At 72.3% G+C, this 57,671-nt stretch carries 44 protein-coding genes and 1 pseudogene (1 of these 45 only partly in view); 16 read left to right on the top strand and 29 right to left on the bottom strand.

From position 1 onward, the window contains the following. The first annotated feature begins 237 nt into the window (after positions 1-237). From ACFQSB_RS21930 to ACFQSB_RS21920, 3 genes are read left to right on the top strand one after another with little or no spacing between them, the layout of a single operon-like run. On the top strand, positions 238-1,230 hold the full coding sequence (locus tag ACFQSB_RS21930; RefSeq protein ID WP_354853880.1) for a sugar ABC transporter substrate-binding protein: 993 nt from the start codon (positions 238-240) through the stop codon (positions 1,228-1,230). Then, positions 1,227-2,261: an ABC transporter permease gene (locus tag ACFQSB_RS21925; RefSeq protein WP_380828734.1), complete on the top strand. Its 1,035-nt coding sequence runs from the start codon at positions 1,227-1,229 to the stop codon at positions 2,259-2,261. The genes ACFQSB_RS21930 and ACFQSB_RS21925 overlap by 4 nt, the downstream gene beginning before the upstream one ends. After that, positions 2,258-3,109 carry an ATP-binding cassette domain-containing protein gene (locus ACFQSB_RS21920; RefSeq protein WP_380828732.1) on the top strand — a complete coding sequence of 284 codons (852 nt, stop codon included), beginning with the start codon at positions 2,258-2,260 and terminating at the stop codon, positions 3,107-3,109. The genes ACFQSB_RS21925 and ACFQSB_RS21920 overlap by 4 nt, the downstream gene beginning before the upstream one ends. On the opposite strand, the gene ACFQSB_RS21915 is transcribed toward ACFQSB_RS21920, so the two are convergent. Then, positions 3,042-4,283: a beta-galactosidase gene (locus tag ACFQSB_RS21915; RefSeq protein WP_380828776.1), complete on the bottom strand. Its 1,242-nt coding sequence runs from the start codon at positions 4,281-4,283 to the stop codon at positions 3,042-3,044. The genes ACFQSB_RS21920 and ACFQSB_RS21915 overlap by 68 nt on opposite strands. A 58-nt stretch (positions 4,284-4,341) precedes the next feature. Here ACFQSB_RS21915 and ACFQSB_RS21910 point away from each other — a divergent pair, with 58 nt between their 5' ends. Beyond that, positions 4,342-4,602 carry a hypothetical protein gene (locus tag ACFQSB_RS21910; protein ID WP_380828774.1) on the top strand — a complete coding sequence of 87 codons (261 nt, stop codon included), beginning with the start codon at positions 4,342-4,344 and terminating at the stop codon, positions 4,600-4,602. Between the two features lie 17 nt (positions 4,603-4,619). On the opposite strand, the pseudogene ACFQSB_RS21905 reads toward ACFQSB_RS21910, so the two are convergent. After that, positions 4,620-4,856: pseudogene (locus tag ACFQSB_RS21905) on the bottom strand (helix-turn-helix domain-containing protein); the annotation flags it as partial. Between the two features lie 197 nt (positions 4,857-5,053). On the opposite strand from ACFQSB_RS21905, the gene ACFQSB_RS21900 reads away from it, so the two are divergent. Then, positions 5,054-5,485: a hypothetical protein gene (locus ACFQSB_RS21900; RefSeq protein WP_380828731.1), complete on the top strand. Its 432-nt coding sequence runs from the start codon at positions 5,054-5,056 to the stop codon at positions 5,483-5,485. A 64-nt stretch (positions 5,486-5,549) separates the two neighbouring features. On the opposite strand, the gene ACFQSB_RS21895 is transcribed toward ACFQSB_RS21900, so the two are convergent. Beyond that, a complete protein-coding gene (locus tag ACFQSB_RS21895) occupies positions 5,550-6,779 on the bottom strand; it encodes an isochorismate synthase (RefSeq protein ID WP_380828729.1) in 1,230 nt (409 codons plus the stop codon). A 233-nt stretch (positions 6,780-7,012) separates the two neighbouring features. Between ACFQSB_RS21895 and ACFQSB_RS21890 the strand changes: the two genes are divergently transcribed. Continuing rightward, positions 7,013-7,948, top strand: coding sequence for a GDSL-type esterase/lipase family protein (locus tag ACFQSB_RS21890; RefSeq protein ID WP_380828727.1), 936 nt, complete (start codon positions 7,013-7,015; stop codon positions 7,946-7,948). An 84-nt stretch (positions 7,949-8,032) separates the two neighbouring features. Here the strand turns inward: ACFQSB_RS21890 and ACFQSB_RS21885 are convergent, their stop codons facing one another. The 9 genes from ACFQSB_RS21885 to ACFQSB_RS21845 all read right to left on the bottom strand — a co-directional run bounded on the left by ACFQSB_RS21885 (position 8,033) and on the right by ACFQSB_RS21845 (position 20,327). Further along, positions 8,033-9,025 (bottom strand): pyridoxal-phosphate dependent enzyme, encoded by a 993-nt coding sequence (locus ACFQSB_RS21885; protein WP_380828725.1) that lies wholly within the window; start codon positions 9,023-9,025, stop codon positions 8,033-8,035. Positions 9,026-9,247: 222 nt separating this feature from the next. Further along, a complete protein-coding gene (locus ACFQSB_RS21880) occupies positions 9,248-9,853 on the bottom strand; it encodes a response regulator transcription factor (protein WP_354853891.1) in 606 nt (201 codons plus the stop codon). Beyond that, on the bottom strand, positions 9,850-11,001 hold the full coding sequence (locus tag ACFQSB_RS21875) for a sensor histidine kinase (protein ID WP_380828724.1): 1,152 nt from the start codon (positions 10,999-11,001) through the stop codon (positions 9,850-9,852). The genes ACFQSB_RS21880 and ACFQSB_RS21875 overlap by 4 nt, the downstream gene beginning before the upstream one ends. 49 nt (positions 11,002-11,050) lie before the next feature. Next, on the bottom strand, positions 11,051-11,776 hold the full coding sequence (locus tag ACFQSB_RS21870; protein ID WP_380828722.1) for an ABC transporter permease: 726 nt from the start codon (positions 11,774-11,776) through the stop codon (positions 11,051-11,053). Next, positions 11,776-12,714, bottom strand: a complete 939-nt coding sequence (locus ACFQSB_RS21865; protein ID WP_380828720.1) for an ABC transporter ATP-binding protein — start codon at positions 12,712-12,714, stop codon at positions 11,776-11,778. The genes ACFQSB_RS21870 and ACFQSB_RS21865 overlap by 1 nt, the downstream gene beginning before the upstream one ends. A gap of 314 nt (positions 12,715-13,028) precedes the next feature. After that, the gene (locus ACFQSB_RS21860) at positions 13,029-14,492 is read right to left on the bottom strand and encodes an arabinofuranosidase catalytic domain-containing protein (RefSeq protein ID WP_380828719.1); all 1,464 of its coding nucleotides are present in this window, start codon (positions 14,490-14,492) and stop codon (positions 13,029-13,031) included. A 438-nt stretch (positions 14,493-14,930) separates the two neighbouring features. Beyond that, positions 14,931-18,776 (bottom strand): S41 family peptidase, encoded by a 3,846-nt coding sequence (locus ACFQSB_RS21855; protein WP_380828718.1) that lies wholly within the window; start codon positions 18,774-18,776, stop codon positions 14,931-14,933. 245 nt (positions 18,777-19,021) lie between these two features. Beyond that, positions 19,022-19,162, bottom strand: a complete 141-nt coding sequence (locus tag ACFQSB_RS21850) for a hypothetical protein (protein WP_380828717.1) — start codon at positions 19,160-19,162, stop codon at positions 19,022-19,024. Between the two features lie 127 nt (positions 19,163-19,289). After that, positions 19,290-20,327 (bottom strand): Rv2578c family radical SAM protein, encoded by a 1,038-nt coding sequence (locus ACFQSB_RS21845; RefSeq protein ID WP_380828716.1) that lies wholly within the window; start codon positions 20,325-20,327, stop codon positions 19,290-19,292. 138 nt (positions 20,328-20,465) lie between these two features. Between ACFQSB_RS21845 and ACFQSB_RS21840 the strand changes: the two genes are divergently transcribed. Further along, positions 20,466-20,735, top strand: coding sequence for a DUF3040 domain-containing protein (locus ACFQSB_RS21840; RefSeq protein WP_380828714.1), 270 nt, complete (start codon positions 20,466-20,468; stop codon positions 20,733-20,735). A gap of 51 nt (positions 20,736-20,786) precedes the next feature. Here the strand turns inward: ACFQSB_RS21840 and ACFQSB_RS21835 are convergent, their stop codons facing one another. Then, positions 20,787-22,421 (bottom strand): penicillin-binding transpeptidase domain-containing protein, encoded by a 1,635-nt coding sequence (locus ACFQSB_RS21835; protein WP_380828713.1) that lies wholly within the window; start codon positions 22,419-22,421, stop codon positions 20,787-20,789. Between the two features lie 131 nt (positions 22,422-22,552). Then, positions 22,553-23,215: a lysophospholipid acyltransferase family protein gene (locus tag ACFQSB_RS21830; RefSeq protein ID WP_354931320.1), complete on the bottom strand. Its 663-nt coding sequence runs from the start codon at positions 23,213-23,215 to the stop codon at positions 22,553-22,555. A 437-nt stretch (positions 23,216-23,652) separates the two neighbouring features. Here ACFQSB_RS21830 and ACFQSB_RS21825 point away from each other — a divergent pair, with 437 nt between their 5' ends. Further along, the gene (locus ACFQSB_RS21825; protein ID WP_380828711.1) at positions 23,653-24,204 is read left to right on the top strand and encodes a GNAT family N-acetyltransferase; all 552 of its coding nucleotides are present in this window, start codon (positions 23,653-23,655) and stop codon (positions 24,202-24,204) included. Continuing rightward, positions 24,155-24,376, top strand: coding sequence for a hypothetical protein (locus ACFQSB_RS21820; protein ID WP_380828773.1), 222 nt, complete (start codon positions 24,155-24,157; stop codon positions 24,374-24,376). The genes ACFQSB_RS21825 and ACFQSB_RS21820 overlap by 50 nt, the downstream gene beginning before the upstream one ends. 49 nt (positions 24,377-24,425) lie before the next feature. Here ACFQSB_RS21820 and ACFQSB_RS21815 read toward each other — a convergent pair whose 3' ends face one another. The 13 genes from ACFQSB_RS21815 to ACFQSB_RS21755 all read right to left on the bottom strand — a co-directional run bounded on the left by ACFQSB_RS21815 (position 24,426) and on the right by ACFQSB_RS21755 (position 48,755). Continuing rightward, entirely contained in the window at positions 24,426-27,302 is a 2,877-nt protein-coding gene (locus ACFQSB_RS21815) for a hypothetical protein (RefSeq protein ID WP_380828709.1), read from the bottom strand. A gap of 19 nt (positions 27,303-27,321) precedes the next feature. After that, entirely contained in the window at positions 27,322-38,856 is an 11,535-nt protein-coding gene (locus tag ACFQSB_RS21810; RefSeq protein WP_380828708.1) for a Tc toxin subunit A-related protein, read from the bottom strand. An 812-nt stretch (positions 38,857-39,668) separates the two neighbouring features. Further along, on the bottom strand, positions 39,669-40,658 hold the full coding sequence (locus tag ACFQSB_RS21805; RefSeq protein ID WP_380828706.1) for a tyrosine-type recombinase/integrase: 990 nt from the start codon (positions 40,656-40,658) through the stop codon (positions 39,669-39,671). A gap of 28 nt (positions 40,659-40,686) precedes the next feature. Then, complete coding sequence (locus tag ACFQSB_RS21800) at positions 40,687-41,184, bottom strand: hypothetical protein (protein WP_354849238.1); 498 nt, start codon at positions 41,182-41,184, stop codon at positions 40,687-40,689. 104 nt (positions 41,185-41,288) lie between these two features. Further along, positions 41,289-41,669, bottom strand: coding sequence for a SchA/CurD-like domain-containing protein (locus ACFQSB_RS21795; protein ID WP_354849241.1), 381 nt, complete (start codon positions 41,667-41,669; stop codon positions 41,289-41,291). A gap of 112 nt (positions 41,670-41,781) precedes the next feature. Continuing rightward, the gene (locus tag ACFQSB_RS21790; protein ID WP_380828705.1) at positions 41,782-42,435 is read right to left on the bottom strand and encodes an antibiotic biosynthesis monooxygenase family protein; all 654 of its coding nucleotides are present in this window, start codon (positions 42,433-42,435) and stop codon (positions 41,782-41,784) included. Between the two features lie 91 nt (positions 42,436-42,526). Then, positions 42,527-43,006, bottom strand: coding sequence for an SRPBCC family protein (locus tag ACFQSB_RS21785; protein ID WP_354931305.1), 480 nt, complete (start codon positions 43,004-43,006; stop codon positions 42,527-42,529). A 15-nt stretch (positions 43,007-43,021) separates the two neighbouring features. Further along, positions 43,022-43,273 carry an acyl carrier protein gene (locus ACFQSB_RS21780; RefSeq protein WP_354849248.1) on the bottom strand — a complete coding sequence of 84 codons (252 nt, stop codon included), beginning with the start codon at positions 43,271-43,273 and terminating at the stop codon, positions 43,022-43,024. A 29-nt stretch (positions 43,274-43,302) separates the two neighbouring features. Further along, on the bottom strand, positions 43,303-44,544 hold the full coding sequence (locus ACFQSB_RS21775; RefSeq protein WP_354931302.1) for a ketosynthase chain-length factor: 1,242 nt from the start codon (positions 44,542-44,544) through the stop codon (positions 43,303-43,305). Then, positions 44,537-45,799, bottom strand: coding sequence for a beta-ketoacyl-[acyl-carrier-protein] synthase family protein (locus ACFQSB_RS21770; protein WP_380828771.1), 1,263 nt, complete (start codon positions 45,797-45,799; stop codon positions 44,537-44,539). Before ACFQSB_RS21770 ends, ACFQSB_RS21775 begins: the two co-directional genes overlap by 8 nt. A gap of 92 nt (positions 45,800-45,891) precedes the next feature. After that, positions 45,892-46,311: a cupin domain-containing protein gene (locus tag ACFQSB_RS21765; RefSeq protein ID WP_354849253.1), complete on the bottom strand. Its 420-nt coding sequence runs from the start codon at positions 46,309-46,311 to the stop codon at positions 45,892-45,894. Beyond that, on the bottom strand, positions 46,304-46,633 hold the full coding sequence (locus tag ACFQSB_RS21760) for a TcmI family type II polyketide cyclase (RefSeq protein WP_248958504.1): 330 nt from the start codon (positions 46,631-46,633) through the stop codon (positions 46,304-46,306). The genes ACFQSB_RS21765 and ACFQSB_RS21760 overlap by 8 nt, the downstream gene beginning before the upstream one ends. Positions 46,634-46,721: 88 nt before the next feature. After that, positions 46,722-48,755: an AfsR/SARP family transcriptional regulator gene (locus ACFQSB_RS21755; RefSeq protein WP_380828703.1), complete on the bottom strand. Its 2,034-nt coding sequence runs from the start codon at positions 48,753-48,755 to the stop codon at positions 46,722-46,724. Positions 48,756-49,329: 574 nt separating this feature from the next. Here ACFQSB_RS21755 and ACFQSB_RS21750 point away from each other — a divergent pair. From ACFQSB_RS21750 to ACFQSB_RS21725, 6 genes are all read left to right on the top strand, one after another. Next, positions 49,330-49,602, top strand: a complete 273-nt coding sequence (locus ACFQSB_RS21750) for a hypothetical protein (RefSeq protein ID WP_380828701.1) — start codon at positions 49,330-49,332, stop codon at positions 49,600-49,602. Continuing rightward, positions 49,599-51,518 carry a carboxyl transferase domain-containing protein gene (locus tag ACFQSB_RS21745; RefSeq protein ID WP_380828699.1) on the top strand — a complete coding sequence of 640 codons (1,920 nt, stop codon included), beginning with the start codon at positions 49,599-49,601 and terminating at the stop codon, positions 51,516-51,518. Before ACFQSB_RS21750 ends, ACFQSB_RS21745 begins: the two co-directional genes overlap by 4 nt. Further along, entirely contained in the window at positions 51,413-51,640 is a 228-nt protein-coding gene (locus ACFQSB_RS21740; protein ID WP_380828698.1) for an acetyl-CoA carboxylase biotin carboxyl carrier protein, read from the top strand. The genes ACFQSB_RS21745 and ACFQSB_RS21740 overlap by 106 nt, the downstream gene beginning before the upstream one ends. Positions 51,641-51,686: 46 nt before the next feature. After that, a complete protein-coding gene (locus ACFQSB_RS21735) occupies positions 51,687-53,060 on the top strand; it encodes an acetyl-CoA carboxylase biotin carboxylase subunit (RefSeq protein ID WP_380828697.1) in 1,374 nt (457 codons plus the stop codon). A gap of 80 nt (positions 53,061-53,140) precedes the next feature. After that, entirely contained in the window at positions 53,141-54,433 is a 1,293-nt protein-coding gene (locus ACFQSB_RS21730; protein WP_380828695.1) for an RNA polymerase sigma factor, read from the top strand. A gap of 207 nt (positions 54,434-54,640) precedes the next feature. Then, positions 54,641-55,270: an NUDIX hydrolase gene (locus ACFQSB_RS21725; protein ID WP_380828694.1), complete on the top strand. Its 630-nt coding sequence runs from the start codon at positions 54,641-54,643 to the stop codon at positions 55,268-55,270. Between the two features lie 275 nt (positions 55,271-55,545). Here ACFQSB_RS21725 and ACFQSB_RS21720 read toward each other — a convergent pair whose 3' ends face one another. Further along, complete coding sequence (locus ACFQSB_RS21720; RefSeq protein ID WP_380828693.1) at positions 55,546-56,019, bottom strand: MarR family winged helix-turn-helix transcriptional regulator; 474 nt, start codon at positions 56,017-56,019, stop codon at positions 55,546-55,548. A gap of 113 nt (positions 56,020-56,132) precedes the next feature. On the opposite strand from ACFQSB_RS21720, the gene ACFQSB_RS21715 reads away from it, so the two are divergent. Beyond that, positions 56,133-57,239: an epoxide hydrolase family protein gene (locus ACFQSB_RS21715; protein ID WP_380828691.1), complete on the top strand. Its 1,107-nt coding sequence runs from the start codon at positions 56,133-56,135 to the stop codon at positions 57,237-57,239. Between the two features lie 93 nt (positions 57,240-57,332). Here ACFQSB_RS21715 and ACFQSB_RS21710 read toward each other — a convergent pair whose 3' ends face one another. Beyond that, positions 57,333-57,671 carry the 3' end of an aldo/keto reductase gene (locus ACFQSB_RS21710; protein ID WP_380828690.1) on the bottom strand. 645 nt of this gene lie beyond the right edge of the window, so only the last 339 of its 984 coding nucleotides appear in the window; the start codon falls outside the window, past its right edge; it ends in the stop codon at positions 57,333-57,335.

Genomic DNA, 57,671 nt, shown 5'->3' with positions numbered 1-57,671 from the left:
CGCCCGGCACCGCCGACGGCCGTGTCAGGTTGCCGCGGGACGCCGTCGTGCGCGCCTGCTCGCCGGTGTGGACGGCCCCAGGCCCCGGCGCGGCCCCCTGACCTGGCGTACTGGCGAGGACTGCCGATGGGTCATACATCCGAATGTCACGACAAATTATTGACAGGCAGGTTACCTGAGGTTACAAACTCTGGCATGCGGCCGATCCCGACCCCCGGGACGGTGCGGGAGGTGACCATGAGGTTGACCACACGCCTGGTTGCGGCGACGGCTCTGGCGACACTGGCGCTCGGCGGGTGCTCCGGCGGCGACCCGACCACCCCGGCGGCCGGTGGCGCCCCGGCGTCGGCGGCGGCGGGCGCACAGGACGGCGGCGGGACCTTCGCCGTGATCACCCACGGCGCCCCCGGCGACGCGTTCTGGGACGTCGTCAAGAACGGCGCCGAGGCCGCCGGCAAGCGGTACGGCGCCACGGTGACCTACCAGGGCGACGGCGACCCGGCCAAGCAGGCGCAGCTCATCGACCAGGCCGTCAGCCAGAAGGTCGACGGTGTGGTGGTCTCCATGGCCAACCCCGACGCGCTGAAGGAGGCCATCGGCAAGGCTGTCGCCGCCAAGATCCCGGTCGTCACCATCAACTCCGGCGCCGACAGCTCCAAGGAGTTCGGCGCCATCACCCACGTCGGGCAGTCGGAGGAGGTCGCCGGGCGCGGCGCGGGGGAGAAGCTCAAGGCCGCGGGCGTCACCAAGCTCCTGTGCGTCATCCACGAGGCGGGCAACGTCGGCCTGGACCAGCGGTGCAACGGCGCCACCGCGACCCTCGGCGGCACCGTCGAACGGCTCCAGGTGGACGTGAGCAACCTCGCCGACGCCACCTCCAAGATCAAGGCCAAGCTCCAGAGCGACGCCTCGGTCAACGGCGTGCTGGCCCTCAACCCGGCGGTCGCCATCGCCGCCCGCGACGCGATCCAGGACGGCGGCTCCAAGGCCGAGCTGGCCACCTTCGACCTGTCGGCCGACGTCGTCGACGCCATCGAGGCCGGAGAGATCCTGTTCGCCGTCGACCAGCAGCAGTACCTGCAGGGCTGGCTGCCGATCACCTTCCTGTACCTGTACAAGAACAACCTCAACACCGTCGGCGGCGGCCTGCCCGTCAACACCGGCCCTGGGTTCGTGACCAAGGAGAACGCGGCCCAGGTCGCCAAGCTCGCCCAGGGCGGCACCCGGTGACCAGCGTCACCGCCGACGAGCGCGTCGCGGGCTCCGGGCGGGCCCGGCGCCTGCTGATCCGCCCGGAACTCGGCTCGGTGGTCGGCGCGGTCGCGGTCTTCGCCTTCTTCTCCGCCCAGTCGGCCGTCTTCCGGTCGGCCGACGGGGTGGCCAACTGGCTGGACCCGGCCTCCACGCTGGGCATCATGGCCGTCGCCATCGCCCTGCTCATGATCGGGGGCGAGTTCGACCTGTCGGCCGGCGTGCTCACCGGCACGACGGGGCTGGTGATGGTGACCCTGGCCACCAGGTTCGGCTGGAACGTGTGGGCCGCCATGCTCGCCGGCCTGGCGCTGGCGCTGGCGATCGGTTTCGCCAACGGCCTGCTGGTGGTGCGCACCCGGCTGCCGAGCTTCATCGTCACCCTCGGCACCTTCCTGATGCTGCAAGGGCTCAACCTCGGGATCACCAAGGCCATCACCGGCACCGTGCAGGTGAGCGGGCTGCGCAGGGCCGAGGGCTACCAGGGCGCGCGCGCCCTGCTGGCCGGCTCGGTCAGCGCCGGCGGGGTGGACTTCCGGGTGGCCATCTTCTGGTGGATCGGCGTCACCGCCCTGGCGACGTGGGTCCTCATGCGCACCAGGGCGGGCAACTGGATCTTCGCGGTGGGCGGCGACGAGCAGGCGGCGCGGGCCGTCGGCGTGCCCGCCGCGCGCACCAAGATCGCGCTGTTCATGACCACGGCCACCGCCGCCTGGCTGGTCGGCTCGATCATGGCGCTGCGCTTCACCTCGGTCCAGGCCAACGCCGGCATCGGCCAGGAGTTCATCTACATCATCGCCGCGGTGATCGGCGGATGCCTGCTGACCGGCGGATACGGCTCGGCGGTCGGCGCGTCCATCGGCGCGGTGATCTTCGGGATGGCCGACAAGGGCATCGTGTTCGCCGGGTGGGACGCCGACTGGTTCAAGTTCTTCCTGGGCGCGATGCTGCTGCTGGCCACCCTGGCCAACCGCCTGGTGCGCCGCTACGCCGAGGAGGTCAGGCGATGACGCCGGACACCGTGCCCGCGGGCCGACCGGGCGCCGCGGCCGCGCCGCTGCTGGAGGTCCGCGACATCGGCAAGACCTTCGGCGGCGTCATCGCCCTGCGGGGCGTGTCGACGCTCGTGCGCGCGGGCGAGGTCACCTGCGTGCTGGGCGACAACGGCGCCGGCAAGTCGACGCTCATCAAGATCCTCGCCGGGGTCCACCAGCAGGACCAGGGCGAGTACCTGCTGGACGGCGTGCCGGTGCGGCTCGGCGGGCCCCGCGAGGCGCTGGACCGCGGCATCGCCACGGTCTACCAGGACCTGGCGATGATCCCCCTGATGTCGGTCTGGCGGAACTTCTTCCTCGGCTCCGAGCCGGTCACCGGACCGCTGCGCCGCTTCGACGTGGCGCGCGCCAGAAAGGTGGCGCGCGAGGAACTGCGCGCCATGGGCATCGACGTCCGCGACGTCGACCAGCCGGTCGGCACGCTGTCGGGCGGCGAGCGCCAGTCGGTCGCCATCGCCCGCGCGGTGTACTTCGGGGCGCGGGTGCTCATCCTGGACGAGCCCACCTCCGCGCTCGGCGTCAAACAGGCCGGGGTGGTGCTCCGCTACATCGCCAGGGCGCGCGACCGGGGCCTCGGCGTGGTGTTCATCACCCACAACCCCCACCACGCCTTCCCGGTGGGCGACCGCTTCCTGCTCCTCAACCGGGGCGCGAGCCTCGGGCAGTACGACAGGGACGCCATCACCCGCGAAGAGCTGACCTCCCTGATGGCCGGCGGCGCCGAACTGGACGACCTCACCCACGAACTCGACCGCCACCCAGGGACTCCGGAGGAGGACCGGCCAGAACCCGCGACCGACTGACGGCGGTGGCCAGGGCGGGCGAGTACTCGATGAAGACCGGCTCCTCGGTCACGGTGACGGTGTCGCCGGGACGGATCCGCCGCGACGTGCCGTCCAGCCGGCGTACCACCTCCGCGCCTCGTCCCGCCGTGATCGGCGCCTCACCCGTGACCGTCCAGATGATGCTCGCCGATCGCGATGCCCGGTCACCTGGGAGGGTGAAGTCGCAACGCCAGACGTTCTGGGGCAAGGCGGCGGCGGAGCCTTGGCCGCACGACCGACTACGGGCGTGGGCGACCCAGCGTTGGAGTTCCTCGACGGCAAGCGCCGCTGGGGTCGGCGCGCCGCCCTCGGCCTGCAGGACAAGAGGGACCTTCGTGCCACCCCAGTTGTAGAAGTACATGCGTTCGAGGTTCAGGTCGCGCGCGTACAGGCCGACGAGGAAGTATCGCACGGCGTAGTCGCGCGCGGTGGTGGCGTCCAGCGGATCCTGCAGCGGGAGCAGGTATGTGGTGCCCGTGCTCCACAGCCGCGGATGCACTCCGGCCTCGTGCAGCGTGCGATTGGCGAGACCCGCCAGTTCCAGCATGGTCTCGGGAGGATCGGACGCGGTCTGCTGGTACAACTTGACACCCGCCGCGTCGCAGTGGGCGTACCCTCCGAGTTCGGCGAACCGGCGCATCGTGTCGCGGCCGTCGCGGGTCCACAACAGGCCCATCCCCGGGCATACCACTGTGGCCCGCGGATCGGCCGCTTTGACGATCTGGTCGGCGCGACGGGTCATCTCCACCAGCGTGCCGACGTCTCCGCTGAAGAAGCGCCGGTCGTTGCCCATCACCCACAGCTCGTACGCCTCGATGCGCCCCTTGTAGCGTTCGGCGACGGCCCTGACGAACGCGTCCCAGTCGGCGAGTTCGTCGGGAGGCGCGGCACGGGCGCCATCGGGGTACGGTGCCGGCGGTCCAGTGGGACTGGCCCAGGCGGGCGTGCCCCCGAAGACGAACAGCACCGGGAGCCCCGCGCGGCGCGCGCCCTCGACGTGGCGGTCGAGCGTCGACCAGTCGAACTCGCCGCGCCGCGGCTGGAGCTGCGACCACCGCGTCGCGCTGTCCCACAAGCGTACGGCGCCGACCCGGAACGACGGCATGGCCCCGGTGGCGCTGTTGACGGTGACGCCGAACAAGGTGCCGGGCACTGGTGCCGGTGGCAGGACCCAACTTGGGCCCGTTATCCGTTGCGGCTGGTCGCGGTGAGTGCCGGATATCGACGACGCGTTGGCCGTCAGCAGCAGGACGCACACGATGATCAAGGCGGATCTGGAGAGTAATGCGATGACCCTCCATCTGCCGCGACCCCGCGACGGGCCTTCCGGGGAGGCCGCACCGCCATCGGAGAGCTCCGGCCGGGGTGTCAAAGGCCCGTCCGGCGGTGGCGCCACCGTGTCGGACGCCACGTCCGGTGCCGAGTCCGCGGCCGCCTCCGGTGCGGTGATGGCCCGGATCCACGACCGGTGAAGCCGGACGATGTCGTTGCGGTCGGCACCGCACGCCACGGCGATTCGCTCGATCATTCCGAATGTCGGCGGAACGCATTCACCCGAACAATAACGATGAACCGACGACTTACTCGCGTTGACCTTGCGGCCGACCCCTTCGTAACTGAGTCCGCTGCGTTCCTTCAATTCCCGAAGGAGCTGCCCCAACTCCTCGGCGTGCGCTGTTCCGGCCACGGGCTTCCCCAAGCTCTCGTGATGGCACGTTCCGCGCATGCTACACGTGCGAAGTGAACGCGTCCCGGGACGAATACATCGGTGCTGATGAGAGCGCGTTCCACGTTCCAGGCTTCCCGAATCGGAGCAGTGATATTGCGGCCGCTCGGCAGCCGTCGCAGGCTTGCGTCAGTTGATCGATCGGGGCCCCGGGGGTGGGCACCCGAGCCAATCCGGACTTCGAAGGAAGGTCTCGAATGGGATCGAGAAGTAGGCGTGTCGTCGTCGGCTCCTTCATGCTGACCGCCGCGCTCGTCGGGGGCCTGCTGACCGCCGGCACCGCCCACGCCGGCGACCACACCTGCGGCAGCGTGGCCTCGGCGGCCATCTCCTGTGGCGGTGTCACCAACCTGAGCGGTACGGCGGTCGTGGCGTACATGAGTTGGTGCGACGGTAACAACGGGCCCTGTTCCAGCTCCCACCAGCGCCGCCTCACCCGCGGGCAGTCCACGCCGTGGTATGAGGACTGGGACGCCGTCTGGGTGCCCTGCCGTGCCGTCGGTTACAAGACCATCGGAGATGGCGTCGTGCAGTATCCGTGGACCGGTGCCGCCGGCCGGGGCGGCGGCATAGGGGCGCACAAGATCAGTGACCCCGAGCACCTGTACGTCACGGGTGTCTTCTGCTGAAGCGGAGGATCGGAACACACCACGGCCCGGCCTCCGCCTCAGGAAGGGGCGGGGGCCGCGCGTTTCAGCCCTCCAGGGCGTGGCGCATGACGCGGAACTTGGCCTGGGCCTCGGCCAGTTCGGCCGCCGGGTCGGAGTCGCCCATGATGCCGCAGCCGGCGAACAGCCGCGCCCGGCGTCCCTGGATCTGGGCGCAGCGCAGCGCGATGCCCCACTCGCCGTCGCCGCGCCCGTCGATCCACCCGACCGGGCCGGCGTACCCGCCGCGGTCCATGCCCTCCAGTTCGCGGATCACCTCCAGCGCGACGGGGGTCGGCGTGCCGCCGACCGCCGCCGTCGGGTGCATGGCGGCCACCACGTCGAGCACCGAGGCGCCGTCCGCCAGCCGGCCGCGCACCCGGCTGGCCAGGTGCTGCACGTTGGGCAGCACCAGCAGTTCGGGCTCGTCGGGCACGGTGAGCGAGGCGCACAGCGGCGTGAGAGCCTCGCGGACCGAGGCGACCGCGCAGGCGTGCTCGTAGCGGTCCTTGCGGGAGGCGAACAGGGCCGCCGCCTGGGCGCGGTCCTCCTCAGGGCCGGACCCGCGGTAGGTCGTGCCGGCCAGCACCAGCGACTCGACGGCCTTGCCGGTGTGCCGCACCAGCAACTCGGGGGTGGCCCCCACCAGGCCCGCGCAGGAGAAGGTGTAGCAGTCGGGGTAGGCCGAGGCCAGCCGCTCCAGCAGCAGGCGCACGTCGATGTCGCGCTCGGCGGTGGCGACCAGGTCGCGGGCGAGCACGACCTTCTCCAGCCGCCCCGACCTGATCTCGCCGACCGCGCGGCCCACGGCGTGCTGCCATCCGGGGGCGGTGAGCGAGCCGTCGCCGTAGACGACGCGGCCGGGGGAGGAGGGGGGCGCCATCAGCTCCATCGGCGGCTCGCCGATCGTGGTCAGCCACGCGCGGCCGTTCCTGCGGCCCAGCACGACGCGGGGGATCACCAGCACCGAGCCGGGGGCGTCGGGGTCGAAGGTGAACGAGCCGAACGCCACCGGGCCGGACCCGGGCACGCTCACGTCGTCGTCCACGCGGGCCTCGCCGAACGCCGTCGCCAGCCACGCCCTGGCCCAGTCGAAGCGGCCGGGACCGGGCGGCACCGTCACCCTGGCCGCCTCACCCCAGGCGACCAGGCCCTCGCCCCGGTGGACCCAGGCGTAAGGGGGAGCCTGTGGCAGTCGCGCGACCAGATCGCCGGTGTGATCGATGGGGATGGTGCGTACCAGCGGGGGGCGGGTTATCCCGAGCGCGACACTCACTCTGCCCACCTTATGCGGAATCTGAACACGTTCGACATCGGGTCCCCGTCTCACCGCCCCCGCCGGTCACGGGTGAGCGGGCGTCATCGGCGTCTACATACGCCTGCTTCGCTGTCAAGCCGCGATAGGAACTTGGTCAACGGTAGCAACGCCTTCCCCGGAGGTAATAGAGCGCACCCTTGCCGATCTCTACCTTGGGTTCTCGATCTCCCGCCCGGGATGGATCGTTCCAGGTGGAGGTGACCATGGTCCGCAAGATCGCGCTCGTTCTCGCCGCCGCGGTGGTGTGCGCGCCCGGCACGGCCGCCGCCGCCGCGGTCGCCGCCGAGCCGGTGCCGCCGGTGATGGCGGCGCTGGGCGACTCGATCAGCGCGGGCTTCAACGCGTGCGGCTGGTACGTCTCGTGCACCTCCCGGTCGTGGTCGGCCGGCGACCACCCCTCGGTGAACAGCCACTACCTGCGCCTGCTCGGCTACGGCCAGGCCGTCAAGGGCCACAACCTCAACTTCGCCGTCCCCGGCTCGACCAGCGCCGACCTGGCGGGGCAGGCCCAGAAGGCCGTGGCGGCCAAGGCCGCCTACGTCACCATCCTGATCGGCGCGCAGGACGCCTGCACGGCCACCGAGTCGCGCATGACGCCGGTGTCCACCTACCGCGCCCGGGTCGAGCGGGCGCTCGACGTGCTGGCCGCCGCCGACGTCAAGGTGTTCGTGGCCAGCATCCCCGACCTCAAGAGGTTGTGGCGCATCGGCAAGGACAACGTCGTGGCCCGCGCCTTCTGGGCGCTCGGCCACATCTGCCCGGCGATGCTGACCGACGCCGACTCCATGGCGAAGAAGGACCAGGCCCGCCGCGATCGCGTCAGAGAACGCGTCGAGGACTACAACGAGGCGATGCGGCAGGCGTGCGCGGCCTACGGTCCGGGGTGCCGCTCCGACGAGGGCGCGGTGTTCGGCTACCCGTTCACCCTCGACCACATCAGCAAGTGGGACTACTTCCACCCCAACGCCGACGGCCAGCGCGCTCTCGCCCGGACCACCTTCCCGCACGGGTTCACCTGGCAGAAGTCCCCGCTCGGCCGCACCTCCGAGCCCAGCCCCGTGCCGCCCGTCCCCGACCCCCGCGCCCTCGCCACCTCCGGCACGGCCGCGCTCCCGGCCGGCGGGTGACCTTCCCTGTGCACCCGCGGGCATCGGGACGGGCCGGGGCCGCGGGTAGAGAGGGCGACGACGGGCAGGCAGGCCCGGGGCGGGTCAGAGGGCGCCGGGGCCGGGGCGTGGCCGTGCCAGCACGGCGGCCAGGGCCCGCAGGGTGATGTTGCGGCCCGAGACCACGGCCACCATGCGTCCGTGCGGTGTCACCTTCCCGGCGAGCAGCGCGGCGACGGCCACCGCGCCGGCGCCCTCGGCGACGTGGCCGCGCTCACCGGCGAGGTAGCGGAGCGCGGCGCCGATCTCGTCCTCGGTGACGGTGACGAGCCGGTCGACGTGCCGGGCGACGAGGCCGACGGTGACCGAGCCCGGCTCGATGTTGCCCGCCATGCCGTCGGCGAGAGTTGGCCCGACGTCGACGGGCACCTGACGGCCCGCGGCGACGGCGGCGGAGACCGCCGTGGAGGCGGCGGCCTCCACCCCGATGACGCGCACCTGCGGCCGGCCGGCCGCCCACAGTCCAAGGCCCGCGGCCAGGCCGCCACCGCCGACCCCGCACACCACGGTCACCGGCCCGCCGAGTGACCCGCCGAGTGACCCGCCGAGTGACCCGCCGAGTGACCCGCCGAGTGACCCGCCGAGTTGCGCGTCGAGTTCACGGCCGATGGTGGACTGACCGGCGATGACGTGGGGATCGTTGTAGGCCGATATGTAGTGGGCGCCGTCGCGGGCCAGCCGGCGCGCGTACGCTTCGGCGTCGTCATAGCAGGCGCCCGTCTGGACCGGATCGACGCCCAGGCGGCGCAGCAGGCGCACCTTCGCCGGTGAGGCGTTCTCGGCCACCACCACGGTCACCTCCCGGCCGAGTGCGCGGGCGGCGAACGCCAGGCCCAAAGCGTGGTTGCCCGCCGAAGCCGTGACGACCGGCGAGCGGGGTGGAGCGGCGGCCAGGGCCGCCAGCGCTCCCCGCACTTTGAACGAGCCTGTGGGCTGGAGACTCTCCAGCTTGAGCGCGGGCTCCCGCGCGGTGCCCGCCCCCGGGTCGACCGGGGTGGGAGCCAGGTGAGCGGCGACCAGGCGCCACGCGGTCCGCATGTCTTCGGCCGTGGAACGGCGACGGAGCGCGCCGGCGAAGGTGAGGTCATGCTTCGACCATGCGCCGGCGCCCGGAAGGCGTCCAGGGGCGCGCGCTTACGCCGAGCCCGAGGTCTTGTCGTGCTCGACCCCGAGAAGCTTCCGCGTCGAAGGACGGCCGGTTCGCCGGGGCGTTCGAGCCGGTCGGCGCCTCGACGGTGCGAGGAGCGGCGCCGGACGGCGTCACAGCCAGCCGTTGTGGCGGGCGGCGGTGGCGGCCTCGATGCGGTTGCGGGTGCCGGTCTTGCCGATGGCGGCCGACAGGTAGTTGCGCACGGTGCTCTCCGACAGGTGCAGCCGCCGGGAGATGTCGGCGATGGTCGAGCCGTCGGCCGCGGCCGCCAGGACGTCGCGCTCACGGTCGGTCAGCGGGCTCGGCCCGGCGCTCAGCGCGGCCGCCGCGAGCGCCGGGTCGATCACGCGCTCGCCTGCCAGGACGCGCCGCACGGCCGCCGCGAGCTCCTCCACCGGGCCGTCCTTGACCATGAAGCCGTACGCGCCGGCCTCCATGGCCCTGCGCAGGTACCCGGGCCGGCCGAAGGTCGTCAGAATCAGCACCCGGCACGACGGCAGGCGCTCGCGCAGGTCGGCGGCGGCGTCCAGCCCGCTGCGGCCGGGCATCTCGATGTCCAGCAGCGCCACGTCGGGCCGCTGCTCCAGCGCCGCGGCGACCACCTCCTCCCCGGAGGACACCTGGGCCACGACCTCGATGTCGTCCTCCAGGCCGAGCAGCAGGGCGAGCGCTCCGCGCATCATGCCCTGGTCCTCGGCCAGCAGCACCCGGATCATCGGGCCTCCCGCGGTAGCGTGACCCGCAGGCGGAAGCCGCCGGAGGGCGGGTCGTCCACGTCGAGCAGCCCACCGACGGCCCTCACCCGCTCGCGCAGGCCGCGCAGCCCATGGCCGGTGTCCGCGCGGCGGGCGCCGCCCCGGCCGTCGTCGGCGATCTCCAGCACCATGCCATTGTCGCCGGAGCCGAGGGTGATCTCGCACGCGTGCGCCCCGCTGTGGCGGATCAGGTTGGTCACCCCCTCGCGCACCGCCCAGCCGAGCAGCGCGTCGGTCTCGGGCGGCAGGTCGCCCACCGGCATGCGCGTGGTCAGGCGCACCCCGGCGCCGGACAGGACGGCGTGCGCCGACGCCAGTTCGGCGGCCAGGCCCCGCCCCCGGTAGCCGGTGACGGCGGCGCGCACCTCCGCCAGGGCCTCGCGCCCGATGCGCTCGATGTCGCGGGCCTGCTCGGCGGCGGCCTCGACGTCGGCCGGCAGGACGCGGCGCACGGCCTCGGCCTTGACGACGACCACCGAGAGGGTGTGGCCGAGCAGGTCGTGCAGGTCGCGGGAGAAGCGCAGGCGCTCCTCGGCGACGGCCGTCCTGGCCAGCTCCTCACGGGTCTCGCGGAGCTGCGCGATCACCTCGAACAGTCTCAGTATGATCGCCGGGACGAGCCCGGCGGTGAAGGTGCCCCAGCCCAGTGCGAGCAGGGAGCCCCAGTCGAGGTCACCGCCGGAGAGCAGGCCGTCGTGGAAGGCCGTGACGCCGGTGGCCGCGACGATGGCCGCGCCCAGCACCGCGGCGACGCGTCCCATGCCCTTGACCGCGACCCCGCAGGCGATGGCGAACAACGGGAACAGCAGGATGAAGGAGTCGTTCAGCAGGGAGAGCCACACGGTGAGCGCGCCCAGGGCCGCCAGCGGCAGGCGCTCGGCCCGGCGGGCGTCGGTGAACGCCAGCCTGACCGTCACCACGTACAGCACGGCCACGGCCGAGAGGCCCGGCGCGGTGACCCACACCGGCCGGGCCTCGCCCTGGACGACCTCCACCAGCGGGACGATCAGCAGCACCAGCCAGATCATGAAACCGTTGGCGTCGGGACCCTGCGCCGCGAACTCGGGGTCGGGACGGTCGTCGGGGCCCTCGCAGGTCCGCTCGTTCACCGGGACAACCTAGCCGCCGCGCGGGCGCGCCCGGCGCGAAGGGGCGCGCTCACGCCGCCCGGCCGGCGCGCCGGTAGCCGTACAGCGCGTAGGCGCCGAAGACGGCCAGCCAGCCGAGCAGGACGAGCACCGAGCGCGGGGACGGGGCCTGGCCGAAGGCGACGCGCCAGGACATGTCGGCGTACCCGTGGGTCGGCGTCCACTCCGAGATCGCCTTCAGCCAGCGGGGGAACCGGTCGGCAGGGATCCACAGCCCGCCGACCACGGCGAGCCCCATGCTGGCCGCGAAGTTGGCGATGCCCGCCGACTGCGAGGTGAGGCGGTAGCCGTTGCCGAGGCCGAACAGCGTGAACGGGATCGTCCCCGCCCACAGCAGGGCGATGATCGACACCCACTGGCCCGGGCTGAGGGCCACGTGGTTGACCAGCGTGCCGGCCACGAGCACCGCGGCGATGGCGGGCACGACGACGACCATGCCGGTGATCGTCTTGCCCGCGACGACCGTGGCGGGGGCGAGGGGGGTGAGCCGCAGCTGCCGCACCCAGCCCAGCGCCTTGTCCTCGCCGAGGCCGGTGCCGTTGTTGAAGGCCGCGCCGATGCCTCCGTAGGCGGCCATGCTGACCATGACGAACAGCGCGACCTGCTTCTCGTCGCCCGGGGCCAGGCCGAGCGTGGTGAAGATCAGGTACATCACCACGGGCATCGCGACGCCGAAGATGAGGAAGGTGACGTCGCGCAGGACGCGCACCAGTTCGAGGCGGACGTAGCCGAGCATCAGGCGGCGCTCTCTTCCTCGGCCCCGCGGGCCGCGGTGGTGGGGGAGGGGGAGGCGGCGCCCCGGCCGGTCAGGGCGACGAAGGCGTCCTCCAGGTCGGCGGGGGAGACCTCCAGGTCGCGCACGGCCCGTGCCTCGGCGAGCGCCATGACGGTGGCGTCGGAGTCGGTGGTGCGCAGGTGGGCGCGCCGCCCGCGGATCTCGACCATGGTCACGCCGGGCAGGCGGCCCAGCCAGGAGGTCTCGCCGTCGACCGAGAGGCTGACGGTGGTGAGCGCGGCGACGCGCTTGATCTCCCTGCTGGTGCCGTCGGCGACCACCCGGCCCCGGTCGATCACCACGATGCGGTCGGCGTGCTCGTCGGCCTCCTCCAGGTAGTGGGTGGAGAACAGGATCGTCTTGCCCCGGGCGGCGTAGCGGCGCATGCCGTCCCAGAACTCGCGCCTGGCCTCCACGTCCAGCGCGGCGGTGGGCTCGTCCAGCACGATCAGGTCGGGGTCCCCGGCCAGGGCCAGGGCGAAGCGCACGCGCTGGGCCTGGCCGCCGGACAGCTTGTCCACCCGGCGTCCGGCCAGGTCGGTGAGCCGGGCGGTGGCCAGGACGTCGGCCACCGGAAGCGGGGCGGCGTAGGCGCCGGCGACGAAGGCGACCAGTTCGCGCACCGTCACCCTGGAGATCAGTCCGCCTTCCTGCGGCATGGCGCCCATGCGTCCCGCGCGCACGGCGACGCTCGGGGCGCCGCCGAAGACCCGCACCCGCCCGGCGTCCGGGACGGTCAGGCCGAGGAGCATGCCGATCGTGGTCGACTTGCCGGCGCCGTTGGGGCCGAGAAGGGCCAGCGTCTGGCCCTGGGGGATGTCGAGGCTCAGTCCGTCGACGGCACGGACGGCCCCGAAGCTCTTGGTCACCTCTTCGAGTGACACGGCGTTCACGCTCATGTCCACGACGGTAGGGATCACGGCCCACCGGCCGGTAGGCACGCCGATCCGCCGTCCGCCAGGACAAAAGTACCGGTCGACTTCCTGTGATCTACATTGTAAAGAAGATGGCCTGGGTACGCGGGTGAACACCGTGGACACCGCACGAACCCGGCGACGAGGGGCCGGGACCTCCGTGCCCGTCCGCCGCCGTCGCCCTCCCTGGGCCGTGCCTGGGAAGGCGGGGGAGCCGCCGCCTTCGCCGCACCGGCCGGGCGCCACGGGACGGCGTCCGGCCGGGGTTCCTCTTGAGGGCGGCTCTCACCGCTGAGGCGTCAGCTCCGCAGGCTCCACTGCTGGTTGGATCCGCCGTTGCAGGCCCAGAGGATGAGTTTGGTGCCGTTGGCCGTGGCCGCCGCGTTGGCGTCCAGGCACAGCCCGGACTGCACCCCGGTGATGGTGCCGTTGGAGTTGACGTTCCACTGCTGGTTGGTCTGGTTGTTGCAGTCCCAGATGATCACCTGGGTGCCGTTGGCGGTGCCCTGCCCGTTGGCGTCCAGGCACTTGTTGCCGTACACCTGCAGTTGCTTGCCCGAGGTGGAGGTCCAGCGCTGGTTGGTGCCGCTCCCGCAGTCCCAGATCTGCACCTGGGTGCCGTTGGTGGTGCTGGAGTTCGGCACGTCGACGCACCGGCCCGACTGGCCGCCCACGATCTGGACGCCCTGCTGCGGGTTGCCGCCGCCCGACACCGCGTACCCGGCGGCGGTGATGTTGGCCTGGACGGCGTTCTCGGTGGCGTCGGAGGGATAGCCGGAGGTCATCACGCCCTCGTAGAAGGTGCCGGCGGCGCCGATGCTGTTGTCGCCGCCGATGCCCAGGATGATGGCCCCTTCCTTCTTCATCGGGTTGTAGCCCGACACGTTCGGCCGCACCCCGTTGTAGAAGGTGGACAGACTGCCCGACTGGGCGTTGCCGCCGCGGATGGCCCAGTGGTTCGGCTCGCCCTTGACGATCGCGGTCAGGAACCGGTGGCTGATGCTGGGGTCACCGGCGTTGTAGTGCTGGTTCACCCCGGAGAACAGGCCGTTCTCCAGGTCGGCCATGATCCACGGCCCGTTGCCCGCGCCGTAGCCCCACACCTTGATGTTGCCGAAGTAGATGGCCTCCATCGTGCCGTTGCCGTTGTCGCGGCTGTTGGTCTCGGCGTTGCCGTAGTCGAAACAGCAACCACCGTTGTAGTGCGTCCCATCGAAGATCGCGTACATCCCCTCCGGCTGGTCGCCGGTCGCGATGCCCGAGGTCCGGTTGTTGCGGTAGCCGGTGCCCGGGTTGACGTAGACGCCGTACGCCTTCTGCCCGCCCACCGTGACCGGCGCGGCGGTGGCGTTGGCCAGGTTGTCGTACCCGCCGGCGGCCGGGCCGGAGAACCCGCCGGGAGGCGCCTGGGTGAGGTGGTTACCCCGTCCTGTCTGGTCGTAGATGATGGTGATCAGGCAGGTCGTGCCGGAGCAGAACGCGTCCTGCGTGGCGGCGTTGGCCACACCCCCCGCGCTGAGCGGGGCGACGTCCCGCGTGGTGTTGTCGGAGGATCGGCGCACCTGGTACAGCGGGCCGCTGTAGGCGCCGTATAGGGCTCGGGTCGTGCTGTGCGCCGCCACGCACGGCGTGCCGCCCGAGGCGTAGATGTCACACGGCTGCGACGTCGCGGCCTGGGCGGTGCCGGAGCCCACCAGGCCGGCGACGGCGAGCAGTACGCCGGCGCCTGTCACGGCGGCCTTTCTCAGGTTTCGCAGAAGCATGAGGACCTCTCTCGCTTGCGTGTTAGCGCTAACACCAGATGGAAGGCTGATCCGTCCACTTTCACCGCGAATGAGAGGTGTCCGGCGCGCGTCATCGCCAGGTCATTGTTAGCGTTAACAACTATCGGCGAGCCGGAGTGCCTCTTATTCAGGTGACCCGAGGGGGTGTGGCCCGCATCACACAGCACCCCAGGGGCCCCGTCAAGGGCGCGAGCCCGCGCACCCCCGCCGCTTCCTCCAGCCGCAGCGACCTCACCGGCCCTGACCATGCCGGGCCGCACCGTCCGCGATCCGCCCGGTGATGAAACTTTCGCAGGGACGGGCGGGCGGTGCGGACGCCGGGCCGCGCCCCGCCGGTCACGATGGGCCGCGGCCCGGCGCCCGCCGGGTCCATGCGTGCGGGGGGGCCGGGGTCCATGCGTGCGGGGGGGCCGGGGTCTACGCGCGCGGGGGGAGCAGGGGGGCGCCCAGGCGGGGGCGGTCGGCGGGGTTGGGGGTGTGCGGCGGGTACTGGGCCAGGCGCTCCAGCGCGACGTCGATCGCCCGCTCGAGTTGGGTGTCGAGGCCCCGCGCGTAGTCCTGCGGGGTGATGTCCACCTCGATGTCGGGATCGGTGCCGTAGTTCTCCACCCGCCAGCCGACGTCGTCGAAGGCGAAGGAGAACTCCGGCTGGGTGGTCACCGTGCCGTCGGCCAGCCGGTGGCGCGGCCAGATGCCGATCACCCCGCCCCAGGTGCGCTTGCCGATCAGCGGGCCGAGCCCGAGCAGCTTGAAGGTGTGACTGAAGATGTCGCCGTCCGACCCGGCCCACTCGTTGGTGACCGCGACCAGCGGGCCGCGCGGTGACTCGGCCGGATAGGGTTCCGGCACGCCCCAGCGCGGGAAGTCGTACCCCAGACGGCGCCGGGCGAGCTTCTGCAGCAGCAGCCCCGAGACGTGGCCGCCGCCGTTGAACCGGACGTCCACCACCAGCCCCTCGCGGTCGTACTCGGCCAGGAATCCGCGGTGGAACTCGGCGTAGCCGTCGGGGCCCATGTCGGGAATGTGCAGGTAGCCGACGCGACCGCCGGTGCGCTCGTGGGTGCGGGCGCGGTTGGCCTCCACCCAGTCGCGGTAGCGGGCCGGCTGTTCGTCGGAGATCGCCTTGACGGTCACCGTCCTCGGTGGCCCGTCGCCGCGCCTGACCGTCAGCTCGACCTCCTGGTCGGCCTGGTTGACCAGCAGCCGGGCCGGGCCCGCCGCCGCCCCCACCGGCTGGCCGTTGATCGCCAGCACCGCGTCGCCGGGGCGCACGTCCAGGCCGGGACGGTTGAGCGGCGAGGTGGCCTCGGGGTCCCACGGGTCGCCGGCGACGATGCGCGCGATCGTGTGCACCCCGTCGGCGTAGGACCAGTCGACGCCGAGTTTGCCCTGCCAGTAGTGCGGGCGGGGCCGGTACTCCCCGCCGCTCTCGTAGGCGTGGGAGGTGCCGAGCTCGCCGAGCAGCTCCCACAGCAGGTCGGAGAACTCCCCGCGGGTGCCGACCCGGTCGACCAGCGGCAGGTAGCGCTCGTAGACGTCGTCCCAGTCGATGCCGGCCATGTCCTGCACCCAGAAGTTCTCCCGCTGCAGCCGCCACGCCTCGCGGAACATCTGCCGCCACTCGGCCTCCGGGCAGACCGACACCTTGACCCGGTCCAGGTCGATCCATCCCGACGCCCGGCCCGGAGCGTCGTCGTCCGGCGGCGCCTCGCCGGCCTTGACCACCCGGAGCCGTCCCCGCGAGCGGTAGAGCAGCGTCGTGCCGTCCTGGCCCAGGCGGAAGTCGCCGACGCCGGAGACCAGGGTGTCGCACTTGTGCTTGATGAGGTCGTAGGCCTGCAGCGTGCCGGAGGCCGGCTCGGGGGCGAACTCGTCGCCGCGGCTGCCCTCCACGGGGAAGCAGGTGAACAGCACCTTGTCCTTGGTGCCGGCCACACGGTCGTAGCGGCCCTCGGGCACCGGGAAGGCCATGACCCGCCGCTCGATGCCCTCCAGCTCGATCTCCAGCGGCTCCTCCTCGTCGTCGTCCTGGTCGTCTCGGTCGTCTCGGTCGTCGTCTTTCCCGTCGGGCGCGGAGGCGCCACGGTCGCCGGTGACCGGGCCGCTCGCCTCGCCGGAGCCCGGGTGCGCGGCCGGCTCGTTCTCGCGGGTGGCCGCGTTCTTGGCGGCGTTCTTGGCGGCGTCCTTGGCGGCGTCCTTGGCGGCGGAGGCGTCGCCCGACAGCGGACGGGGTTCGGGTACGAACGGGGAGCCGACGTCGGAGCGCAGCGTGACCGCGTACGGGCGGGTGCCCTGCGGGAACCCCAGGTCGAACTGCAGGGAGTCGTAGACGGGGTTGAAGACGCGCTGGCCGATGAAGTACAGGTAGCGGCCCTCGGGGTCGAAGGCGGGCCTGCTGTCGCGCAGCACGGGCCGGGTGGCGCGGTAGGTCTCGCCGGTGTCCACCCGGCACAGCTTGATGGCCGTGGTCTGCGCGGTGTCGGGGAAGGTGTAGGCGAGCCAGTGGCCGTCGGAGGACCAGACGGCGTCCTCGATGCGCCCGAACCGGCTGCTGTCGACGACGGTCATCCTCGCCCCGTCGGGCTCGGCCGGTGCGGGCGCGCCGGATCCGGTGGAGGCGGGCGGCGCCTGACCCTGCCGTGCCGGTTGCGGGGACGTGGGGGCCGGGTGCCCTGGTGCCTGCGCGGCCTGCCCCGGCGTGGCCGCCTCCCCGCCCGCCTCACCGCCCGCCTCCCCGCCGGTCGCCGCACCGGGAGCGGCGTCCTGGCCGGGCGCCGCCGGGACGCCGGGCCCGGCCGCCGCGCCGGCCGCGTCCTCGGCCACCGCGCCCAGGCCGACGGTCAGGCCCTCCCCGGACACCACCGCGCCGGACACCACCGCGCCGGACACCGGAGTGCCGGACGCGGGGTCGCCGGGCGCGGGGTCGCCGGGCGCGGGCGCCGCGGGTGCGGACGTGCCGGGTGCGGGCGTGCCGTCCTGAGCACCGGTCGCGTCGGAGGCGTCCGCCGTGGCGGGCGCGGCCGGCGCGGGCTCCTCCGCCGCCGGGCGGGGGACGTCCGCGCCGTCCCCGGCGGAGGGCAGCTCGACGATCAGCAGCTCGTTGCGATGGTTGGTCACCGCGATCTTGTCGGCGGCCGGTGACACCTCAAGGCCGATGGCCCGGCCGGTGTCCAGCTCCGTCAGCCGCACCGGGGCGGCGCTGCCGTCGGCGGTCAGCACGACCAGCACCTCGCGGTCGCCGTCGTCGCTGGCCGCCGCCACCAGGCGCCTGCCGTCCTCCAGCCAGGTCAGCAGGCGGTAGCGCACGCCGTCCGGCTCGCCGTGCTGGCGCACCGGCCCCTCCCAGCCGCCGAAGGAGTACGCCTTGCCGCGCGTGGTGACCGCCAGCCCGCCGCCGTCGGGGGACAGGCGGGCGCTGTCGAGGTAGGAGGCGGCCGAGACGAACCGGCGGTTGCGCTGGGTGCGCGAGCTGCCCAGCCGCACCTCCACGCGGCGCGACTCGCCCTCGCCCGGATCCAGCAGATAGAGCTCGGCCCCCGCGTGGTAGACCAGCCGGTCGCCGTCGCCGGACAGGTTGCGGGCGTAGTAGTCGCCGTGGTCGGTGTGCCGCCGCAGGTCCTGCCCGGCGGGCGTGCAGGAGTAGACGTTGCCGATGCCCTCGTGGTCGGACAGGAAGTACACCCGCTCGCCCGCCCAGCACGGCGAGGCCAGGTTGCCCGCCAGGGAGATCAGGCGGGTGAACACGCCCTCGCCCTCGCGGTCGATCCACAGGTCGCCGACCGTGCCGCCGCGGTAGCGCTTCCATCGCGCCGGGTCGGCGGTGTTGCGGCCGAGCACGATGGCGCCGCCGGGGCCGTAGGAGATGGAGTTGGCCGGCCCGTAGGGCAGGCGCTGGGAGACCCCGTCGGCGTCGACCCGGTGCAGCCACTTGCGGCGGTCGAAGGGCTGGCCGTCGTCGCTGGCGTAGATGATCGCGCCGGAGGGGTCCCACCCGGTGACCGTGCACAGCGCCCCGTCGTAGGTCATCCGCCGGGCGGTCCCGCCGTCGGCCGGCATGACGTACACCTCTTCGGGGCCCTCCTCCCGGCCCACGAAGGCGAGCCGGGAGCCGTCGGGGGAGAAGCGGGGATAGCCGGCCTCGGCGACGCCCGCGGTCAGGCGGAAGGCCCTGCCTCCGCCGGCGGACACCATCCACAGGTCGTCTTCGGCGGCGAAGACGACCACCTCGCCGAAGAGGGTGGGGAAGCGCACGTACACGGACATGGATCCTCGCGTTCGGGTGGGCCTCCCATGATCAGGCACCCGGGGCCGCCGCGTCGAGACCGCCGGCGATGCTGTCCGATGCCGGTCCCCGGCGCCGGACCGGGCCGCGCACCGCCCGCCGGGCGTGACCGGAGGGCGCGCCCACCGGCGCGGCGACGCGCAACGGGTGCCTGACCACGCCGCTCACCTGGGCGCCCGGAATGCCCCGAGCGTGAGCTTCATCCTGGCGGGAGGCGCCGCGCGGGTCACCGGGCCTCGTCGGGACCGGTCTCGCGTCGGTCCTCTTCCTCGCGTTTGTTCTGCTTCATCTCGCGCGTGGCCTTGATGGCCGCCTTCTTGGCCTTTCCGGCGGCCTTGTTGGACTTCTTCCGCGCCGCTCCTGCCATGGTTCCCCCCTGTGTCTCATGGCTTTTATGGTGAATGCGTGATATTCGACGCATCCCGCGCGTTAAATACCCAACGGCGGAGACAATCACCCATATAGGTCGCCAGAGGGACGGATCGCCGCGTGCCTCAGAGCAGGGAGAGCTGTTCGGGGCCGGCCGCCGCCGGGGTCGCCGGGACCGGGAGCCGGACGCCGCCGTTGCCGGCCCGGGGCGCGCGGCCCACCCCGGCCCGCTCGGCCAGCTCGCGCACCTGCTGGACGACCCGCGACCGGTAGGCCTGCGGCGCGTAGGCGCCGCGGCCGTACAGCTCGAGGTAGCGGGGGACCAGGCGGGGATGCTCGCGGCCGAGCCAGCCGAGGAACCACTCGCGCGCGCCCGGCCGCAGGTGCAGCACGATCGGCACGATGTCGGTGGCGCCCGCCTGCGCGATCAGCTCGACCGTGCGGGCGAGCCGCCGCGGCGAGTCGCTCAGGTAGGGCAGGATCGGCGCCATCAGCACGCCGCAGGACAGACCGCGAGAGGTGAGGGCGGCGCAGACCTCCAGCCGGGCGGCCGGGCGGGGCGTCCCCGGCTCGACCGAGCGCCACAGCTCGTCGTCCACCGAGCCGATGGACAGGGCGGTGGACACCTCGGTCACCTGCGCGGCCTCGGCCAGCAGGTCGAGGTCGCGCAGGATCAGCGAGCCCTTGGTCAGGACGGAGAAGGGGTTGCGCGCGTCGCGCAGCGCGGCCAGGATGCCCGGCATCAGGCGATAGCGGCCCTCGGCCCGCTGGTAGCAGTCGACGTTGGTGCCCATGGCGATGGGCTGCCCGCCCCAGCGCGGCGCCGCGAGCTCTTTGCGCAGCAACTCGGCGGCGTTGACCTTCACCACGATCTTGGAGTCGAAGTCGCGGCCGGAATCGAGGTCGAGGTAGGTGTGGGTCTTGCGCGCGAAGCAGTAGACGCAGGCGTGCGAGCAGCCGCGGTAGGGATTGACCGTCCACTGGAAGGGAACCTGGGACGCCGCGGGCACCCGGTTGACGATCGAGCGGGCATGGATCTCATAGAAGGTCATGCCACGGAACTCGGGGGTGTCGAAGGTTCTGGCGACGGCGCCGCGGGCGAACAGCGGCGCCTCGGAGGCGCCCTGGCCGGCGTCGGTCAGGCGCAGGTTGTCCCAGCGCATGACCCTGATTAGAACAGGGTTTCGAAGGTGATCGCAACCGCGCCAAACTGACGGCAAAAAGGAGGCATCGAAACGGCTAAAGATCTTCGTCGTTGGGCAGAACGTCGGCACACCGCTTGCGTCGCCGGGAGGTGCGGCATGGCCTGGTCGCAGGACGAGGAGCGAATGCTTGCCCAGATCGAGAGTTACCTCACCGACGAGGACCCGCGACTCGCCGCCCGGCTCGAGTCGTTCAACGAGCGTGTCGAGCGCCGGGAGAGCCAGCGGACCAAGCGCGCCCACCGCGGCCGGCGCCGTCCCAGCCGCTCGACCATCATCATCCTCGTGAGCTGGCTGCTGATCGCCACGTTGATCGCGACTTTGCTGATCATGGTGTTCCGCCACGACGCGGCGGCCCTGCCGATGTGACCCCGCCATCCCCGAGGCCGCGGGGATGGCTTTTCGCGGTCCCGGTGACCCTCAGCCCGGCAGGCCGCGCAGGAAGCGGGCGGCCACCGGGGCGGCCACCTCGCCGCCCATGCCGCCGGCCTCCACCACCACGGCGAACGCCACCTCGCCGCGGAAGCCGATGAACCACGCGTGGGAGTCCAGCTTCGGCCCGGTGCCGAACTCGGCGGTGCCGGTCTTGCCCGCCGTGCCCTTGGGCAGCCCGGCCCTCTTGGCGGTGCCCTTGCCGACCACGGCCGCCATCATGGTGCGCAGCGGCCCGGTCACCGTCTCGGGCAGCGGACGGGGCTGCAGCTTCTGCTTGATCGAGGGCACCAGGGTCGGCGGGCGCCAGGTGCCGTCGGCAACCGCGGCGGCGACCGTCGCCATCACCAGCGGGCTGGCGGTGATGCGGCCCTGCCCGAAGGACTCGGCGGCCAGGTCGGCGTCGCCGGTCGGCGCCGGCATGCTGCCCTTGGCCGCCGGGACGCCGATGGACAGCGGCTGGTTGAAGCCCATCTCGGAGGCCACCTGGTACAGCTTGCCGCCGCCCAGGTGCCGGGCGGCGAGCGGGGCGAAGGTGGTGTTGCAGGAGTGGGCGTAGGAGTCGAGGAAGGTGAGCGAGCCGAACGCCTCGTGGTCGGAGTTGCGGATCGCCAGCCCGCCGACGGTGGCCTTCTCGGGGCAGGTGACCTTCTGGCCGGGGGTGAGGCCCTCGGCCAGCAGCCCGGCGGCGGTGACGGTCTTGAAGGTGGACCCGGGTGGGTAGCGCCCGTCCAGGGCGCGGTTGAACCCGCCGCGGTTGTTGACCACCGCGAGGATCTCGCCGGTCGCGGGCCTGATCGCGACCAGCGAGGCGGGCTTGTCCAGGTCGCGCACGGCCGCGACGGCGGCCTTCTGCGCGGCCGGGTCGAGGCTGGTGCGCACGGGCGAACCCGGCGAGCCGTCGATGGTCTTCAGCGTCTGGACGGTCTTCTTGGACCCGTCGACCGTGGTGATGATCGTGGTCGGCACCCCGGCGAGCCGCTTCTGGAAGGTCTCCTGCAGGCCGCCGCGGCCGATCGCGTCGCCCGGCTTGTAGGAGGAGCCGAGCTTGGCGACGTCCTTGGCGGTGGCCTTGTCCAGGTAGCCGACCAGCTGCTGAACCGACCCGCCGGCGTCGCCGGTGTCGATGCGGCCGCCCGAGGCGTCCTCGACGGCGGCGCGCCCGGGCCAGGTGGTCTTCAGCGCCAGGTGGGTGGAGCCGGTCAGCGCCGGGTGGACGGCCGCCGGGGTCCAGGCGACCTTCCAGTGGTGGTCCTTTACCATCAGGTCCAGTGAGCCGGTGTAGGTCCAGTCGCCGATGTTCTTCAGCGTCATGGTGGCGGTGTAGGCGGCCTTGGCGCGGCCGTCGCCCGCCGGGGTGACCGTGCCGAGACGCACCGCGACCTTCTCGGCCCCGAGCCGGTCGGCGGGTTCGGCGTAGGCCGCCTCGAAGCCGGGCGCCGGGGAGGCGAGGTCGGCCTTCATGGCCGCCAGGTCGCCCCGTGACCAGGCCGCGGCGAAGTGGCCCGCGGTCTGCTCGGCGCTGCCCCTGGTGTGCAGCACGTAGTAGGCGCCGCCGGCGGCGGCTCCGACCGCCAGCACGGTGACGGCGGAGGTGATCGCGATGGTACGGCCGCGCGGCACGCCTTACCCCCCGGTGTCTGGACGTCGCCACGAGCCTAGCGCGACCGGTCGGCGGCGCCCGCCGCTTCGCCGGGAAGCGGCCGGAAAGCGGTGCCCTCAGGCGGCCTCCTCAAGCCCCCCTCGGGCGGTCCTCAGGCGGCCCGCCTGGCCTGCTCCTTGAGGCTCGCGGCGTAGGCGGGCACGTACTCCTGGCCCGACAGGCGCTGGATGGCCGCCATCACCTCGTCGGTGACCGCCCGGCGGTCCCTGGCGCGGGCGGGGTCGCCGGTGAAGCTCATCGGCTCGCCCATGCGCACGCCGATCTTGGCCAGGCGCGGCACCGAGGCCCCCGGAGGCAGCACGCGCTCGGTGTTGACCATGGCGACCGGGATGACCGGGGCCCCCGTGGTGAGCGCGAGCCATGCGACGCCGATCTTGCCCCGGTAGAGCCTGCCGTCGGGGGAGCGGGTGCCCTCGGGGTAGATGCCGAACAGCTCGCCGGCCTTGAGCACCTGCACGGCCGCGTCCAGCATGGTCTGCGCCGCGGCGGCGCTCTCTCTGTCGATGGCGACCTGCCCGGTGGCCCGCATGTAGGTGGCCATCAGGCGGTTGCCGGTGAAGTACTCGTTCTTGGCGACGAAGGTCACCTTCCGGGGCAGCATGAGCGGCAGGAACACCGAGTCCAGGATGGACAGGTGGTTGGAGGCCAGGATGGCGGCCCCCGCCGAGGGGACGTGCTCGGCCCCGATCACCTTGGGGCGCCACAGCAGGCGCAGGACGGGACTGCTGATGATCTTCGTGAGGCGATAGAGCACGGACTCTCCCGGTGTGCGGACGACCAAGGCCCACCATACGACTCATACGGGCAACTTTGTGTTACGCCCGCCCACAAACTGTTACATCGCGGTACAACGAAGCGCCCCGCAAGGCGTGCCTGCGGGGCGCTTCGTTGTTAGGCCGATGTGGCGGTCGCCTCCTCGGCGAGATGCACAACACGGCTCCAGCCGAACGGTATTCCGTGAAGGCGGTAATTGCGGCCCGGGGGACACAAACCACATCGGCTGCTTACAGTTAAGCACACTCGTGACACCCGCGAGGTCAGCGTGGCCGAACCCCGCCCCCTCACAGGGCGCTCCCAGGGGGACCCCTGAACCCCCCGCTCGTGGCGGGCCGTCCGCCGGTGGGCGGCCGGTGGGTGACCAGGGCCCGCGGGGCGCGGGGGTCCCCGAGCGCGTGCGCCACAATGGAGATCATGCTGACGACCGGACGGCTCATCCTGCGGCGCTGGCGCGAGGACGATCTGCGGCCTTTCGCCGAGCTCAACGCCGATCCGGAGGTGATGGAGCACTTCCCCGCCCCGCTGACCCGGCAGGAGAGCGACGCGCTGGCCGGGCGCATCATGACCCTCATGGAGGAGCACGGCTTCGGGCTCTGGGCGGTGGAGGTCGCCCGCAGCGGGGAGTTCATCGGGTTCACCGGCCTGGCGCCGCTGACCTTCCAGGCGCACTTCACCCCGTCGGTCGAGGTCGGCTGGCGCCTGCGCCGCTCGGCCTGGGGGCACGGCTACGCCACCGAGGCGGCGACGGCGAGCCTCGGGCACGCCTTCGGCCGGGCCGGGCTGGACCAGGTGGTCTCCATGACGGCGACCACCAACCTCCGCTCCCAGGCCGTCATGCGGCGCCTGGGCATGACGTGCGATCCCGCCGACGACTTCGACCACCCGCGCATCGATGAGGGCAGCCCGCTGCGCCGCCATGTGCTCTACCGCCTGGACGCCGCCACCTGGCGTTCCCGCCACGCCTGAGCACGCCCGAGCACGCCGAGACCGCCGCACCGGCTTCTGGGGCCGCGGCGTCGCCACCGCCTGGACCCTCACCGTCAGCCAGGCCATCATCCAAGCCGCCGGCGTCGACCTGTCCGCCCTGACGAAGGTCAGCGCCGGCCTGAAATACACCACCCGCGCCAAGCACATCTGAGCGCACACCCGGCCGGTGGCCCGCACCCCCTGCGAGCCACCGGCCGATCTCATTTCTTCTTGGCAGGCGGACCTCCACGCCCGGCACCGGAGAAAGGCGGCACGATGGCGGGCGGCCCACCGGATCCACGCGAGGGCGGGCCCTGCGCTTGTATGTGCTGCTGCGGAGCCGGCATTGGCTTGCGCTGCACCGACGAGCCTTGCGGCGGCCCCGCATTGTTGATCCTGATGATCGCTCCCCTGCCCGCGTTGAACTGTGTCGTGCTCGCATTGAACAGATTGGGAGCCTGGTTGAACGTCGTGCCCGTGTGGAGCGACTTGGCAGGGGCGTTGAACTGCTTGGCGTCCGGATTGCCCTGGACGACGGGCGCGACGAACTGAGAAGTGACCGGAGTTTTCCCCATGGGGCCGTATCTCCGGGCGGTCGGCGTGACTTCGACCTTCTCCAGTTCCAGTTCGCCACCGCTGACCCAGAGTCTGCCTCCGAACCGGGGAGCATACTCCTTGAGATCGTCCATGGCCCATTTCGGCGGTTGGCTCTTGAAGACGTACTCGAGGTCGCGGCCGCGGTCCTTGTCCAGGACGTCGGCATATCCTTCGAGCTGCCGCCGGAACGTCTTCCTGGGTTTCTCATCCTTCTTGGGATTCGAATTGACATCATAGTACTTGTATTCACGGAAGCGCTTGACGAGCGTGCCGTCCTTCTCGACCTTGACGACTTCGAGGGAATCCGCCCTGCGATTTCCTTCGTATGGGTCCTCGACCTTGATCAGGGTGTAGCTCGACCGGGCTTCGAGTGTTTTGAAGACCTGATATTCATAGCCCATCTTGAAGGCTGGATTCGTCTCATTCATCCCTTTTATGACATCGCCCAGATTCGTTTTGCCATCCCCGATGCTGATTTCGAATCCGTCTTTTTGCAAGGCGCCCAACCAGTTCGTCGCCCATTGGGGCCCGAGCGGCGCGGGCCGTAGCGCCTTGAGATGGGCCCGAGTCGACTCGGCCAGCTCGACGCAGCCGTTGTTGAGATCCTGAAGAGAGTGCACCTTGCCGCCACCCACCAGCGCGATCATTCTGGCTCGCGCCGCGTCCCCCATTTTCGCCATGGGCCCCCCGGCGGCGGCTCTGATCGCCCCCATCAGCTTCGTGTATTGGGTCAGGCCGGTCCGCAGCGTGTCGGTTCCCTGCCAGAGACCGGCCCACAAGGCCTCGAAGGCGTCCTCCGGGAGCCGCCTGTTGTAGATCTGGCTCAGAGTCCGGCCGATCTCCTGCTTCAGGTTCGCCGTCTTCTGCGCCAGCGCGTCAGGCGCCAGATGCTCGGGCCCGATGGTGATCAGATGGGCGATGAGGAGCTCGACGATCTCTGGGGGTTCGGGGTCCGGCAGGTGCTCGACCGGTGGCGTGTTGAGCAGCGTCGTCTCGAATTTGGCGAGCGCGCCCGCTGTTTGGGCCCATAACCGTTGCCGGAATGGCGGAAGAGCCGCATTGCTCCCATTCAGCGCGCCGAGCGTTGTGTAGTGGCTCGACCGGCTACCGGCGAGCTTCGCCATCAGCCGCGTTATCTCCGGGCTCGGGCTCTGCGCCGCGACCGGCTGGGAGGTGACCGGCGGCACGGAGCCGGGCTCATCGGCGGGCGGCGTCTGTTGCGGCTCACCGGCCGGCGGCTCGTCACTCGGCCTGGCGACGGAATCGGCGCCCATCGCCTTGTTCTCAGGCACCTGCCCAGGGACATTCCTGGGCTGTCCATCGGCCTTGGCCGGCGATTTCTCCGAATCCGTCTGAGGGTCTTCGCCGGGGACCGATATGGGCGAGTCCAGGATATTGATTTCGTCAGCGGGTTTCTGAGCTTTGGCCGGATCAGTGAGGGTGGACAAGTCCAGCGGAGGGACGGGCGGAGGTCCTCCTGAGGCGACGTTGGTCACGGTGCGTTTGGTGACCGTAGGGCTGTTCCCGTCCTGGGCGACGGGCACCGGCTCAGGATCCTTGCGCCAGCCGGGTTCGACACGGTCCGCCTCGGCTTCGAGACCTTTCCTGAACTCGGCGTATTCGGCGTCATTCATTTTGGCCACACGTGCGCTTAACGCGTCGAGGTCGATCACCGTGCCATTCCAGAGAGTGACCAGCGATTCGGCCGGCTCCGGCGCCGGCTCCGGCACCTCGATCAAATGAAGGAGCCGCATGACGTCCTGGACCTTACGCGCCTTATCGGCGTCGGGCACCTCCTCGAGGTGGGCGTCGGCGCCCTCTTCCTGACCCTCGCCGTCCAGGTCCGGTTTCACCCGTGCGGGAAGCGGAGTGATCAGCGTGCGGAGAAGCACTTCGTCCGGGCCCGACAACGTACCAGGCGGCGCGTCCTGCAGGATGTTGCGGATTTTCGTCACGTACGCCGACTCGCCCGGCCGGGGTGACGGCAAGGACGGCGACTGCCGGGAATCAGACGGTGACGCATCGGTCGCGGCGACGTTCACCACGGTTCGCGCGGCGGGCTCAGCCTGGCCGGCACCGGGTTGCCGCGTGTTGTTCGAAACAGTGACGGAGGGCTGGGGAGGCGAGGTGTTGGACGCCTTTTGCTCCAGTAGCGCGAACATGGCGTCCGAGTAGTCCGAATAGTTGAGCTGCTTTTCCGTGACGTACCGTCTGACGAGCCTGTCGAATGGGCCGGTCTCTTTTTGGCCCTCTCGCAGCATCGCGAGGGCTTTGGCGAGCTCCGGCCATTCGATCGTCGCGGGCAGATTTTTCCATGCCTTCAGGTCACGCCCATCGCTCGCTTCACCGAGCAGGTCCGCGATTTCCTGCGCCGTTGGAATCGCGTGGCCGCCTGTTCTACGGGCGAGCATGTCCATGACCGATCGGCCGGCGTTGGCGGGCCTACCGTTGTTCGGCTTTTTGGGCGACTTCGGCGGGCTGGCGGTGGTTGTTCGCTTCATGGGCTTCGTCGGTCCCCTGTCAGTTGGCTCGGTAGCGGAGGGCGAGCTTGAGGCCGAGCAGGTCGGAGCGGTCGCCGGAGAAGGTCAGGCGGAGCGGGTCGGTGATGGACAGGCCGGGAGTGGGCACCAGGCGGCCGTCGGCGAGCGCGGTGCCGCCGAGTGAGAACCGGGCCGTGCCGGGCGCGGCGAGGTCGTAGGCGGCGTAGATCCCGGTGATCTGCGGGGTGTGCAGGTCGGGCAGCATGTCCTGGGTCACGCGGAGGGTGAGGGTGCCGGTGAACTCCGCCCACTCGTCGGGGAACTCGGCCGTCACGTCGATGAAGCGGGCCGTGTCGTACGGCTGGAGCAGGCCCTTGACGCTCGCGGCGAAGGTGTCGCCGCCGTTGTCGGCGTCGTACCTGAGGGTGATCTTGGCGTCGTACAGCTCGGCCGGGCGGTCGGCGGAGCGCAGGCCGGGCAGGGTGAGGCGCCAGGTGGAGACGGCGCCCGTGCCCTCGAAGGGCAGATAGCGGTCGTCGTCGTAACGCAGCTCGAACAGACCGTTGTTCTCGTAGCCCTCCGGCGGCTGCGACAGGGCGATCTCGCGCCCGGTCCGCCAGTCGCTCCGCACCGACGTGGGCGGGGCGCCGGTCGGCGTGAGCAGATATTGGACGGCCTTGGGGTCGGCGCTCAGCACGGTCTGGTGCGATACCTGGCTGAGCATGGCGTTGACCGGCAGGGCCGTGCCGTCCGTGCTGACGAAGGTGATCCCGAGGGTGCGGATCTGGCGGCGGTAGTGGCCGGGGAAGTCGTGGTCGAAGAACTCCTCACTTAGTGCGAACTGGCAGCTGCCCGTCCTACGCAGGGTGAGCAGCGCGACCGGGTCGAGTTCCAGCAGGGAGATCTGCCGGGTGATCTCCAGCCGCCTGGCGTTCTGCGCCGTGTAGGCCTGGCCCAGCCGGTCGAGGTCGAAGGCGAGCGACTGGCCGGCGAGCAGGCCCTTGCGCCGGGTGTCCCAGTGCGCCGACGTGATCACGGTGTCGGTCGCGCCGCGTTCGTACTGGTAGGCGCGTTCGGCGGCGCGGGCCGTGTCGACGGCCATGCCGTACGTCTGGAAATACAGCCCGGCGAGCCGGCCGGACATCCATTGGTAGAGGTCGGTGCTGGTGAACTTGTCGCGGAGGAACGCGTTCACCGTCTGCTGCCCGGCGATCTGCCGGTCGAGGATGACGAGCTCACGCTCGGCGATGGTGAGCTCGGCCTCGGCGGCCGTGATCTGGTGCTCGATCTGATCGGCTTCGCTCTGGGCGATGGCGAGCTGGAGCTGGTTGTCCTGCATGGACCTCTCCTGCTCGGCCCGTACGCCGAGGAGCTCCCCGAGGACCGACAGCCCCTCTCCGAGCGACTCGGCGACTTCGGCGGTGCTGTCCAGCGAGTCGCCGATCTCGTCGCCGCCGGCGGAGACGCCGAGGATGAACGGACCGATGTGGACCTCGGGAACGTCGTGCCCGATGGCGGCCGCGATCTTCAGGCCGCTGGAGGTCATGTGGGCGGCGGCCGCGGCGGCCATCATGGTGAGCTGGGCTCCCTGGAGCGCGGAGATGCCCGTCTCGATCTGGTGCTGATAGTAAGCGGCCCGTCCCCGGGCGCCGGCGAGCCCTGTGCGAAGCGCCGCGACGTTCTCGGTGGCCGCGGTGACCTGCGCCTGCTTGACCGCGCGGGTGAGGTCGAGCACGGCCGCCTCCTGCTGGTTCTGCAGCAGGCCGAGTGCCTCGGCGTCACACCGGTCCAGCGCGTCGAGCAGGCTCGAGCCGAGCTGGGTGGCGCGGTCGGTGAGCTCCTGCGCCCGCCGGTAGAGGTAGGCGAAGCGGTGCTGCGGGACCTCGGCGGTCGTGCTCGCCGTGAGCTCCGCCTGCCCGTTGGGCGCGACCGCACCGACGAGCACCATCGGGTCGATGGGCGGGGCGAACAGCGGCAGGGGCCGGCTGACGCCCATGATGTCCATCGAGGCCCTGATCTTGGTGAGCCGGTCGGCGACCAGATCCCAGTAACCGAGCAGCGTGCCGTTGACCGGCGCGTAGAAGTAGGCGTCGTTGACGCTCGCCTGCACCCGTGCCAGTTCGCCGAACAGCTCGTCCTCACCGGTGACCTGGTCGAGCTCGGCGAAGGTCAGGGTGGCCGGCAGCGGCAGCGGGCCGAGGTCTTCAGGGCGGCGGCCGAGCAGGTCGTAGGCGAAGATGTACAGCATCCTGGCTTCGTCGACGCTCTCCGGCGTGTACTGCCGATACAGCATGTCACCCCAGTCGAGCAGGTTGTCGATGTAGCCGGTGACGACGGCTCGCCGGTAGGCGACCGGCCGGAGCGCCGCTATCGCGTGCGGGTCGAACGGGTCGTCCCGGTACGCCTGCCGGAGGCTGACCCGGTCCCCGGTCACGTCGTAGACCCGGGGAAGGTCGGCGGCGATGGCGAGCTCCTCGTACGAGCCCAGCTCGGGCAGGGTGGCCAGGGCGGCGCGGTCCTTGTCGGTCAGGTCGGCGGTGCCGTTGAAGACCGGCGCGACCGATTCGAGCAGGGTGATCGCGTCGCTCAGCGCCGGATTGCCGTACGCACGGAGCGCGTCGGCCAGCGCGTCCGGGTCGGCGCCGAGGAACGGCAGGAACCGCCAGGGCTGGCCTGGCCGGGTCGGGTCGAAGATGAACTCATACCAGGCTCGCGCCTCCTCGAACCGCTGCGCGGCGTTGAGCGCCTGGGCGATCAGCAGCGGTGCGTGACAGAAGATCTCCCAGTAGTAGCAGCCGTTCGCGCTGGTGAAGTCCAGGTGCGAGCGTCCGGGCAGCCACTCGGGCTTGACCCGATTCAGGTGGACCCGAATCGTGGTCGCGTCGGAGATCTCGGTGTCGAACGCCGGCAGCTCGTCGGTCTCCTGCGTGGAGGTGTCGAGCAGCGCCGGCACTCCCCCGGCCAGCAGCCGCTGGTTCAGCTTGTACGCCGTGCTGGTGGTGAGCCGGACGATGTCGTGCGGCAGCTCGGTGAACTCGTACGGCCGGTCGATGGCGGCGCTCTTGGGATACACCGCGTATTGGGTGTCGTTGAAGAGGATGACGCCCGTCTTGGTCTCCATCGCCCCGGTGATCACTTCGGGCAGGTCGCCCCAGTTCCCGGCGATCGGCCGGAACACCCAGTCGCCCACCCTGGCGTACAGGTCGCCGCTGATCGCGAAGCCGCGGAAGACGGCGGTAAGCGCGCGGGGCAGGGTCTGCGGATAGCCCGCGTCGATCACGTCGGGGATGGTGACCACGCCGGGGATGGTGACCACGTCGGGGTCGGTCGCGTCGTGGACGAGGGTGTAGCGGATCAGCTTGGTGCCGCTCGTGAGATAGAGGAAATCGCCGTCGGCCCAGGCCGTGTCCACCGACGTCCAGCCTTCTGGGCTACGCTCGGCGGCCGGGAGCGCGACCTGGGCGCCCCCGAGCCTGAGGGCCATCGGGTTCGCCGCCGGGAACGCGATCGGGTGCCCCGGCCAGTTCGACCGCGAGCTCTCTGAGGGGTTGGCCAGCGGGTTGTCGCTCGGGCCGAACCCCCGCTCGGGTGCCTCGCCTGCGCCGGCGCGGAGCGCCGCGAGGGCGGCCTCGTTGACCGCCAATGGAACGCCTGGGCCGATCACCACACCGGTGATCGCCGGTGCGCCGAGCGTGTGGTCGACCACGGGGGTGTCGGAGTCGTCGGAGAGCACGGCGGCATCCAGCGCCGAGCCGGGCTCGGTCCGGCCCCATCGGCCGGAGATGGTCCGGCCTCCCTCAGCCGAGGTGGCCCCCGGGCCCATCCGGGTGAACCGGCCGCCCCGCGCGTTGGTGAAGAAGTAGCGCGTGCCGTCGGGCAGCTCGAATCCGGCGTTGATCCGGACCCACGAGGGCAGCCGCTCGGCGGCGGATCCCGTGGGCGGCCTGATCGGCAGCCACTCGGCCGGCTCGGGGGTGGGCATGATCGGCCGGCACAGGAAACTGCCGCCCTTGTGGTCGACGCTGAACCACGAGCCGTCGCCGAACCCGGCGGGCCGGTTGAACCAGACCACGGACTCGGGGTCGATGCCATCGGGCTCATCGAAGATCGTCGTCACGTCGCCGGTGGCCGGCGGCACCACGACCCCGTCGACCGGGACGGTGTACAGCTCGGGCGTGAGCGCGAACGAGCCTCCCCCGACCCCGACGGCGGTGATCGCGGTGTAGGAGACGACGATCGCCTGGTGGTCGGTCCCGGGCAGCCGGCCCGGCCGCACCGCGAGGGTGACGTCGAGGACCGGGTCCTGCCCGGCCGGGCCGGTGGTCAGCACCTGCGCCGGCACCCACTCCTGCGCCAGGTTCAGATACGAGAAGTAGATCTTGACCGCGCGTCGTACCGGAGCCGAGACCTGCTGGGTGTTGTCGCCCGACCTGACCGCGACGACGGTCGTGGTGCCCGACGTGTCCGGTGGCAGATCCTCGACGGCGGCCCAGAAGACGAAGACCCGGTCGAAGGCGCGCACGGGCTGGACTCGCTCGGCCCCGATCTTCACGTCGACCTTGAGCCAGGGGGTCCAGGTGGCCGACAGCTTGTCGCCGTCGCGGAAGGTGGCGTTGCGGTAGTAGTAGCGGCGCGGGGCGCTCCGGGTGCGGCCGAACAGGACCAGGCTGTGCGCCCCGTCTTCGGCCGCGTCCACGTAGCCGCCGGCGATGGCCAGCCGCGACACCTCGGTGTATTCGTCGAGGTAGCGCTTGTAGGCGCGCTGCGCGGTCTCGGAGGTGACGCCGCTTTGCAGCAGGTCGCTCTCCAGCTCGCGGAAGCCGGGCGTCTTGGTGTCGCGGAGCTCGGGCCGCAGGTAGTTCTCCGGGTTCAGGAAGACCTTCCGGTTGGCCTCCCACACCCGGTGGTTCTTCATCCACGACCACCAGCGCCGAAGGCGCGCCCGCCGCGCCGGGTCGGCGAGGCCGGGGGCCTCCTCCAGGTCCAGCATGCAGCGGTGCAGATAGAGCTGGACGGCCGCGATGGCCTCACGAATCCGTGAGGTGGTGCCCTGGCCGCCCATGTCGACGTCGATCAGCAGCTGGTCGAACAGGTCGGTGGAGTCGCGCAGCTCGGGCGCCTTGGCGAGGACCGCGGACAGCAGGGCGTCCCGCTTGAGCGTGCCGCGGTCGTCCCCCTCCAGACCTGGGAGCCGCGACGGCGGCACAGCGGCCCGCCGGGCGAGCGCGAACAGCTCGCGAGCCGCGAGCACGAAGCCCATGTCCGACTCGGAGGGCAGGGTCCGCTGCACCCACATCAGCTCGGCCGCGTCCCAGCCGAACAGGGCCGCCATCGTCTTGTACGGATCCTCGTCCTCGGCGACCAGGGCGGCGGCGATCGCCGGGCCGAGGGCAGCGAATCCGACGATCGTGAAAAGGTCGGCCAGCCGGTAGTCCGGGCCGTCGGCGAAGCCTTGGGCGATCGTGCGGATCAGCCCGGCGTCGCTGACGTACTGGTCGCCCTTGACCAGATAGAGCCGGTCATACAGGGTGAACGCGGCGTCGACGCCGGACTCGAAGAGTCCCGGCACCGCGCCCCAGTCGTCCTTGATCGTGCGGGGGAAGCCGGGGTCCGCCACGCCTACGCCGCCGTCCTCCACCTCGGAGTAGCGGACGTACTGATCGCCGCGGAAGGCGAACACCTCTCCCTCGACGGCCACCACGGCGTCGAGCCCGCCGTCGAACGCATTGCGCACCTTGCCCCACACGGGAGCCGGTGTGCCGGGAGCGTCGGCGCGCAGGTAGGCGCCGCCCGCGAACAGGTGGATGCCGCCCGTGGCGGAGGCGAAGCCGGCGTCCACCCCGTCGCGGAAGGCCTCGGGCAGAGCCGGGACACCGAGGTCGAGGGCGAGGGAGGTCGCGACGTCACGCGGGTAACCCTCGTCCTGACGGGCGTACGCGCCGCCGGTGTAGCGGGTGTACAGCCCTCCGGACAGCAGATAGGTCCGCTCGCCGACGATCAGGGCGGCGTTGAGCGGCCCGTCGAGCGTGCGGGTCCGCCCGGCGAGATTCTCGTACGTGGCCTCCAGCGTGCGGGAGACGATGTGGCAGCGGCCGCCCATGAACAGGTAGAGGCTGCGCTGGTCGGTCACCGCCGCGTCGACGGTCGTGAGGGCGTCCTCGAAGGACTCCGGCAGCCCGGGAAACTCGGCCCGGAAATGTCTTGACATGGGCATGGGGTAGCCGGGGTCGGCGTAGACGTACTCGTCGGTGGAGTAGCGGGCGTAGCGGTCCCCGCTGATCAGGTAGGTGCGGCCCTCCCAGGTGAAGGCCGCGTCCACGCGCCCGATGGCCTCCCCGGCGCGGGTGGTCAGCGGCCCGAAGGCGCCGTCGGCGTAGCGGCGGTACTGCTCGCCGGAGTAGAAGTACGCCGCCCCGTCGGCCCCGGCGTACGCGGTGGTGATGGTGCCCTCGAAGCCCCGCCACAGCAGGCCGATCGGCCGCGGCGGCGAGCCGTCGGGCAGCCGGTAGGTCTGCCCGGACAGCAGCACCAGCGTGTCGCCCACCGGGAGGACCGCGAGCGGTATCTCGCCGGTCCCCCAGTATCCGGCGTCGGCGGCCTGCGGATAGCCGGAGTCGGGCTCGGCGTAGTCGGCGCCCGAGTAGACGACGTAGCGCATGAACCCGTCGGCGTCCGGCCGCTCGAACAGATAGGTGGCGTCCTGCCAGACGTACGCGATGGCGACGCTGGTCAGCCCGCCCCACGCTTCGGCGATGCCGCGCGGCCTCGCGTCGTGGTCGTCGGTGAAGTGGTCGCCGCTGAAGAAGTACGTCCTGCCGTCGCGGCCGGTGAACGCGGCCTCGACCGCGCCGAGCGCGCGCGGCCTGCCCCAGGCCTCGGCGATCGGATACGCCCGGTCGACCAGCGTGTCATAGCAGGCGTCGCCCTTGAACAGATACGTCACACCGTCCGTGCCGGACAGGACCGCGTCGAGCCCGCTGCGGAACGACTCGGGGGCCTCACGCAGCACCCGCGGCCGGGCGGGCCCGGTCACCACGGCCGGTCCCTCGATCGAGCCCTGCCGGCGCCAGCCGCCCTTCCCTTCGACGACCAGCCGGCCGTCCTCGATGAAGGCGCAGGTCACGTCGGACACCTCGACCGTACGGCAGAGCACGTCGGAGACCACGTGGCAGGCGTCGCCGCGGAAGAGGTGGACGTTGCCGCGATCGGCGAAGGCGGCGTCCACGCCGTCCAGGTCGGCGGTCAGGTGGGTCAGGCGCGGCTCGGTCCGCAGCGCCGGCAGCGGGCGCGGGTAGCCGAGGTGGGCGGTCGTGCCGGTGTAGCGGATGTACTGGTCGCCCGAGAAGAGCAGGACGTCGCCGTCGAGCGCGAGCGCCGCGTCCACCCGCCCGGTGCGGGTCAGGTTGTTGCGCGCACGCCCCCAGAATCCGGAGACCGGGGCCGGGTAGCCGTCGTCGACCTGGCTGTAGTCGGCGGTGGCGTAACGCACGTATTGCGGGCCGTAGAAGACGTAGGTGCGCCCGTCACGGCCGGTGAACGCGGCGTCCACCGCCTTGAACGGCAGACTGTCCCACTGCCCGGCCAGTGTCCTCGGCGCCGACCACCAGCGCCGCCGCGCGTCGAACTCGATGAACGCGCCGCCGTGGAACAGGAAGGTCCGCCCGGCGGCGTCGGTGAACACCGCGTCCACCGTGGGTCCGAAGCCGTCGGGCAGGTTCCACCAGTTGCCCGGCAGCGGCTGCGGGTAGCCCTCGTCCGGTTTGGTGTAATCGCTTGTGGAGTAGCGCACGAACTGGCCGCCGCCGAACAGGTAGGTCTCGCCGTCCAGCACGAAACCGGCGTCCACGCTGGTCAGGCCGCCCCAGTCCGAGGCGATGGAGCGTGGGTAGCCGAGGTCGGCCCGGGAGTAGTCGGCGGTGGAGTAGCGGATGTAGGTGGCGCCGCCGAACAGGTAGGTCCGGCCGTCGAGCCCGACGAAGGCGGCGTCGACCGTGCCGCCGGGGAAGGCCGCCGGCATGGCGCCCCACCGCTGCGTGGTCGGCACGACCTGCGCGTCCTCGGTCAGGGCGATCGTGCGGCCGTCCTTGAACAGGTGGACCACGCCGTCGGCGTCGGAGAAGACCGCGTCGAGGTCGCTCTCGAACTCGGCGGGGACGCCGGGGAACCGCGTCTCGATCCGGACCGGGAAGCCCTCGTCGGCGTGCGCCCCGTCGGTCTCCAGGCTCGCGGTGTGCCGTACGACCCGGTCGCCGCGGAACACGTACACGCCCGTCTTGTCGGCGAACGCGGCGTCCAGCCGCCCGTCGAAGCCCGCGTCGTCGGGCTGCGTCCAGAACTCCTCCTCCGCCGTGAAGGAGTGGAATTCGCCGTCGCGCCCGAAGAAGCCCGGCTCAGAGAGACCGGACACGCCGAAATCGGCGGCGGGCCGCGGGAAGCCCTCGTCCACCGCGCTGAAGTCGGTGGTCGAGTAGCGGACGTACTGATCGCCGCAGAACAGATAGGTCCGGCCCTCGTCGTCGACGAGCGCGGCCGTGATCTTCCCACCGCCCGCGAACGCGTCGCGGATCCGGCCCCACACCTGGTCATGGGCGATCCACCGCCCGCTCCCCGGCTGCCGCACGTACGCCCGGGAGCCGCTCACCAGCCAGTCGGCCCCGCTCGGATGCCGGAACGCGGCGTCGACCTTCGTCAGACCGGCCGCGAGCGCGGCCGTCTGCGCGCTGTCCACCAGCAGGCGATCCTGGAACCGCCAGTAGCGGTCCCCGGCGAACACGTACACATGCCCGTCCGAGCTCTCCAGCACGGCGTCGATCACTGTGGGCCCGCCCGCGGGCAGCGACAGCGGCTCGGGATAGCGGGCGACGAGCCGTAGGTCGTCGAAGGCCAGCGCGACCGCGGTCGCGTCGAGGCTGAGCTTGGCGGCGAGACGCGCGAACGCTGCGATCCTCCGATAAGCGAGCGTCGGCGGCTCGAGCAGGTCGGTCAGCTCGGCGCCGACGCCGGCACAGATGGCGTCGATCACCGGGCCGGGAATGCCGAAGGCGTCCTCGGCGGCCGACGACAGCGCGGCCGCCGAGGCCTGCCTCCGCGCGCCGAGAGTGGTCTCGATCTCCGTCATGGCCGCCCGTGTCTCGAGCGCGACCGCGTGCAGCTGCGCGAACGCCTCGGTGCTGAAGTCCGCCGCGCCGGTCAGGGCGAACTCGAGGACGCTGTTCGGCTCGCAGAAGAACGTCAGCCGGTCTTCGGGCACGGCCAGTCCCTCGTCCAGGTCGCCGGCGTCGATCATCCCGCCGAGGATCGCGCCGGCCTGCGCCTCGTCCAGCCCCAACGCGGACAAGGAGTCGCGGTCGAACCGGTAGGGCCGCTGCTCCTCCACGATGGCCCGCAGCCGCTCCGCGGCGACCACGTCGTCCCCGTCGATCTGGCCGGCGGCGATGATCTGCCGCGCGACCGCGAGGTCGGCGATCTCGGAGAAGGCCTCGGGCGGGAAGACGCACATCCCCTCCCACAGGCCGATGATCTGGGCCTTCATCGCCTCCAGGACCTGCTCCTTGTACGGCTCGAACTGCGAGGCGATGGCGAAGTCGGCCGGCTCCAGCTCGGCCAGGGCGTCCTTGTCGCGGTAGTGCCCGTCGCCGTTGATGTAGCCGTTGAACCGGAGGTTCTCGAGCAGGCCCGGCACGTCGAATTCCAGCTCGATCGCCAGCGGCTCCTTCAGGTAGTCGTCGGCGCGGGTCCGCATCAGGGCGATGACGTCGTGGATGAGGTCGTCGAGGTCGACGTCGAGGTCGTCGATCTCGGCGTTCAGGATCGTGCCGTCGGAGGCGATGTACGCGTTGTAGATCAGGTTGTCGTACAGCTCGGCGCGCTGCTTGTCCGACAGCCCCGTCAGCCCGGCGAGATCCGACGGGTAGCACATGTCCACCAGGTCGCCGAGGAGCTCAGCCACCTTGTCGTGGTAGGGGGAGAAGTCGGTGGCCAGCTCCGTGGGAACCTCGGCGAGCTCGCCGTCGGCCGACAGGGAGCCGCGCAGCACGAGGTTGGTGAAGATCTTGGTGGCCAGGCCGTCGCCCAGCCCGAGCCCGACGAAGTCGGCAGCCGTGACCTGCGCCATTCCCGTCACAGCGCCGTACGCACCGGTCTGCCGCAGGGCGTCCCAGATGGCGCGCGAGGCGCGGTCACTGAACCGCTGGGAGACGAACATCCCCGGCCCCGGCGCGACCGTCGCGAGCTGCGCGGCCAGCGCCGCGGCCAGGTCGGCCTCGCCTTCTGCGGGCTCACCCGAAGCTTCAGCCGGGTCCTTTGCCGGGCCTCCGGCGAAGGCGGCCAGGTCCTGAGCGGACAGTCCGCCGTCACGTGCCCGGCGTACGGCCAGCGGCAGCGCCTGGGCCAGCCACAGTCCTGATCCGGGGTCCGGCGCGGCCAGGATCATCCGGCAGTCGTTCATCGTGCGTGTGGTCGCGAACGGGACCGTGATCGATCCGTCGATGACCGTCAGCAGGTCGAACAGCTCGTCCGCGGTCAGCCTCACCGCTGTCATCAGGCGGGCCGCGCGGTGGAGCGCCGACAGCGCGATCTCGCCGGTCACGACCTCGCCGAAGCGGGCCCGCAGCCGGTCGACCTCAGCTGGGCTCAGGCCGAGGGCCTCGGCCACGGTGACGGCGGCGAACGTACGGACCTCCAGGTCGGCCGGCATCGGCGCGGCCAGGCTCACGGTGACGTCGATGGGCAGGCTGAGCGAGCGGCTGACGTGCACGACCGCGGCCAGCACGCCGAGCGCGGCGGCGTCGAGGCGGCTCTGGCAGCAGGCGATCAGCACGAGGTCGAGGTCGGGGAAGGAAAGACCGGTGCGGCGGGCCAGCCGTACGAACCGGTTGACCCGGTCCAGCCAGGCGGCGAGGGCGGCGCCCTCGGGAAGGACGAGCGTGCCGTCCTGGACGGCGACCTGGCCGACGAAGCGGGCGGCCAGCAGTTCATCCAGCTCGATCTCCGACAGCGCCACCGTGCGGCGGAACCGCTCCACCGGCGCGAGGTCGCTGAGCTGCTCGTCCTGCCCCTGCTCGGTCCTGCCGAGATCGAAGGACCTCCGGAGATCGGCCTCCCCCTGATGGGCCACCGACACCACGGCCGCCACCTCGGGCGACAGCCCGAGGAACTCCGCCGCGAGCGGCCCCGGCTCGGCTCCGAGCAGCCGCGGCAGCTCGTCCCTGCCGATCCCTCGCTCGCGCAGGAACGTTCCAAGGCGTTCGTAGGCGAGGTTGAACGGCTTGTCGAAGGGGAAGGCCATCGTCCGCATCTGCTCGTAGGGGTTCTCGCCGACCAGACGCTCGAGGATCTCGACCACGATGTCCACGTACGGCAGCTCGGTGGTGGTGTGCTCGGCGTCGAGCGGGATCTGCTGAATGTCATGACGGCGCTGGAGCAGCGTCGCGTCGCCGACCTCCTCTTCGAGTAACCGCAGCAGATCGGCCAGATACGCCGCGGGAGAGGTCACCGAACGGGCCTCGTCTCCAGGGCGGAAATCCAGATTCCCGAACAGCAGCTGGTAATTGGGCAGGCTGTCGCCGACACGCATGGGTGACCTCCGGACTGCGGAATGAGGGCGCACGTCATCACGGTGGCACGCGAAAACCGCATGCCACCGCGAGCAAAGGGATGGGAATCGACATCCGGACGCGAGAGACCGACGGCTTTCGGGACCGCGAAAGCCGTGACGCAGCGCATGGAGATTCGGAAGCGCAGATCCCCAGACGCTGAGGAGCCGCCTCGAATAGGCGCGGCCGACGTAAGCCAGGTCCCCCGAAGAACGCCGGCTCAATGCACTGCCCGACCCCCGTCGCGGCACTCCAGCACCGCTCTAGGACAGGCAGAAGCCAGAATGCAACGGCGACATACCTAACGTCAATGTACTACAGGTATGTAATTTGGTGATCTTTCCTTGGCCTGGCCGAGACCTGCCTCGCGCCGTCCGGAGGCCAGAGGCACGTGATGCGCATGCGCATCACGCGGACATATTCCGTACGCGGTTCGACCGCGCACCGACCGGTGGGCTCTCCGTCGAGATAGGCCACCGGCCCGCTCGTGGAATCGCTTTCCGGATGGCCGCAGTTGACCTGCTCGCGCAGCCGCCGGGCGCGCTCCTCGGAACCGGCGACACGCCATTCCGAATTGCCGGGCTTGAGGCGACTGTACGACCGCACCCTGTGGGGCGACGCCCCCAGTCGATCTGGCGAACGGGAGAAGACGCAGTTCGCAGGCAGTGAGCGTGCAGGGTGAGGAGGATTCGGCGCCCTCAACTCAAGAACTGTTGCTTACCCGACGCCCGCGCGGGGGCCGGGCGCAGGGGTGATGAGGCGCGGGAGGGCGCCCGGGCCGGGACGGGCGGTGTCAGGGCGCGCCGGGGCGCAGGGGGCGGGGGTCGGGCATGCGCAGCCGGTCGACGGCCTCGCGGCGCCGGCTCTCGGGCCGGCGGTCGTAGCGCGCCGTGGTGACCGGCGAGGCGTGTCCGACCAGCGCCTGGGTGGTGGCCAGGTCCACTCCCGCGTCCAGCAGTTCGCCGATGAACGTGCGCCGGAAGTCGTGGGGGGTGCGCTTGGCGGCGCCCGCGGCGGCCAGGCGGCGGGCGACGATGTCGGCGACGGCCTGCCCGGTCATCGGCGCCGGACGCCCGGCGGGCGCGCGCAGCCGCCCGGCCTTGTTGACCGGGCAGAACAGCGCGCCGGGTTCGCGTCCCCGCACGGCCAGCCACGCCTCGGTGCGGGCCACCGCCTCGGCGGTCAGGTAGACCAGGCGCTCCTTGTCGCCCTTGCCGCGCACGCGAAGGGAGCGGGCCGCGGGGTCGTAGTCGCCGAAGGCGAGCCCGGCGACCTCGGCGCGGCGGCAGCCGGTGGAGTACAGCACGGCCAGCAGCGCCCCGTCGCGGGCCCCGGCGGGGGAGGCGTCCTGGTCGCAGGCGGCGAGCGCCGCCCCGGCGACCTCCGGCGGGACGTGCTGCCCGGCGGGAAGCCGGGCGTGCGCCAGGGTGGGCAGGTCGGCGGCGCGGTGGTAGTCCTCGGCGGTCATCAGGCCCAGGCGCCAGGCCTCGCGCATGACCCGGCGCAGCGCCACCAGGTGCTTGTTGACGTAGGCCGGCGACCATCCGCGCTCGGCGAGGATCGCGCGGATGCGCACAGTGTGCTCGTAGCGCAGCAGGTGCCAGGGCTGGCCGGCGCCGGTGGCGGCGGGGTCGCCGGTGATGACGCGGGCGAGCCGGTCGAGGCAGCCGCGCATCGTGCGGCGGGACTCGGCGCCGGTGAGGGCGCCGAGATAGACCACGTAGGGATCGCCCGCGGGCGTGACGGCGCCGGGACCGTCGTCGGGTACGGCGGGGACGTCCACGCGCCGATCTTAACCGGCCGCCGTTAATCTACAATGTAAAGGGGTCCGGCGAGTGCCGCAGCATGGTCACCAGGTCGGTCAGCCTGCGGCTGCGCGCCATCAACCCGGCGACCAGCGCCAGATCGTCACACCTGCCCCGGGTCAGCGGGAACCAGGCCTCGCGCAGCTCGCGCAGCGCCGGCTCCAGCCAGGCGCGGTCGGCGGCCGGGTGCAGCTCCACGATCACTCCCGCGGCCGGGCCGTCCTGGCCGGGGCCCTCCGGCGTGCCCCGCAGGATGGCCTGGCCGTCGCGTTCCATGCCGGCGACGGCCTCGCCGGCCTCCCGCTCGGTGAGCCCGGCCAGCGTGGCCAGCCGCCGCAGGGGCAGCGCCCCCTGGCGGCGCAGCGCGGCCAGGCAGCGGAAGCGGGCCGCGTCCAGGCCCGCCCGCGCGGCCAGGGCCTCCACCAGCCGGTCGGCCTGGGCGAACAGGCCGGCGGTCTCGCGTTCCACGGCCGCGATGACGTCGATGCCGTCGTCGTTGGACATGCTCGTGCTCCGTTCGCGGCGGCGGTCGCTTCCAGGCGGTCCCGGGCGGGGTGCGTGCCGCCCGGGACCGCGGGCCGGGCGGGCGCGGGGCCCGCCCGGCGGGGTCACAGCGGGCTGGTCTGCGCCCGGCTCTCGGACTGGGTGACGCAGCGCATCATCGCGTCGCGGAAGAACGCCGCGAACCCGTCGGGGGTGCCGGTGTCGCGGGCGTCGGCCAGGAACGGCACGATGTCCTTCTCTATGGTGTGCACGTGCCGCTGCGAGGCCAGGTGCCGGGCGATGCCCGCGAAGTCGCCCTGGTAGTGGATGAGGCGCACCAGCACGTCGTCCTTGACGAAGACCCCCGTGCCGAGCAGCCGGGCGGTCTCCTCGCCGTGCTCGTCGGTGACGACGGGCGTCTCGAGGGGCGGGGAGTTGCCGAAGAGCTCGGTGAGCTCTTCCTCGTGCCCGGGCCTCACCCGGAAGGTGATCATCGCGTACGGCATCGGATACCTCCATGTAGGTCGTCGTGCGCCGGCGTCGCGTCCGCGGGCGCCGGTCGGCGCCGCGTGCGGACGCCGGCCCCGGGCGGCGCGCGTCCGGGGCCGGCCGGGCCGGTCAGTAGGCGGCCACGACCTCGTAGGAGCCGAAGATCCCGAGGTTCTTGTCGTGGTAGCGCGCGAGCGGCGAGGTGGTGGGCAGGTGTTCGGGGCTGCGCTCCCACTCGCGGTAGGCGGGCAGGTCGTCCCACTCGCTGAGCACCGCGTAGCGGCGCGGGTCGCGCAGGGAGCGCAGCAACTCGTTGCCGCGCAGCCCGGCCCGGCCGGCCAGGGTGGTGCTGATCTGGTGGTAGGCGCTCTCGATCGAGCCCTTGTCGGACTCGGGCTCGTTGAGGTACAGCGCGACGCGCACGCGGCCCGGCTGGGGAGCGGGCCGCTCGCCCAGGCGGGAGGAGACGAGCATGGGGGTCATCGAGGTGCCGGCGGCGTCGCGGAAGGGGTCGAGGCGCATGCGGTTGGCGGCGTGCTCGGCGCTGTGCTCGAACTGGTGGAACCTCTCCTCGTTCTCCCAGTCGCTGACGATGTAGTAGACGCCGTCCTCGTCGGGGCTCTTGGCGAGCGACTGGCCGACGTTCGCGGGCTGGCGGGCGATGGTGGAGGCGACCTCCCGCCAGGTCTTCTCGAAGTCCCGCTCCATGCCGGGGTGGATCCGCATCTTGACCATGACGCGGTAGACGGTGCCGTCGTGGTCCTTCTGGTCGTGGTGGTTCATGCCCACTGTTCTCTTCCTGTCTGTTCTGTCTGGCGTGCGTTCTGGCGGGAGCGGGGAGGCGTGCGGGGACCGGCGCGGGGGCGCGGGCGTTTCAGGAGGTGGTCAGGCGCGTGGCGGGGGACTGCTCGGCGGCCTCCTCGACGAGCTGCCGGATGCGGTTCATCTGGATCACGGTGCTGTCGTTGAGGCGCTTGGTCATCTGCTTGTCGCTGAGCGGGGCGTCGGGCCGCATCTCGAAGTCCTGCACCCAGCGCATGCGCACCGCCTCAGGGACCTGGGTGTACTCCCAGAACAGGTTCATGTACTTGAACCAGCCCGGCTCGACCCGGTGGGCGCGCACGGTGCGGGTGGCCGGGTCGGGGGTGCGCTCGGACACCCAGCTCCACTCGTTGCCGTCGGCGTCGGGGTGCATGGTGAGCCGGAAGCGGATGGTGGGGCCGCGCCGCTCGAGGATCTGGGCCGAGGAGTACTCGCTGAACAGGGTGGGCCACGACTCGACGTCGTTGGTCATGTTCCACACCAGGTCCATGGGGCCGGCGATGATGATCTCGTTGTCGGTGTGTCCTGCCATGGCGTTCCTCCGGGTTCAGGCCGCGAGCCGGCGGTTGACGTAGTCGACGGCCGCCTGTGGGGTCTTCATCTCGTCGACGGCGTCGTCGGGGATGCGCACGCCGTACTCCTGCTGGATGCGCGCGGCCATCTCCAGCACGGCCAGCGAGTCGTAGCCGAGGTCGGCGAAGGTCATCTCGCCGATGTCGTCGGCGAGGTCGACGGTCTCGGGCACTCCCGCGCAGCCGCCCATGATGCGTCTCATGTCGTCGAGGGTGAATGTCGTCATGTCGTTCTCCGTTGTCGCGAGGTGGGTTGTCAGGGGGCCGTGACGAGCACGGCGGCGTTGAACCCGCCGTGGCCGCGGGCCAGCACCAGGGCGTTGCGCACGGGCCCGTCCCTGGCCGCGCTGCGCACCAGGTCCAGCTCGCAGGCGGGCGCGGCGGCGCGCACGCCGACGGTGGGCGGGATGACGCCGTCGCGCACCGACAGCAGCGCGGTGGCCAGGTCCAGTGACGCCCCGCCGGCGTACAGGCGGCCGGTCATGGTCTTGGGCGCGGTGACCGGCACGCCGTGCGGCCCGAAGACCGCCGCGATGGCGCGGGCCTCGGCCAGGTCGTGGCCGGGCACGCCGAGGGCGTCGGCGAAGACGACGTCCACCTGCTCGGGGGTGACGCGGGCCTCGCGCAGGGCCAGGTCGATGGCGCGGCCGAGGTTGGAGCGGGGTTCGCGCCCGGGTTCGGGGCGAGGGTCGAACGTCGCGCCGTACCCGGTGATCACTCCGTACGGGCGGGCGCCGCGGGAGCGGGCGGTGGCCTCGTCCTCGACGACGAGCATGGCCCCGCCCTCGCCGGGGACGTAGCCGCAGGCGTCGGCGTCGAAGGGCAGGTAGGCCCGCTCGGGGTCGTCGCGCGGGCTGAGCATCCCGGTGGAGATCTGGGCGACCAGGCCGTAGGGGCACAGCGAGGCGTCGGTGCCGCCCGTGACGACGACGGCGGCGCTCTGGCGCAGCAGCCGCCGCGCCTGGGCCATGACCTCCAGGCCGCCCGCCTGTTCGGCGCAGATAACCCCGCACGGGCCGCGCATGCCGTAGCGGATGGAGATCTGGCCGGTGGTGGCGGCGTAGAACCAGGCGATCGACTGGTAGACGCCGACGTACGAAGGCCCCTGGCTCCACAGCTTCTCGATCTCGCGCTGGCCGAACTCGGTGCCGCCCGAGGAGCTGGCGGTGACGACGGCCATCTCGTATTCGGGCAGGTCACCGGGTTTGACGCCCGCGTCGTGCAGGGCCATGTCGGCGGCCGCGAGGCCCAGGTGGCTCCAGTGGTCGGTCTGCACGGCCAGGCGGCTCGGCACGTGCTCGGTGTCGTCGAACTCCGACACCTCGCCCGCGACGCGCACCGGGTAGCGCTCGGCGTCGAAGCGGGTGATCCGCCCGAGCCCGCTCTTGCCGTCCAGCGTCGCGGCCCAGTAGGCCTGGGTGCCCAGGCCGTTGGGCGCGGCGACGCCGAGCCCGGTGACGACCGGCCGGGCGCCGGGTCGTCGGTTCGGTTCAGTCATGGCCGCCTCCGGGGCCGGCGTCGTCGCGGGCCAGCAGCATGGCCGTCTGGAACCCGCCGAAGCCGCTGCCGACGCTCAGGACCACGTCCACGGGCTGCTCGCGCGCGGTGAGCGGCACGTAGTCCAGGTCGCATTCGGGGTCGGCGGTGTGCAGATTGGCGGTGGGCGGGACGACGTTGTGCTTGATGGCCAGGGCGCAGGCGGCCAGCTCGATGGAGCCGATCGCGCCGAGCGAGTGGCCGATCATGGACTTGATGGAGCTGACCGGCGCCTGATAGGCCCGCTCGCCGAGGGCGGCCTTGAACGCGGCGGTCTCGTGCCGGTCGTTCTGCCGGGTGCCCGAGCCGTGGGCGTTGATGTAGTCCACCTCGGCGGGTTCCAGCCGCGCCTGGGCCATGGCGGCCCTGATGGCCTCGGCCATCTCGCGGCCGTCCGGCTTGAGGCCGGTCATGTGGAAGGCGTTGCTGCGGCTGGCGAACCCGACGATCTCGGCGTACACCTGGGCGCCGCGCCGCAGCGCGGCCTCACGCTCCTCAAGGATCATGATGGCGCTGCCCTCGCCGAGGACGAAGCCGTTGCGCTCCATGTCGAACGGGCGTGAGGCGTGCTCGGGGTCGTCGTTGCTGGGCGAGGTGGCCTTGATGGCGTCGAAGCAGGCGACGGTGATCGGCGAGATCGGCGCGTCGGTGGCGCCGGCCACGACGGCGTCCGCGCTGCCCTCCTTGACCAGCTGGTAGCCGTGCCCGACCGAGTCCAGGCCGGCGGTGCAGCCGGTGGAGATCAGCGCGACCGGGCCCTCGGCGCCGCCGGCCCAGGCGACCTCGGCGGCGATGGTGCTGGGCACCATGTACCCGTACAACTGGGGCACGCCGTAGGCCGGGTCGACCAGCCACCGCTTGCCGCCGTCGCTGAGGACGACGTACTCCTCCTCCAGCCCCATGGTGCAGCCGACGGCGCTGCCGACGGCGACGCCGAGCCGCTCGGGCGGCACGCCGGTCAGGCCGCTGTCGGCCAGCGCCTCGCGGGCGCTGACCACGCCGAGCTGGGCGGCGCGGTCCATGCGGCGCGCCTCCTGCGGCGACAGCCCCTGGGCGGCCGGGTCGAAGTCGCACTCGGCGGCGATCCGGGAGCGGAAGCCGGAGGCGTCGAACAGGCTGATGGCCCGCGTGGCGGTGCGCCCGGCGGCGACCAGCTCCCAGAAGGCCTTGACGCCGATGCCGCCCGGCGCGGTGACGCCGATGCCGGTGATGACCACCCGGCGGTCGCCGCTGCGGGCGCGCCGCGCCGCGCCCCTGCCGGAACGCGTCCGGGTACGGCGCCGGGCCGCAGGGCGGGCGCCGGTGAGGTTCACCGCGGGCTCCCTGCCGGGGCCTGGCCGGCGGCGTTCTCGGTGTCGACGTGCCCGAGGTCGGGACGCGGGGCCAGGGGGCTGGCGTGGAAGACCATGCACGCCTCCTCCTGGCCGGTGTTGTCGACGCGGTGCCGCACGGTCTTGGGCACCATGAGCGCGTCGCCGGGGTTCAGGACGATCTCCTGGCCGCCGTCGATGCGGGCGGTGACGCTGCCCCGCACGAGGTACATGAACTCCTCGGAGTAGGGGTGGTAGTGCTCGACGAAGTGCTCGCCGGGCTTGAGGAAGGCGACGCCCATGAAGCCGGAGGTCGCGCCGGCCGTCTTCGGGCCGAGCAGGACGCGGATGTCGCCGCCGCGCCGGTGGTTGGGCTCCACCTGGTCGGCGCTGAACTTGGACAGGCGGATGTCACTCATGGCCGTCGGCCTCCCAGGTGTAGAAGGGCTCGGCCATGGCGTCCTTGGGCTCGCGCCAGCCGGGGTCGTAAGGGCGGATGTGCTCGCTGAGCCGCTGGTTGATCTCGCCGTACAGCGGGTGGCTGCGTGCCTTGTACAGGTTCGGCGTGATGTCGTGGTCCGCCTCGACCAGGTGGAAGTACAGGTCGTGGAAGCGGAACAGTGTGCGGCGTGACACTCCGATCAGATGTGGCAGGTCGCTCGCGTCCGAGTCGGCGAAGATCTTCGCCACGGCCTCGGTCTCGGAGGGCTCCATCCGCGCCACGATTAGCGTCCGGTGCACCAGGCGTCTCCTTTCGTTCCGTACGCAGCAATGCTGCGGGGAGCGCCTGGTTTGATGCTGATGCGAGGCTAGTGCCGGAATTTCCGGGTCAGGGGCCGAGGATGTGGGACGCCGTTCCGTTGACGCAGTCGGCCGGCGCCGTCAGCGAGAACGGCCGCGCGCCGGCCTCCTCGACCGGCACGCCGCAGTGCTCGTCCTGCGCGGCGGGCACCGCCCGCTCCCGGGGGACGGCGGCCTCGACCGGCTGGGCGGGTCCGGCCGGTGCGGCGGGTTCCGCGGCCTGGGGGGCGGGCACGGCGACGGCGCAGCCGTCCAGCTCCCGTTCCAGGCACTCGCGCGCGTACAACCGGACCAGCTCGTGGACGGCGTAGTGCACCTCGCCCAGGGCGGTGGGCCGCGCCGACAGCAGCGAGCAGTCGGCCAGGCGGGCGAGCAGCCGCTCGGCGTGGCCGGGCTCGCAGCCCAGCAGCGCGCCGGCCTGCCGCATGGTGATGTGCGGGGTCTGCAGCAGCCCGAGCAGCCGGAACAGGCTGCGCTCGGGCTCGCCGAGCCGCTCGTAGGTGGCGCGGAACGTCGTGCGCACGTCCAGGTCGGCGACCCGCAGGTCCGACAGGCGCGAGCGGGGGTCCTCCAGGCGTTCGGCGAACTTGGCCAGCGTCAGGCCCTGCCCGGCGGCCAGGCGCGACCCGGCGCACCGCAGTGCCAGCGGCAGCCGCCCGCACAGGCGCACGATGTGCTCGGCCGCCGCGCGCTCGGCCGAGAGCCGGGCCGGGCCGATGATCCGGGACAGCAGCTCCAGCCCCTCCTCCCCAGTGAGCGGGTCCAGCTCCACCATGTGGGCGCCGGCGAAGCCGTGCAGCGCGAACCGGCTGGTCACGATGACGGCGCAGCCGGCCGAGCCGGGCAGCAGCGGCTGGATCTGGGCGTACCCGGCGGCGTCGTCGAGCACGATGAGCACCTGTCGTTCGCTGCACCAGGTGCGGAACAGCTTGCTGCGCTCGTCGCGGTCGCCGGGGACCTCGCCCGGCGGGACGCCCGTGGCCCGCAGGAACCCGGCCAGCACCTCGCCGGGGTCGGCCGGCACGCCGGAGCCGCCGAGCTCGGTGAACAACTGTCCGGAGGGGAAGGCGGAGCGGGCCCGGTGGGCGGCGTGCACGGCCAGAGCCGTCTCTCCGACGCCGGGCATCCCGCTGATGCAGATCACCCGGACGGCGGTGCCGGACTCGGCCGGGCGCGACAGCAGGGCGGCGATCCGGTCGACGACCTCGGCCCGGCCGACGAAGTCGGCGATGTCGGGCGGGAGCTGCGCCGGTCTGACGGCGGCCACCGGGGCCGCGGGCGGGGCGGACGGCGGCGCGGGGTCCAGGTCGGGCTGCTCCAGGCCGGGGTTGGCCGACAGCAGGCGCTGCTGCAGGCGGCACAGGGCGGGGGAGGGCTCCAGGCCGAGCTGCCCGACCAGCACCTGGCGCAGGTTCTGGTACACCTCCAGCGCCTCGCCGCGCCGCCCCGCCTGGTACAGGGCGGTCATCAGCTTGGCGTAGAAGTCCTCGTTGAGCGGGTGGATGGCGATGAGCTCCTTGAGCTCGCTGATCAGCTCGCGGTGCCGGCCCAGGCGCAGATCGGCGTCCAGGCGAAGTTGCAGGGCCCGTAGCCTGCTCTCCTCCAGGCGGGTGATCTGCGCCGACAGCAGCTCTCCCGCCGCCAGGTTCGCCAGGGCCGGCCCCCGCCACAACGCCAGTGCCTGCGACAGCGCCTCGGTGGCGTGCGCGGCGTCCTCGCGCTCCAGCGCGTTCCACCCGTCGGCGACCAGCCGCTCGAAGCGGTACACGTCGATGGTCTCCGGGGCGGTGGCCAGCAGGTAGCCGTAGGTCTGGGTGACCACCGTGGCCGGTCCTCCGGTGCCGAGCATCTTGCGCAGTTTGTAGACGTAGGTGTGCAAGGTGGGCAGGGCGGTCGCCGGGGGGCGCTCGCCCCACAGTTCGTCGATCAGCTCGCGTGTGGACACGATCTGGTTGTGCCGCAGGACCAGCATGGCCAGCACCGCGCGGACCTTGGCCGCGCTCGGCGTCAGATCGGCGCCGCCGTCGACCACTTGCAGCGAACCCAGAACCCGGAACTCCATGTGATCTCCGCAGTTGATCGCGACGCCGTCCGAGCCGGCCGGCGCGCGGCGTCGGCGCGTGCTCGGGCGCCTGGTGGACCTCTCGAATTTAGATGAACTCGCTTATCGGAACTGCCGGAAAGATGGCTCATGAGGACAAAATCTCCGAAAAAGTCCTGGTCTAGTCCTATATTCTTTACCTTAGGCAGTATTTCCGAATAATGTCCGTCTGGCGCGCCCGCGAAAAGGTCCGACACTCGGACCGCCTTTAATATGACAAAGCCGCTTATTTCCCTATAGCGGCCTTCCTGGTCCGCGCCTCCAGGACGCACCGCACGGAAGTATCGGGCGGAAGTGCCGGGCGCGGGCTCCGGCGCGCAGGCAGGAGTGATCGCCGGACGCCGCGCACGCCCTCGGCCCGGGGTCGCCCGAGCCGTCGCCCGGCCCCGTGCGCGGCGGGAGTCTCGCCGGCGGACCAGAGCGCCTCCAGCGCCTTCCCAGCGGCCGACCAGCGGCCGGGCGCATCGTTGCCGTCAGGGAGGTCCGCCGCGCACCACGTCCGGCCCACCCCCCGAAGGTCAGGGGAGGAACGCACATGCGACCACACGCCCACCCGGCCGCCGCCCCGGCGGCGCCCGCGCCCCGCGCCACCGGCCCGGCGTCCGGCGCGGCCGGCTCGACCGGCACGGCGGCCCCCGCCGCCCCGTTGCCGCGCGCCATCGTCCCGTCCTGTCCGCCCGTGGCCGGTGGCGGCAGCGCAGGGGGAGGCGGGGGGCTCAGGCGGGTGGCGATCACGATGGTGGGCGGCGAGCGCGGGACGGGCGCCGGGAGCGCCGGGGACGCCGGGGGCTTCGGGAGCGCCGCGTGACCGCCGTCGAGCCGGACGCCCCGTCCTCACAGTCCTCACAGTCCTCACAGTCCTCACAGTCCTCACAGTCCTCACAGTCCTCGCCGTGGATCCGCTGCGCCGGCTGCCACGACCCGGTCTACGGGGTGCACCACCGCAGGAACCTGCGGGTGTGCGCCGGCTGCGGCCACCACGACCGGCTGGGCGCGCCCGAACGGCTGGACCAGCTGTTCGACCCCGGCTCCACGAGCGCGCCGGCCGCCGCGCCCACCCTGTCCGACCCGCTGAAGTTCACCGACACCCGCCCCTACGCGGCCCGCCTCGCGCAGGCGCGCAGAGACACCGGCCTGCCGGAGGCGGTGGTGTGCGTCTCGGCGTCCCTGCACGGCCACCCCGTCGTCGCCGCCGTCATGGACTTCGCCTTCATGGGCGGCAGCCTCGGATGCGCCGTCGGCGAGCGCATCACCGCCGCCGCCGAGCACGCCCTGTCCACGCGCAGGCCCCTGGTGGTGGTGACCGCCTCGGGAGGCGCGCGGATGCAGGAGGGCGCGCTGGCCCTGATGCAGATGGCCAAGACCGCCCAGGCGCTGGCCGACCTGGACCAGGCCGGCCTGCTCACCGTCACGGTCGTGACCGATCCCACCTACGGCGGCGTCGCCGCCTCCTACGCCACCCTGGCCGACGTCATCCTCGCCGAGGCGGGAGCGCACATGGGCTTCGCCGGGCCGCGCGTCATCGCCGGCACCATGGGACAGCGCCTGCCCGACGGCTTCCAGACCGCCGAGACGCTCCTGGCCGGCGGCCTGGTCGACGGCGTGCGCCCGCGCGCCGGACTGCGTCCGGCGCTGACCCACCTGCTGTCGGCCGCCGCCTGGGCCGAGGACGGCCGTCCCATTCCGGGGGCGTGGCGCGACAACGCCCCCCACCTGGTGCGTGACCCGGCCGACCTGCCCGTGCGGGACGGCTGGCAGAGCGTCGCCCTGGCCCGCGACCCCGGCCGCCCCACCACTCTGGACTACGCCTGCCATCTGCTGGAGGACTTCCAGCAGCTGCACGGCGACCGGGTGTCGGGCGACTGCCCGGCCATCGTGGGCGGCGTCGGACGGCTGGAGGGCGTGCCGGTCATGCTGATCGGCCACCAGAAGGGCCACGACACCCGCGAGCTGGTCGCCCGCAGGTTCGGCATGGGCTCCCCGGCGGGGTTCCGCAAGGCCGCCCGGCTGATGCGGCTGGCCGGCAAGCTCGGCCTGCCGGTGGTCACGCTGGTCGACACCCCGGGCGCCCACGCCGGGGTCGAGGCCGAGCAGGGCGGGCAGGCGCACGCCATCGCCGAGAACCTGCGCCTGATGTCCGCCCTGCCGGTCCCCGTGGTCGCCGTGGTAACCGGGGAGGGTGGCAGCGGCGGCGCGCTCGCCCTGGCCGTGGCCGACCGGGTGCTGGCGCTGGGCAACGCCGTCTACTCGGTGATCAGCCCAGAAGGCTGTGCGGCGATCTTGTGGCGCGACCCGGCCGCACACCGAAGGACGAGGGGGAACGCGTGCTGGACTGGGTGGTCCGCCACGCCGCCCGGCTGGCCGGCGCGGGCTCCGCGCCGCTGCGCGGCATCACCGTCTCCACCGCCACGCTGGCCGTCACCGTGGAGTGGGCGGCGGCGCGCGGGGCGGGGGAGCACGTCCCCGTTCCCGGCGCGCCGGACGCACGTCACGGCGGCACCGGCGGGGACGCCCTGCACGGCGACGGGTCCCCGGACGGGGCGGAGCGGGGGGAGAGGCCCGGTGAGGGCCTTGGCGACCCGGCCGCCGTGGACGGCGCGGTCGTGGTCACCTCGCCGATGGTCGGCACGTTCTACCGGGCCCACGAGCCCGGTGGGCCGCCGTTCGTCGAGGTCGGCGACATCGTGGAACCCGGCCAGCAGGTCGGGATCGTCGAGGCCATGAAGCTCATGAACGCCGTCCAGGCCGAGCACGGCGGCCGCGTCCGCGCGATCGTCGCCGCCGACGGCGCCCCGGTGCAATACGAGGAGCCCCTGCTGTCCCTGGTCCCGCACGAGGGCCCCTGACCTCCCTGACGGCCGGTCCCCACACCTCCGAGCACGCTGGAGCGCCATGTTCACCACAGTTCTGATCGCCAACCGGGGCGAGATCGCCCTGCGCGTGCTCCGGACGTGCCGCGAGATGGGAATCCGCACGGTGGTCGCCCATTCCACGGCGGACCGCGACTCCGCGGCGGTGCGCCTGGCCGACGAGGCCGTCCAGATCGGGCCGGCCGCGCCGCGGCGCAGCTACCTCAACCCGGCCGCGATCGTCGCCGCCGCGCTCCAGACCGGCGCGGACGCCGTCCACCCCGGGTACGGGTTCCTGTCGGAGAGCGCCGAGTTCGCCGAGATCTGCCAGGCGCACGGCCTGACCCTGATCGGCCCCGCGCCGCAGGTCATCGCCCGCCTGGGCGACAAGGTGTCGGCCAGGCGGTTCGCCGTGGAGGCCCGGCTGCCCGTGCTGCCCGGCGGCGCGGACCCGGCCGGGGGCGCCGCCGAGGCCGCCCGCGTCGCCGGCTCCGTCGGCTACCCCGTCGTGATCAAGGCTTCGGCGGGCGGCGGCGGCCGGGCGATGACCGTGGTACACGAACGCGGCGACTTCGCCCGGGCGTACGCGGCGACCCGCCGCGACGCCCTGACGCTGTTCGGCGACCCGCGGGTCTACGTGGAGAAGTACCTGGACGCGGCGCGGCACGTGGAGGTGCAGATCCTCGCCGACGGCCACGGCAACGTCGTGCACCTGGGCGCGCGTGACTGCTCGGTGCAGCGGCGCCGCCAGAAGCTGATCGAGGAGACCCCGCCGCCGAACCTCCCCGCGGCGAGCGTCGAGCACCTGGGGGAGCTGACCGTGCGCGCCGCCCGCGCCGCCGGGTACGTGGGCGCCGGCACCTTCGAGTACGTGCTGGACGAGCACGGGGCCTGCTACTTCATCGAGGTCAACTGCCGGCTGCAGGTCGAGCATCCCATCACCGAGATGGTGACCGGCGTGGACCTGGTGCGCGAGCAGATCCTCGTCGCGGCCGGGCGCCGGCTGACGCTGCGGCAGCAGGACATCGCGCCCTCGGGGGTGGCCATCGAGTGCCGGGTCAACGCCGAGGACCCGGCCCGGGGGTTCCTGCCCACGCCGGGGCTGATCGAGCGGTTCGTGCCGCCGGGCGGGCCGTTCACCCGGGTGGACACCCACGCCTCGGCCGGGACGCGGATCACCGCCGACTACGACCCGCTGATCGCCAAGGTGGCGGTGTGGGCGCCCACGCGCGCCCAGGCGCTGGCCCGCGCCGACCGGGCGCTGGAGGAGACCCTCCTGGAGGGGCCCGGCCTGCGCACCGGCCTGCCGTTCCTGCGGGAGGTGCTGGCCCACCCGCTGTTCCGCTACGCCAAGCACACCACCTGCCTGGTCGAGCAGATGATGTCCACGCCGCAGCCCGGCGGGCCGTGGTCCTGACGCCGTCGGAGAAGGCCCGTGGGACGCTGCGGGGGAGCCGGTTTGCGGGGGTGGCGGGGAAGATGCTGTGATTGGTCGCCATGGCGGTTTCGCAGGCTCATCGGGCGATCGACCAGGTGTGGAGGGCCGAGTCGGCTCGGGTGACGGCCGGCCTGGCCCGTGTCGTGCGCGACATCGGCGTGGCCGAGGAGCTCGCCCAGGACGCCCTGGTGGCCGCGCTGGAGCAGTGGCCGCGCGAGGGCGTGCCGGACAACCCCGGGGCCTGGCTGATGGCCGTCGGCAGGCGGCGGGCGATCGACCTGATCCGCCGGCGCGAGCGCCTCGCGCGCAAGGTGGAGGAGCTCGGCCACGAACTGCTCACCGAGGGGCGGGACGACGACGCGGCCCTGGCCGCGCTGGAGGACTCCCTCGACGGCGGCATCGAGGACGACATGCTGCGCCTTGTGTTCACCGCCTGCCATCCGGTGCTGTCCACCGAGGCGCGCGTGGCGCTCACCCTGCGCCTGCTGGGCGGGCTGAGAACCGAGGAGATCGCGCGCGCGTTCCTGACCGGCGAGGCGACCGTGGCACAGCGCATCGTGCGGGCCAAACGCGCCCTGTCCGACGCCCGCGTCCCCTTCGAGGTGCCCGCCGGCGCCGAACTGGCCGGCCGGCTGTCGTCGGTGCTGGAGGTCATCTACCTGATCTTCAACGAGGGGTACACCGCCACCGCCGGGGACGACTGGATGCGGCCGGCGCTGTGCGATGAGGCGTTGCGGCTGGGCCGCGTCCTGGCCGGGCTGATGCCCCGCGAGCCGGAGGTCCACGGCCTGGTCGCGCTCATGGAGATCCAGGCGTCCCGCTCGGCGGCGCGGGTCGGCCCGTCGGGGGAGCCGGTGCTGCTGCTGGAGCAGGACCGCGGCCGGTGGGACCGCGCGGCCATCGGACGCGGGCTGGCGGCGCTGGAGCGCGCCGAGGCGACGGGCGGGGCGCCGGGCCCCTACACGCTGCAGGCGGCGATCGCCGCCTGCCACGCCCGCGCCGGCCGTGCCGGTGACACCGACTGGGGGCGCATCGCCGCGCTGTACGAGACGCTGGTGCGGCAGGTGCCCTCCCCGGTGGTGGAGTTGAACCGCGCGGTCGCCCTGGCCATGGCCTTCGGACCCGAGGCGGGGCTCGCGCTGGTGGAGGAGCTGGCCGCCGATCCGGCGTTGAAGGGCTACCACCTGCTGCCCAGCGTGCGCGGCGACCTGCTGTTCCGGCTGGGCAGGACCGCCGAGGCGCGCGAGGAGTTCCAGCGCGCCGCCGCGCTCACCCGCAACGACCGCGAGCGCACTCTGCTGCTGTCCCGCGCCGCCGCCTGCGCCCCGGGTGAAGCCGGTGACGCCGGGTGACGTCGCATGGCCGGCCGCAGGGCTCTGGTCACCGGCGGCCGCGGGCCATGGCCGAGGCGATCGGCCGCGCCAGGCGGCGTGCCGTCCGCCACGAAGGTGATCCGGTTGCCGGGGCCGCCGGCGATGTGCAAGCCTCGGCGGGACGCATCGGCGCGGGGGCGGTGGCGCGGGCCGCGCACCACCCTTGGTGAGGTACGGGGGCAGGGCATGGGCGAGGACGTGGAGCTTTCCGATCCGCCGAGCGGGGCGCCGGCCGATCCGCCGGCCGATCCGCCGGACGGGGTGCTGGCCGGGGTGCTGGCCCGTTATCGGCCCTCGACCGCGCTGGAGGCCGCCGACCTGGAGCGGACGCGCGCGCTGGCCGCGACCGGTGATCCGTGGGGCCGTTCGACCGCCCTGCATGTGACGGTGTCGGCGCTGATCCTGCACCCGCCCACCGGCAGGGTGCTGCTGCGATGGCACGCGCGCCAGGGGGCGTGGCTGCAGGTCGGCGGGCACGCCGATCCCGGCGAGAGCGACCCGCTCGCCGTGGCGCTGCGCGAGGGCGCGGAGGAGACCGGCCTGGCCGACCTGCGGCCCTGGCCGCCCTGCTCCGCCGCCGAGATCGCCCACCTGGTGATCGTGCCGGTGACGCCGAGCCCCCGCGAACCGGCTCACGAGCACGCCGACCTGCGGTTCCTGCTGGCGACCGGCACCCCTGACGCCGCCCGGCCGGAGAACCCCGAGGCGCCGCTGCGCTGGCTGAGCGTCCAGGAGGCGATGGAGCTGACCGGCGAGCCCAACGTCCGCGAGACCCTGGCCCGCGCCGCCCGCCTCCTCGGCGGCCACCAGTCCTGAGCGGCGCCCCGCTTCGGCGCCGCGGTTCGGCGCCGCGGCCACCAGGCGCCGGCCGCGGCCCCGGCCAGGCGAGTGCGGCCTGGTGCGGTGACCGCGTACGTTCACCGGGCGCGGCTCTCCGCCCCCGGCCATGTGCCGCAGTGATCGGCGCCGGGTCGGCGGGTCGTGGTACGGCGATGCCGGCGCCTGCTGCGGCGCCCGAGCCGGTGAACGCTCGTGGACGGCGCACTTGGCACGAGGGGACGTTTGGCGCCGATGCCCGAGGCCGTCGCGGCTCACGGCTCGATGAGCGTGCCTGTCCGGCGGTCGTGGTGGTCCGACAGTCTGGACAGCAGCTCGACCAGCCGCTGTCGCTCCTCGGGTGACAGCGGCGCCAGCAGTTGGTCCTGGCATTCGGCCAGCCGCTTCTCCAGCCGCCGCAGCTGCCGCCTGCCCGAGGCGGTCAGCGAGATGATGTTGCGCCGCCGATCGGAGGGGTCCGGGGCGCGCTCGACCAGTTCCCGCTCGGTGAGTTCGTTGATCGCCGCGACCATGTCGCTGAGGTGGATGCCGCTGCGGCGGCCCAGAACGGCCTGGCTGGCCGGGCCGAACTCCTCCAGTGTGGCCAGCAGGCGGTAGTGGTAGCCGCGGGCGCCGACGGAGGAGAACGCCTCGCCGACCAGGCGGCGCGCGTGGTCGGCGGTCCGGCCGAGCAGCCGGCTGGGCAGGCCCTCCCAGTGGGGGGGCGTCTCCTCGGAGGGGTTCTCCATGGGGCGAGTCTAACTAATCGTTCGGTGCACTAATGACCGTGCTATCGTTCGACGGGCAAACGTTAGTGCCTCAAACATTCGGGTACCGAATGAACGCCTCCAGAGGAGAGACCATGATCAAGCCGTTCAGCATCGCCATCCCCCAGGCCGACCTCGACGATCTGGCCGACCGGCTCTCCCGCACCCGCTGGCCCAACGAGGTCGCCGGTGCCGGGTGGGACTACGGCTTCCCGCTGGCGCGGCTCAAGGAACTGGCCGAATACTGGCGCACCGGATACGACTGGCGCCGGCACGAGGCCGAGCTCAACGAGCTTCCGCACTTCACCACCGAGATCGAGGGGCAGAACATCCACTTCGTCCACGTCCGGTGCGCCAAGCCCGACGCGCTGGCGCTGGTCCTCACCCACGGCTGGCCCGGTTCGTTCCTGGAGTTCCTCGACGTGATCGAGCCGCTGTCGCGCGACTTCCACCTGGTGATCCCGTCGATCCCGGGGTACGGCTTCTCCGGGCCGACCCGCGAGCGCGGCTGGGACATCGTCCGGATCGCGCGGGCCTGGGCCGAGCTGATGCGCCGGCTCGGGTACGAACGCTATGGCGCGCAGGGCGGCGACTTCGGCGCGGGCATCTCCATGGCGCTCGGTGCGGTGGCGCCCGAGCGGGTCGTCGGGGTGCACGTCAACTTCCTGCCGACCCGGCCGGCGCCGGACGCCGACATCGAGCTGTCGCAGACCGACGAAGCCCGGCTGGACAAGGTCCGGCAGCTGATGGCGAATCGTCCGCCGTACCAGGCCCTGCAGGCCCTCACTCCGCAGACCATCGGCTACGCGCTGACCGACTCGCCGGTCGGCCAGCTGGTCTGGATCGCCGAGCGCTTCGCCCAGTGGACCGGCCCCGACTCTCCCGTCAGCGACGAGCGGATGCTCACCGGCATCTCGCTGTACTGGCTGACCGCCACCGCGGCCTCCTCGGCGCGGCTGCACCACGACACTCCGCGGGGAACGCCGCCGTGCCCGGTGCCGGTCGGCGTGGCGGTGTTCGCGCACGACATCACCCAGCCCGTACGACCGCTGGCCGAGCGGCTGTACGACATCAGGCACTGGTCGGAGTTCCGGCGTGGCGGTCACTTCGCCGCGATGGAGGTGCCGGAACTGCTCGCCGAGGACGTCCGGCACTTCTTCCTCACCCGCGTCGAATACGACCCTCCGGCCACCACCCGCTAGAAGACCCCGCCGCCCGGGCTCCGCGGGCCTGCCGGGCTCCGCGGGCCGGTAGGGGGAGCGGAGTCGGCGGAGTCGGCGGGAGCCGCGCCGGGTTCAGGAGGTGATGCGGGGGAGGGTGGCCGCGGGGTAGCGGGCTCCGGCGGCGGCGCCCTTGGGGGCGGCCTTCTCCAGCAGCGCCAGCTCCTCGCGCGTCAGCGCGATGTCGAGCGCGGCGACGTTCTGCTCCAGGTAGGCGCGCCGCTTGGTGCCGGGGATGGGCACGATGTCCTCGCCCTGCACCAGCACCCAGGCCAGGGCCAGCTGGGCCGGGGTGACGCCCTTGTCGCGGGCGATCTGCTCCACTCCCTCGGCCAGCGCGCGGTTGGCGGTGAAGTTCTCGCCCTGGAAGCGCGGGTTGGAGGCGCGGAAGTCCTCCGGGCCCAGCTGGTCGGT

The organism is Sphaerisporangium rhizosphaerae (genome assembly GCF_042665155.1).
GTDB lineage: Bacteria > Actinomycetota > Actinomycetes > Streptosporangiales > Streptosporangiaceae > Sphaerisporangium > Sphaerisporangium rhizosphaerae.
The sequence above is the reverse complement of the archived record's forward strand: the minus strand, read 5'-3'. Positions and strand labels throughout refer to the sequence as shown.

What these genes read in the sequence shown, in the direction of transcription:
- ACFQSB_RS21930 (WP_354853880.1), top strand. Translation starts at nt 238, where the DNA reads ATGAGGTTGACCACACGCCTGGTTGCGGCGACGGCTCTGGCGACACTG.
- ACFQSB_RS21920 (WP_380828732.1), top strand. Translation starts at nt 2,258, where the DNA reads ATGACGCCGGACACCGTGCCCGCGGGCCGACCGGGCGCCGCGGCCGCG.
- ACFQSB_RS21900 (WP_380828731.1), top strand. Translation starts at nt 5,054, where the DNA reads ATGGGATCGAGAAGTAGGCGTGTCGTCGTCGGCTCCTTCATGCTGACC.
- ACFQSB_RS21885 (WP_380828725.1), bottom strand. Translation starts at nt 9,025, where the DNA reads ATGCGGACCGCGTGGCGCCTGGTCGCCGCTCACCTGGCTCCCACCCCG.
- ACFQSB_RS21880 (WP_354853891.1), bottom strand. Translation starts at nt 9,853, where the DNA reads ATGATCCGGGTGCTGCTGGCCGAGGACCAGGGCATGATGCGCGGAGCG.
- ACFQSB_RS21870 (WP_380828722.1), bottom strand. Translation starts at nt 11,776, where the DNA reads ATGCTCGGCTACGTCCGCCTCGAACTGGTGCGCGTCCTGCGCGACGTC.
- ACFQSB_RS21865 (WP_380828720.1), bottom strand. Translation starts at nt 12,714, where the DNA reads ATGAGCGTGAACGCCGTGTCACTCGAAGAGGTGACCAAGAGCTTCGGG.
- ACFQSB_RS21860 (WP_380828719.1), bottom strand. Translation starts at nt 14,492, where the DNA reads ATGCTTCTGCGAAACCTGAGAAAGGCCGCCGTGACAGGCGCCGGCGTA.
- ACFQSB_RS21855 (WP_380828718.1), bottom strand. Translation starts at nt 18,776, where the DNA reads ATGTCCGTGTACGTGCGCTTCCCCACCCTCTTCGGCGAGGTGGTCGTC.
- ACFQSB_RS21850 (WP_380828717.1), bottom strand. Translation starts at nt 19,162, where the DNA reads ATGGCAGGAGCGGCGCGGAAGAAGTCCAACAAGGCCGCCGGAAAGGCC.
- ACFQSB_RS21845 (WP_380828716.1), bottom strand. Translation starts at nt 20,327, where the DNA reads ATGCGCTGGGACAACCTGCGCCTGACCGACGCCGGCCAGGGCGCCTCC.
- ACFQSB_RS21840 (WP_380828714.1), top strand. Translation starts at nt 20,466, where the DNA reads ATGGCCTGGTCGCAGGACGAGGAGCGAATGCTTGCCCAGATCGAGAGT.
- ACFQSB_RS21825 (WP_380828711.1), top strand. Translation starts at nt 23,653, where the DNA reads ATGCTGACGACCGGACGGCTCATCCTGCGGCGCTGGCGCGAGGACGAT.
- ACFQSB_RS21820 (WP_380828773.1), top strand. Translation starts at nt 24,155, where the DNA reads ATGTGCTCTACCGCCTGGACGCCGCCACCTGGCGTTCCCGCCACGCCT.
- ACFQSB_RS21815 (WP_380828709.1), bottom strand. Translation starts at nt 27,302, where the DNA reads ATGAAGCGAACAACCACCGCCAGCCCGCCGAAGTCGCCCAAAAAGCCG.
- ACFQSB_RS21810 (WP_380828708.1), bottom strand. Translation starts at nt 38,856, where the DNA reads ATGCGTGTCGGCGACAGCCTGCCCAATTACCAGCTGCTGTTCGGGAAT.
- ACFQSB_RS21800 (WP_354849238.1), bottom strand. Translation starts at nt 41,184, where the DNA reads ATGTCCAACGACGACGGCATCGACGTCATCGCGGCCGTGGAACGCGAG.
- ACFQSB_RS21795 (WP_354849241.1), bottom strand. Translation starts at nt 41,669, where the DNA reads ATGCCGTACGCGATGATCACCTTCCGGGTGAGGCCCGGGCACGAGGAA.
- ACFQSB_RS21790 (WP_380828705.1), bottom strand. Translation starts at nt 42,435, where the DNA reads ATGAACCACCACGACCAGAAGGACCACGACGGCACCGTCTACCGCGTC.
- ACFQSB_RS21785 (WP_354931305.1), bottom strand. Translation starts at nt 43,006, where the DNA reads ATGGCAGGACACACCGACAACGAGATCATCATCGCCGGCCCCATGGAC.
- ACFQSB_RS21780 (WP_354849248.1), bottom strand. Translation starts at nt 43,273, where the DNA reads ATGACGACATTCACCCTCGACGACATGAGACGCATCATGGGCGGCTGC.
- ACFQSB_RS21775 (WP_354931302.1), bottom strand. Translation starts at nt 44,544, where the DNA reads ATGACTGAACCGAACCGACGACCCGGCGCCCGGCCGGTCGTCACCGGG.
- ACFQSB_RS21765 (WP_354849253.1), bottom strand. Translation starts at nt 46,311, where the DNA reads ATGAGTGACATCCGCCTGTCCAAGTTCAGCGCCGACCAGGTGGAGCCC.
- ACFQSB_RS21755 (WP_380828703.1), bottom strand. Translation starts at nt 48,755, where the DNA reads ATGGAGTTCCGGGTTCTGGGTTCGCTGCAAGTGGTCGACGGCGGCGCC.
- ACFQSB_RS21750 (WP_380828701.1), top strand. Translation starts at nt 49,330, where the DNA reads ATGCGACCACACGCCCACCCGGCCGCCGCCCCGGCGGCGCCCGCGCCC.
- ACFQSB_RS21740 (WP_380828698.1), top strand. Translation starts at nt 51,413, where the DNA reads ATGGTCGGCACGTTCTACCGGGCCCACGAGCCCGGTGGGCCGCCGTTC.
- ACFQSB_RS21735 (WP_380828697.1), top strand. Translation starts at nt 51,687, where the DNA reads ATGTTCACCACAGTTCTGATCGCCAACCGGGGCGAGATCGCCCTGCGC.
- ACFQSB_RS21730 (WP_380828695.1), top strand. Translation starts at nt 53,141, where the DNA reads ATGGCGGTTTCGCAGGCTCATCGGGCGATCGACCAGGTGTGGAGGGCC.
- ACFQSB_RS21725 (WP_380828694.1), top strand. Translation starts at nt 54,641, where the DNA reads ATGGGCGAGGACGTGGAGCTTTCCGATCCGCCGAGCGGGGCGCCGGCC.
- ACFQSB_RS21720 (WP_380828693.1), bottom strand. Translation starts at nt 56,019, where the DNA reads ATGGAGAACCCCTCCGAGGAGACGCCCCCCCACTGGGAGGGCCTGCCC.
- ACFQSB_RS21715 (WP_380828691.1), top strand. Translation starts at nt 56,133, where the DNA reads ATGATCAAGCCGTTCAGCATCGCCATCCCCCAGGCCGACCTCGACGAT.